At 41.2% G+C, this 57,671-nt stretch carries 47 protein-coding genes; 6 read left to right on the top strand and 41 right to left on the bottom strand.

The window, feature by feature from the left end; genetic code table 11:
- Nucleotides 1-3: 3 nt before the first annotated feature.
- Entirely contained in the window at nucleotides 4-741 is a 738-nt protein-coding gene (gene mecA / locus QEZ38_RS06285) for an adaptor protein MecA (protein WP_281335364.1), read from the bottom strand.
- A gap of 124 nt (nucleotides 742-865) precedes the next feature.
- On the opposite strand from mecA, the gene QEZ38_RS06280 reads away from it, so the two are divergent.
- The gene (locus QEZ38_RS06280) at nucleotides 866-2,344 is read left to right on the top strand and encodes an oligosaccharide flippase family protein (protein ID WP_075231414.1); all 1,479 of its coding nucleotides are present in this window, start codon (nucleotides 866-868) and stop codon (nucleotides 2,342-2,344) included.
- Nucleotides 2,345-2,523: 179 nt separating this feature from the next.
- Here the strand turns inward: QEZ38_RS06280 and QEZ38_RS06275 are convergent, their stop codons facing one another.
- The 13 genes from QEZ38_RS06275 to QEZ38_RS06215 all read right to left on the bottom strand — a co-directional run bounded on the left by QEZ38_RS06275 (nucleotide 2,524) and on the right by QEZ38_RS06215 (nucleotide 18,987).
- Entirely contained in the window at nucleotides 2,524-3,783 is a 1,260-nt protein-coding gene (locus QEZ38_RS06275; RefSeq protein WP_075231415.1) for a TRZ/ATZ family protein, read from the bottom strand.
- 117 nt (nucleotides 3,784-3,900) lie between these two features.
- On the bottom strand, nucleotides 3,901-5,649 hold the full coding sequence (locus tag QEZ38_RS06270; protein ID WP_281335363.1) for an ABC transporter ATP-binding protein: 1,749 nt from the start codon (nucleotides 5,647-5,649) through the stop codon (nucleotides 3,901-3,903).
- Nucleotide 5,650: 1 nt separating this feature from the next.
- Nucleotides 5,651-7,375: an ABC transporter ATP-binding protein gene (locus QEZ38_RS06265; protein ID WP_281335362.1), complete on the bottom strand. Its 1,725-nt coding sequence runs from the start codon at nucleotides 7,373-7,375 to the stop codon at nucleotides 5,651-5,653.
- Between the two features lie 49 nt (nucleotides 7,376-7,424).
- The gene (msrB, locus tag QEZ38_RS06260; RefSeq protein ID WP_281335361.1) at nucleotides 7,425-8,363 is read right to left on the bottom strand and encodes a peptide-methionine (R)-S-oxide reductase MsrB; all 939 of its coding nucleotides are present in this window, start codon (nucleotides 8,361-8,363) and stop codon (nucleotides 7,425-7,427) included.
- Between the two features lie 230 nt (nucleotides 8,364-8,593).
- Complete coding sequence (gene thrB / locus QEZ38_RS06255) at nucleotides 8,594-9,463, bottom strand: homoserine kinase (protein WP_153225017.1); 870 nt, start codon at nucleotides 9,461-9,463, stop codon at nucleotides 8,594-8,596.
- 1 nt (nucleotide 9,464) lies between these two features.
- Nucleotides 9,465-10,751 (bottom strand): homoserine dehydrogenase, encoded by a 1,287-nt coding sequence (locus QEZ38_RS06250; protein ID WP_281335360.1) that lies wholly within the window; start codon nucleotides 10,749-10,751, stop codon nucleotides 9,465-9,467.
- 139 nt (nucleotides 10,752-10,890) lie between these two features.
- The gene (gene yaaA / locus QEZ38_RS06245) at nucleotides 10,891-11,613 is read right to left on the bottom strand and encodes a peroxide stress protein YaaA (RefSeq protein ID WP_281335359.1); all 723 of its coding nucleotides are present in this window, start codon (nucleotides 11,611-11,613) and stop codon (nucleotides 10,891-10,893) included.
- 79 nt (nucleotides 11,614-11,692) lie between these two features.
- Nucleotides 11,693-11,857 (bottom strand): DUF3953 domain-containing protein, encoded by a 165-nt coding sequence (locus QEZ38_RS06240; protein WP_214261590.1) that lies wholly within the window; start codon nucleotides 11,855-11,857, stop codon nucleotides 11,693-11,695.
- Between the two features lie 134 nt (nucleotides 11,858-11,991).
- Nucleotides 11,992-12,402, bottom strand: coding sequence for a peptide deformylase (locus QEZ38_RS06235; RefSeq protein WP_281335358.1), 411 nt, complete (start codon nucleotides 12,400-12,402; stop codon nucleotides 11,992-11,994).
- A 106-nt stretch (nucleotides 12,403-12,508) separates the two neighbouring features.
- A complete protein-coding gene (locus QEZ38_RS06230) occupies nucleotides 12,509-15,193 on the bottom strand; it encodes a cation-translocating P-type ATPase (protein ID WP_281335357.1) in 2,685 nt (894 codons plus the stop codon).
- Between the two features lie 189 nt (nucleotides 15,194-15,382).
- Nucleotides 15,383-16,351, bottom strand: coding sequence for a glycosyltransferase family 2 protein (locus QEZ38_RS06225; protein ID WP_281335356.1), 969 nt, complete (start codon nucleotides 16,349-16,351; stop codon nucleotides 15,383-15,385).
- On the bottom strand, nucleotides 16,344-17,375 hold the full coding sequence (locus tag QEZ38_RS06220) for an acyltransferase family protein (protein ID WP_281335355.1): 1,032 nt from the start codon (nucleotides 17,373-17,375) through the stop codon (nucleotides 16,344-16,346). The genes QEZ38_RS06225 and QEZ38_RS06220 overlap by 8 nt, the downstream gene beginning before the upstream one ends.
- A gap of 1 nt (nucleotide 17,376) precedes the next feature.
- On the bottom strand, nucleotides 17,377-18,987 hold the full coding sequence (locus QEZ38_RS06215; RefSeq protein WP_049527997.1) for a hypothetical protein: 1,611 nt from the start codon (nucleotides 18,985-18,987) through the stop codon (nucleotides 17,377-17,379).
- A gap of 157 nt (nucleotides 18,988-19,144) precedes the next feature.
- Between QEZ38_RS06215 and QEZ38_RS06210 the strand changes: the two genes are divergently transcribed.
- A complete protein-coding gene (locus QEZ38_RS06210; protein WP_281335354.1) occupies nucleotides 19,145-20,335 on the top strand; it encodes a cation diffusion facilitator family transporter in 1,191 nt (396 codons plus the stop codon).
- 40 nt (nucleotides 20,336-20,375) lie between these two features.
- Here QEZ38_RS06210 and scrK read toward each other — a convergent pair whose 3' ends face one another.
- Both scrK and QEZ38_RS06200 read right to left on the bottom strand, forming a co-directional pair.
- A complete protein-coding gene (gene scrK / locus QEZ38_RS06205; protein ID WP_281335353.1) occupies nucleotides 20,376-21,263 on the bottom strand; it encodes a fructokinase ScrK in 888 nt (295 codons plus the stop codon).
- Between the two features lie 307 nt (nucleotides 21,264-21,570).
- On the bottom strand, nucleotides 21,571-23,451 hold the full coding sequence (locus tag QEZ38_RS06200; protein ID WP_281335352.1) for a sucrose-specific PTS transporter subunit IIBC: 1,881 nt from the start codon (nucleotides 23,449-23,451) through the stop codon (nucleotides 21,571-21,573).
- A 365-nt stretch (nucleotides 23,452-23,816) separates the two neighbouring features.
- On the opposite strand from QEZ38_RS06200, the gene QEZ38_RS06195 reads away from it, so the two are divergent.
- On the top strand, nucleotides 23,817-25,271 hold the full coding sequence (locus tag QEZ38_RS06195) for a sucrose-6-phosphate hydrolase (protein WP_281335368.1): 1,455 nt from the start codon (nucleotides 23,817-23,819) through the stop codon (nucleotides 25,269-25,271).
- On the top strand, nucleotides 25,252-26,217 hold the full coding sequence (locus tag QEZ38_RS06190) for a LacI family DNA-binding transcriptional regulator (protein ID WP_281335351.1): 966 nt from the start codon (nucleotides 25,252-25,254) through the stop codon (nucleotides 26,215-26,217). Before QEZ38_RS06195 ends, QEZ38_RS06190 begins: the two co-directional genes overlap by 20 nt.
- Before the next feature lie 244 nt (nucleotides 26,218-26,461).
- Here the strand turns inward: QEZ38_RS06190 and QEZ38_RS06185 are convergent, their stop codons facing one another.
- The 24 genes from QEZ38_RS06185 to QEZ38_RS06070 all read right to left on the bottom strand — a co-directional run bounded on the left by QEZ38_RS06185 (nucleotide 26,462) and on the right by QEZ38_RS06070 (nucleotide 49,261).
- A complete protein-coding gene (locus tag QEZ38_RS06185) occupies nucleotides 26,462-26,998 on the bottom strand; it encodes a hypothetical protein (protein ID WP_281335350.1) in 537 nt (178 codons plus the stop codon).
- Nucleotides 26,999-27,228: 230 nt separating this feature from the next.
- Nucleotides 27,229-28,503 (bottom strand): hydroxymethylglutaryl-CoA reductase, degradative, encoded by a 1,275-nt coding sequence (locus QEZ38_RS06180; RefSeq protein ID WP_281335349.1) that lies wholly within the window; start codon nucleotides 28,501-28,503, stop codon nucleotides 27,229-27,231.
- Nucleotides 28,503-29,675, bottom strand: coding sequence for a hydroxymethylglutaryl-CoA synthase (locus QEZ38_RS06175; RefSeq protein ID WP_281335348.1), 1,173 nt, complete (start codon nucleotides 29,673-29,675; stop codon nucleotides 28,503-28,505). The genes QEZ38_RS06180 and QEZ38_RS06175 overlap by 1 nt, the downstream gene beginning before the upstream one ends.
- 180 nt (nucleotides 29,676-29,855) lie before the next feature.
- Nucleotides 29,856-30,305 (bottom strand): threonine/serine exporter family protein, encoded by a 450-nt coding sequence (locus tag QEZ38_RS06170; protein WP_049503410.1) that lies wholly within the window; start codon nucleotides 30,303-30,305, stop codon nucleotides 29,856-29,858.
- 1 nt (nucleotide 30,306) lies between these two features.
- Nucleotides 30,307-31,065 carry a threonine/serine exporter family protein gene (locus tag QEZ38_RS06165; protein WP_281335347.1) on the bottom strand — a complete coding sequence of 253 codons (759 nt, stop codon included), beginning with the start codon at nucleotides 31,063-31,065 and terminating at the stop codon, nucleotides 30,307-30,309.
- A gap of 88 nt (nucleotides 31,066-31,153) precedes the next feature.
- Nucleotides 31,154-33,037, bottom strand: coding sequence for a Stk1 family PASTA domain-containing Ser/Thr kinase (gene pknB / locus QEZ38_RS06160; protein WP_281335346.1), 1,884 nt, complete (start codon nucleotides 33,035-33,037; stop codon nucleotides 31,154-31,156).
- Nucleotides 33,034-33,774, bottom strand: coding sequence for a Stp1/IreP family PP2C-type Ser/Thr phosphatase (locus tag QEZ38_RS06155; RefSeq protein ID WP_075231438.1), 741 nt, complete (start codon nucleotides 33,772-33,774; stop codon nucleotides 33,034-33,036). Before QEZ38_RS06155 ends, pknB begins: the two co-directional genes overlap by 4 nt.
- Nucleotides 33,775-33,789: 15 nt before the next feature.
- A complete protein-coding gene (gene rsmB, locus QEZ38_RS06150; RefSeq protein WP_281335345.1) occupies nucleotides 33,790-35,103 on the bottom strand; it encodes a 16S rRNA (cytosine(967)-C(5))-methyltransferase RsmB in 1,314 nt (437 codons plus the stop codon).
- Nucleotides 35,096-36,031: a methionyl-tRNA formyltransferase gene (gene fmt, locus QEZ38_RS06145; RefSeq protein ID WP_281335344.1), complete on the bottom strand. Its 936-nt coding sequence runs from the start codon at nucleotides 36,029-36,031 to the stop codon at nucleotides 35,096-35,098. The genes rsmB and fmt overlap by 8 nt, the downstream gene beginning before the upstream one ends.
- A gap of 12 nt (nucleotides 36,032-36,043) precedes the next feature.
- The gene (locus QEZ38_RS06140) at nucleotides 36,044-38,440 is read right to left on the bottom strand and encodes a primosomal protein N' (protein ID WP_281335343.1); all 2,397 of its coding nucleotides are present in this window, start codon (nucleotides 38,438-38,440) and stop codon (nucleotides 36,044-36,046) included.
- Nucleotides 38,441-38,524: 84 nt separating this feature from the next.
- Complete coding sequence (gene rpoZ, locus QEZ38_RS06135; RefSeq protein ID WP_045763172.1) at nucleotides 38,525-38,839, bottom strand: DNA-directed RNA polymerase subunit omega; 315 nt, start codon at nucleotides 38,837-38,839, stop codon at nucleotides 38,525-38,527.
- Between the two features lie 24 nt (nucleotides 38,840-38,863).
- On the bottom strand, nucleotides 38,864-39,490 hold the full coding sequence (gmk, locus tag QEZ38_RS06130) for a guanylate kinase (RefSeq protein WP_000775049.1): 627 nt from the start codon (nucleotides 39,488-39,490) through the stop codon (nucleotides 38,864-38,866).
- Nucleotides 39,491-39,626: 136 nt separating this feature from the next.
- Nucleotides 39,627-41,240, bottom strand: coding sequence for a ribonuclease Y (locus QEZ38_RS06125; RefSeq protein WP_070461168.1), 1,614 nt, complete (start codon nucleotides 41,238-41,240; stop codon nucleotides 39,627-39,629).
- A gap of 216 nt (nucleotides 41,241-41,456) precedes the next feature.
- A complete protein-coding gene (locus QEZ38_RS06120; protein ID WP_281335342.1) occupies nucleotides 41,457-42,554 on the bottom strand; it encodes a nucleotidyltransferase in 1,098 nt (365 codons plus the stop codon).
- A gap of 9 nt (nucleotides 42,555-42,563) precedes the next feature.
- The gene (locus tag QEZ38_RS06115) at nucleotides 42,564-43,304 is read right to left on the bottom strand and encodes a class I SAM-dependent DNA methyltransferase (RefSeq protein WP_281335341.1); all 741 of its coding nucleotides are present in this window, start codon (nucleotides 43,302-43,304) and stop codon (nucleotides 42,564-42,566) included.
- A gap of 110 nt (nucleotides 43,305-43,414) precedes the next feature.
- A complete protein-coding gene (rsfS, locus tag QEZ38_RS06110; protein ID WP_281335340.1) occupies nucleotides 43,415-43,768 on the bottom strand; it encodes a ribosome silencing factor in 354 nt (117 codons plus the stop codon).
- Between the two features lie 12 nt (nucleotides 43,769-43,780).
- Complete coding sequence (locus tag QEZ38_RS06105; protein WP_281335339.1) at nucleotides 43,781-44,281, bottom strand: cysteine hydrolase family protein; 501 nt, start codon at nucleotides 44,279-44,281, stop codon at nucleotides 43,781-43,783.
- Nucleotides 44,282-44,875, bottom strand: coding sequence for a bis(5'-nucleosyl)-tetraphosphatase (symmetrical) YqeK (gene yqeK, locus QEZ38_RS06100; RefSeq protein ID WP_281335338.1), 594 nt, complete (start codon nucleotides 44,873-44,875; stop codon nucleotides 44,282-44,284).
- A complete protein-coding gene (locus QEZ38_RS06095) occupies nucleotides 44,875-45,504 on the bottom strand; it encodes a nicotinate-nucleotide adenylyltransferase (RefSeq protein WP_281335337.1) in 630 nt (209 codons plus the stop codon). Before QEZ38_RS06095 ends, yqeK begins: the two co-directional genes overlap by 1 nt.
- 50 nt (nucleotides 45,505-45,554) lie before the next feature.
- Nucleotides 45,555-45,866: a ribosome assembly RNA-binding protein YhbY gene (gene yhbY / locus QEZ38_RS06090; protein ID WP_000060171.1), complete on the bottom strand. Its 312-nt coding sequence runs from the start codon at nucleotides 45,864-45,866 to the stop codon at nucleotides 45,555-45,557.
- A gap of 210 nt (nucleotides 45,867-46,076) precedes the next feature.
- Nucleotides 46,077-47,183 (bottom strand): ribosome biogenesis GTPase YqeH, encoded by a 1,107-nt coding sequence (yqeH, locus tag QEZ38_RS06085; RefSeq protein ID WP_281335336.1) that lies wholly within the window; start codon nucleotides 47,181-47,183, stop codon nucleotides 46,077-46,079.
- 2 nt (nucleotides 47,184-47,185) lie between these two features.
- On the bottom strand, nucleotides 47,186-47,713 hold the full coding sequence (locus QEZ38_RS06080; protein ID WP_281335335.1) for a YqeG family HAD IIIA-type phosphatase: 528 nt from the start codon (nucleotides 47,711-47,713) through the stop codon (nucleotides 47,186-47,188).
- A gap of 24 nt (nucleotides 47,714-47,737) precedes the next feature.
- Nucleotides 47,738-48,643 (bottom strand): magnesium transporter CorA family protein, encoded by a 906-nt coding sequence (locus QEZ38_RS06075; protein WP_049508908.1) that lies wholly within the window; start codon nucleotides 48,641-48,643, stop codon nucleotides 47,738-47,740.
- Between the two features lie 51 nt (nucleotides 48,644-48,694).
- Nucleotides 48,695-49,261 carry a mechanosensitive ion channel family protein gene (locus tag QEZ38_RS06070; RefSeq protein WP_281335334.1) on the bottom strand — a complete coding sequence of 189 codons (567 nt, stop codon included), beginning with the start codon at nucleotides 49,259-49,261 and terminating at the stop codon, nucleotides 48,695-48,697.
- Nucleotides 49,262-49,411: 150 nt separating this feature from the next.
- Here QEZ38_RS06070 and sstT point away from each other — a divergent pair, with 150 nt between their 5' ends.
- Both sstT and QEZ38_RS06060 read left to right on the top strand, forming a co-directional pair.
- Nucleotides 49,412-50,617, top strand: coding sequence for a serine/threonine transporter SstT (gene sstT, locus QEZ38_RS06065; protein ID WP_281335333.1), 1,206 nt, complete (start codon nucleotides 49,412-49,414; stop codon nucleotides 50,615-50,617).
- A gap of 213 nt (nucleotides 50,618-50,830) precedes the next feature.
- Nucleotides 50,831-51,802, top strand: a complete 972-nt coding sequence (locus tag QEZ38_RS06060) for an aromatic acid exporter family protein (RefSeq protein WP_153225045.1) — start codon at nucleotides 50,831-50,833, stop codon at nucleotides 51,800-51,802.
- Between the two features lie 133 nt (nucleotides 51,803-51,935).
- Here the strand turns inward: QEZ38_RS06060 and QEZ38_RS06055 are convergent.
- Nucleotides 51,936-57,671 (bottom strand): G5 domain-containing protein (locus tag QEZ38_RS06055; protein ID WP_281335332.1); only part of this gene is annotated, 5,736 nt, incomplete at its 5' end.

The raw sequence follows: 57,671 nt of genomic DNA, 5'->3' as shown, positions 1-57,671 counted from the left end.
AGATTAAACTTTTTGGAGTCCTTGGACAGCATCGTGGTTGATGATGATTTGACCGTATTCTTGGAGAACTGAACGGCTGATATCACTATCATCAGCAAATTCACGCATGCGAGCCAATAACCAAGCTGGATAAAGACTTGGATGATCTTCTACATCAACCAAAACTGTTAGATAGTATTGGTCGTTCATTTTGTAAAGTTCTGAAGTCTCCATTTGGTAGTCAACCGTTTTGGCAAAAGAAACCAAACTAGATAAATCGTCAAAATGTAAGATGTAGTAGATATAAGGCTCTCTTTTTCCTTCTTCTACTTCGAGGGCTTCATCAAGTGCTGCTTCTTCTTCCTTTTCAACCTGCTCTAAAGATTGAATAGCTTCAATATCATCTTTGGTTTTTTCTGCCATGGTTTTCTCCAAGGTTTTCAAAAACTCATCTGGAGACATTTTGGCCAATTCATCCATATCTGGAAGGTCTGCCAAATCGTCAAAGTCCAAATTCTGATCAATCTTAGACTTGGTCACAAAAACATCAACCTTGTCTGGCTTAGGTGTTACTCGAAAACTAAGCATACCTGTATCCAAGAAGCTATCTGGCATCTCTAACTCATCCAAGATTGCATAGAAAAATTCTTCTGTTTTTTCCTGTGGAACGAGAAAGTCTGCGATTTCCATTCCACGATCCATCAAATCTTCTAGAGACATGGTGATTTTTAAAGTCGTATCACTGATTTGTTTCATTTTCATAGTTCGTAACCTCATACTTTCAGTTCTATCTATTATACAAGATTTCAAAAATTTTATCAAAAGAATGGCGTTGGAATGTGATATAATACTAGTATCTATTTTAGAATGTAAGAAAGAAAGTTTCATGAAAAATATAAAAGTTAATGCTTTGGCTAGCTTGCTGGTCAATATCTTGAATATCGTTTTTCCTTTGATTACTAATCCCTATCTAACGCGGATTCTTAGCAAATCGAATTACGGTTACTTCAACACTGCCAACACCTGGGCAAGCTTTGTCATTCCACTCGCTGCCTTTGGGATTTACAATTATGGGATTCGAGCCATTAGTAAAGTTAAGGATGACAAAAACAAGATCAATTATGTCTTTTCTAAGTTATTCTATATTTCGCTAATTACTTCAGTTGTAACAACAGTTATCTACTTCCTCTTTATTCACTTTGATACCAGTATTGTCAACCTCAAAATCCTTTATTATATCCTTGGAATCCAAGCACTCTTTCAATTTCTAAATATCGAGTGGATGAATGAAGCCTACGAGAATTATTCTTTTATCCTTTATAAAACACTGGTTATTCGGATTGGAATGTTGGTCGCTATCTTCGCTTTCGTTAAGACACCTGATGATATCGTCCCTTATGCTACCATCATGAGTGCGACAACTATCATCAACTATCTGCTAAGCTTCCTCTGGATTAAACGAGAGGTCTCCTTTGTTAAGATTGAGTTCATCGAACTTCTCAAGTCATCTAAACCTCTCCTAACTATGCTCCTTCTAGCAAATGCTAATATGCTCTATACCTTACTAGACCGTATGTTCATTACCAAAGGTCCTGATGAGAATTACATCTCATACTACACCATCGCCTCCAGTATCGTTATGCTGATCGCTAGTGTCCTTAGCGGAGCTATCAACGTCAGCATCCCACGACTTGGTTATTATCTAGGAAAAAAAGATTTTACTTCTTATAAAAATTTGGTCAATCAGGGCGCATCCCTCTTTTACTTCCTCATGATTCCTACCAGTATTGGTATTATGGTTTTGGGAACCTATGCTACAGTTATTTACTCTTCTGAGAAATATCTAGAAGCCGGAATTGTAACAAGTGTCTTTGCCTTTCGTACCATTATCTGGGCCATAGAATTAATCCTTGCTAAACAAATTATCTTTATCAATGACCATGAAAACCACTTGACTGCTTTCTACTTTATCGGAGGTGGTGCAAATATTCTATTTAACTCCTTGCTGTTTTTCAATAATATCTTCACTCCTGAATACTACATTGGAACAACCGTTCTAGCTGAAGCAATTGTGGTTCTGCTAGAGATTCGCTTTATTAGGAAGTACAAACTATTGGATTTGAAAGAGATTTTTACAACCTTAACTCGCTACACAATCGTGTCACTCGGTTTCATCCCAATTTATTTTGTTTTTAAAACCCTCTTCCAAGTTCATAGCTATGAAGTTACGATGAATATGATCTGCATGGTTCTTTCTACAATCGCAGCTTGTGGCATCTATTACGCTATCACACTCTTTATTATCAAAGATAAAACACTTCATTATGCGCTCGACCTAGTTCGTGCTAAGATTAAAAGAGGATAGAGGTCATTAGCCTTCTCAAAAATGTTCAAATTAAATATTATGTAACAAAAAGAAGACCTTACAGAGTCTTCTTTTTTCTTTACGGCCTACACAATAAATACCCACTCAATAAGCTTGTTAGAGCAAACGAGGTCAAGACAACACCGACCTAGCTTTAAAAAAATTAGAAAGAGTATCACTTACAAATCTACTGTTAGTACGTTCCCAGCTCTCACGACTTGCTCACCTGCAATGTAGACGTCATCAACATCACTGGATTTGACAGCATAAACGAGGTGAGACAGCATGTTTTCTTGCGGTTGGAGATGGATTTTGCCTTGGGGTTGAATAACGAGAAAGTCAGCTTGCTTGCCGATTTCCAAACTACCAATCTCATCTTCCATTCCCAACACCTTAGCACCCTCGATCGACAGGGCCTTGAGGGCAGTTTCAATTGGAAATTGGCTGGCATCACCACTCTTCATTTTCTGTAAAAGGGCTGCCGTGCGTCCTTCCTCAAACATATCGAGGTTATTGTTAGAAGCAACTGAGTCAGTCGCAATCCCGACTGGCACTCCTGCCTTTTGAAGTTGGACGACTGGTGCAATCCCTGAGGCTAGTTTGAGGTTGCTGATTGGATTGTGGGCGATAGCGACTTGCGAATCTGCCAAGCGGGTAATTTCTGCTTCATTTAACTCAACACCGTGAGCAAAGACAGCTTTATGGTCTAAATACCCAAGTTCATCTAGAAAGGCTAGTGGGCGTTTGCCATAGCGTTTCAGGATAATACCTGACTCTTCCTGGGTTTCTGCAACATGGATATGAAGAGGAATGTTTTCTTCTTTTGCTAGGTCAAGACTTGCCTCCAGCAAGTCTCGATCACAACTATAGGGCGAATGAGGGGCCACCATAACCTTGAAATTTGGGTCTTGATAGCCTTTGATTGTCTCGATGACAGCTCGAGTTCTAGCTATAGTTTCAGCCGTCGTCTCCACATCTGAAGAAAAGAGGGTTGGAGAAAAATAGCAACGCATCTTGGATGCCTTGACTGCCTCATAAATCTCAGCTATATCCACTCCATTAGGATTGTACATATCATTGAAAGTTGTCGTTCCTGACTGGAGCATCTCTGTTAGTGCCTCTTTGACGGCCTTTGTAGTCATCTCTGGTGTGAATTCTGCTTCTGCTGGCCAGATATAGTCCTCTAGCCATTCGTGGAGATTGCTATCGTCACGAATGCCTCTCAAGCCTGTCATGGCAGAGTGAGTATGGCAGTTAACCAAGCCAGGCATAATCCAGGCACCCTGACAGTCTATTATTTGATCTGCTTGTTTAAGAATCTCTTGATTTTCCTGACCGACATAGACGATTTGGGATTCTTTGACAGCCAAAATCCCATCTAGATAGACATGGAAATCTTGGTCACAAGTCACGATATTTGCATGCTGAAAGACTTTCATCCCTAGGCTCCTTTTCTATATAAGTATTCATACTGGATAATTTTTCTAGCTATTGTAACAAAAAAGTCACCCGAAGGCAACTTTTATTTTGTATTTGCTTAAGAAACTAGGTAAAGTCTATTCTGGACTAAAAGCGGCTGCTTGCTGCATTTGATAGTATTTGCCTTTTCTCGTCATGAGTTCCTGGTGATTGCCATATTCGACAATATCTCCATCGACCAAGACAAGAATCAAATCAGCATCCTGAATGGTCGATAAACGGTGGGCAATGATAAAGCTCGTCCGCCCCTTCATGAGTTTGGCAAAGGCGTCCTGAACCAGCACCTCTGTCCGGGTATCGATGGAGGAAGTCGCCTCATCTAAGATAAGAATCTTAGGAATGGCTAGAAAGACGCGGGCAATGGTTAAAAGCTGAGCCTGACCAACAGACAAGGATTCCCCTGCATTTTCAAGCTTGGTATCATAACCATGTGGCAACTGTTGGATAAAGAAGTCTGCGTTAGCTGCCTTGGCTGCCGCAATGACCTGCTCTCGGCTAGCATCAGGATTTCCAAAGGCAATATTGTCATGAATGGTTCCTTGCTTGAGCCAAGTTTCTTGAAGCACCATCCCAAACTGCTGTCTCAATGATGATCGGGTACAGTCATAAATCGAATGACCATCTAGCAAAATATCTCCAGAGTTAATCGGGTAAAAACGCATGAGGAGATTGATGAGGGTTGACTTCCCTGCACCCGTTGGCCCAACGATGGCAACCTTGCTACCCTCCGGAATGTCAATAGACAAGTCCTTGATTAAGATCTTTTCAGGATTGTAGCCAAAGGAGACATGCTTAAAGGAAATAGCTCCCTTGACTTGGTCGCTGTTCAATTCTTTAAGACCAGTTTCTCTAATCTCAGGGCTTTCTAAAACAGTATAAACACGTTCTGCACAAGCCAAGGCACTTTGCAACTCAGCTAAGACCGATGAAATATCATTAAAAGGCTTGGTGTACTGCTGCACATAATTCAAAAAGGTCACTAAACGCCCAACCGTCAAAGTAGAACCTGCCATGATGCGTAAGGCTCCAACACCAGCAAGTAGGGCATAAATGAGGGCATTGACAAAACGGGTGGAAGGATTGACTGTCGAAGAATAAAAGATAGCCGACTGAGAATAACCTGCGTAGTTGTCATTTGCCTCATGAAGTCTCTCGATAAATTCTTCCTGAGCATTGAAGGACTGGATAATGGCCTGTTGGGTGAGCGATTCTTCTATCAACTGAGTCTGAATCCCCCTAGTCTCTGTCTGCTTTTGAAAGAGATGGTAGGATTTCTTAGCGATAAAGCGTGAAATGACCATAGATAGAGGTGTTAAGAGCAGAACCAAGAGAGTCATCAATAGATGGATTTGGAGCATAGCAAGGATGCTGACCAAAATCATCAAAACTCCTATGAAAAATTGGTTGAAAATCATATTCAGACCCGCTGCCAACTGCTCGATATCTGTCGTTACACGGCTGACCATTTCCCCACTACCTTGTCTATCTACAAGGGCAATCGGAAGACGATGGAGCTTTTCAATGATTTTTTCGCGCAAATCTCTAGTATAGGAGAAAATCAGTCGATTATAGAGGAGAGGATTGGCCCATTGTACCAGCGTATTTCCTATCACCACCAAAATCATCTGGAGGAAAATCTGCCAAAATAGCTGGGATGAACCATCGACTAAGACTTGGTCAATCACCTGTCCTATCAAGATTGGTAGATAGATTGATAGGGCTACCTGAGCAATGGTACCCAAGAAAGCCAGGAAAAGAAGGACGGGATGGCCAGCTAAATCTTTTGCTAATCGTTTAAGGGTTTGACTTGCATATTTGCCTTTCATTCTAGTCCTCCTTTCCATGTTGGGATGCATTGATTTCACGATAGACTTGACTAGTTTCCATCAATTCCTCATGATTTCCAAGTGCTAATTGCTCCCCTTTCTCTAAAAGGAGAATTTGATCAGCAATCTTCAAGGTTGAAGTTCGTTGGGAAATCAAGATCAAGCTGGTGTTTGGTAGCTTATCTTGAACAGACTTCAGAAGATTAGACTCAGTAATGGTATCAAGGGCTGACGTCGCATCATCCAAGATGAGAAATGGTGCTTGATGTAAGACTGCTCGGGCAATTGATAAGCGTTGTTTTTGCCCACCTGAGAAATTACGACCGCCTGCTTGAACCTCTGCGTTCAGCTGGCCTTCCTTGTCACTGACAAAGTCCTTGGCCTGAGCAATTTCTAAAGCCTGCCAGAGTTCTTGGTCCGAGACAGCTTCTTCCATACCCAAGGTCAAGTTGGAACGAATGGTTCCCTTAAAGAGTTCAACCTTTTGAGAAACATAAGCCATCCAGGACCGCCATTCAGAAAGATTGCGAGGACTACGTCCATCTCGATAAAGGGAAACACTTCCCTTATCTGCCGTATAAAGGCCAAGTAGGACTTGTACCAAACTTGACTTACCAGAACCAGTCCCCCCGATAATTCCAAGAATTTGTCCTTGTTTCATAGCAAAAGAAAGATTTCGAAAGGATGGTTGAGCAGCATCTGGGTAGGTAAAGCTCAAGTGTTCAACTCGTAAGGACTGGTTCGAGGAAGTTTCTTTTTGAGCAATTTCTGCCAGTATATCTTCAGGCTTTTCTGCAAAGACTTCTTCAATCCGCTTAGCAGAAATATAGGACTGGTTGAGTGAATTAATGAGCATGGCTAGTTTTATCAACTCTACCAAGATTTGTAGAAGATAGTTAATCAGAGCAATCAAGGCACCCTGACTGAGCCAGCCTCCCTGGATAGAAATATAACCATTCCAGATAATCACCAGCAAAGTTCCATTGACGATCAAATAGGTCAAGGGGGTCAAGAGACTGGACCAGTAGCCTGTTTTCATTTGGATAGCTGTATAGACTTGATTGAGTAATTGGAAGTTCTCGATTTCTCGTTTTTCTTGGCCAAAGGCACGAATCACACGCATCCCTTGTATCTGTTGGCGCGTCTCCTGAACCAGCTGGTCAGTTTTCTTTCTCAAACTACTGTAGAGGGGATTGACCAACCGTGACAGAACGACAATGACAAGGGTCAAAATGGCAACCATGACCAAGAACCAGAAGGTCAATTCAGGCGAGAGGCGATAGGCCATGAAAATGGCACCGAAAACAATAATAGGCGCCCTTAAAAATAAGCGTAAAAATTGATTGATCCCTGTCTGAATCTGATAGGTATCTGAAGTCAAACGCGTCACCAAACTCGAAGTCGTCAAACGGTCTCTACTATCCTTGGGCAAGGAGAGAATATGACGATAGAGATCATTGGTCAACTCTTTAGCAAATCCGACCGACGCCTTGGCTGAGTAAAACTGAGCTACTAAGGCTACCAAAACGCCGATAACTGCAAACACAAAGAGGAGACCCATTTGCATCCAGAGATGAGCTTGATCTTTTTGAGGGATGGATTGGTCGACAATCCCAGCTATCACCATGGGTACCAAGAGTTCAAAAACAGCTTCTAGCAGCTTAAACAAGGGTGCTAGGAAAGACTCCTTGAGGTAGGGTTTAAAGTAAGAAAGTAATTGTTTCATATGTCCCTTCTATTTCCAAAATGAAGAAGGTGGAAAAACCACCATCTTTTTACTTGTTTAAATATGGAAGCAAGTAGCCATAACCAGCCTCTTCCATCTCATCCTTAGCAATGAATCGTAAAGAAGCAGAATTGATACAATAGCGTAAGCCACCTAGTTCCTGAGGCCCGTCTGTAAAGACATGACCCAAGTGGGCATTACCCAAACGTGACCGAACTTCGATACGCTCCATACCGTGACTCAAATCCTGGTAGTAATGAATGAGCTCTTTAGAAATTGGTCGGCTAAAGCTTGGCCAACCACAGCCTGAGGCAAACTTATCCTTGGCAAAGAAGAGGGGCTCACCAGTCGTGATATCGACATAAATTCCTTCCTCAAAAGTTTGGTCGTAGGCATTGCTAAAGGGAGCTTCCGTCGCAGCCTCTTGCGTGACTCGATAGGACTCTTCAGACAGTTGTTCTCGTAATACTTCCTGACTAGGTTTTTCGTAGTTAGCTGCGTCTATCAATGGTTTCTCTGCATCTCTCACATCGATATGGCAATAGCCACCAGGATTTTTCTTGAGGTAGTCTTGGTGATAGTCTTCAGCTAAGATATAGTGACGAAGCTTCTCCACTTCCACTGCAATTTTACGACCGATGAGTAGTTCTTGTTCGCGGACTACTGTATTGATCGTTGGTAGATCAGCTTCTTCTAGGTAATAAATCCCTGTGCGGTATTGACGACCACGGTCATTCCCTTGTTGATTGACAGATAGGGGATCAATGACTCGGAAATAATAGAGCAAGATTTCACGAAGCGAGACTACCTTTTCATCGTAGACGACTTGCACAGTCTCTGCGTGATCTGTTTCTTTGATTAATTGATAATTGGTGGTTTCAACTTGACCATTAGCGTAACCAACACTTGTTTGCAGCACTCCAGAAATTCTGGAAAAATATTCTTCCAAGCCCCAAAAACAACCACCTGCTAGATATATTTCTGCCATTTCAAATCCTCCTTGACCTTCTATCGGTCATCAAATACGGGAAACCTTTCATACTCTTCGAAAATCAAATTCAAACCACGTCAGCTTCGCCTTGCCGTACTCAAGTACAGCCTGTGGCTCGCTTCCTAGTTTGCTCTTTGATTTTCATTGAGTATCAATTCCCATGTTTCATTTTCAAAAAAAGGACAGGAAGCCCTCTAATAGAGAGTTTCCCCATCCTATTGCTATATTTATTTTTCTTCGATGCGCACGCCTTCTGTGTCTACTTGCAAATCATGAAGCTTGCCTTTGAACGGTTGTTTTTCAAGCTCTGCCTTAATCTTCGGCATCTTATCAGGATCAGCTAGAACCATGACAGTAGGACCAGCACCAGACAAGTAGGTCGCATAAGCACCGTTTCTCTTGGCAACTTTTTTAATTGTCGCAAATTCTCGCACCAAATCTTGGCGGTAACGCTCGTGGAAAAGGTCACTCTCGATAGCTTGGCCAGCTTTGACCATATCTCCTGTCAGTAGAGCTGCGATAGCCACATTGGCGATAGAACTTGCTGCAACAGCTTCCTTGTATGATAATTTCTTAGGCAAGACACCACGACTATCGCGAGTTCGCAATTCGTAGTTTGGAATATAAGCTAGGAAAGCACACTCTGGGAAAGGCGCCACAACAGCTGAAACCTGATCTTCGACTGAGCTGGCAATGACCAGATTACCATAGATAGCCGGCGCAACATTATCAGGATGGCCTTCAATCTTAGTCGCCAATTGCAATTTGTCGTGATCGCTTAATTTAAGATTTCCTAATTGATTTGCCAGTTCAATCCCTGCAACGATGACAGAACTAGAAGAACCTAGTCCACGTGCAAGAGGAATATCACTAATCATTTTCAAACGTCGTGGTTGTAGGTCTGGAACAATTTGTAGAGCAATCTTTAGCAAAAGATTACGTTCATCACGTGGAATCCATTTGCCCAGTTGGTGCTCAATCATCCATTCTTCACGTTCCTCACAAACCTGAATTTCTAGATACTTCGTTACAGCTACACCAACCGAGTCAAAACCAGGACCCACATTGGCACTTGTAGCAGGTACAATAATCTTCATCTTAGTCTCCTAAAACCTTGAAGGTGTTGAGAAGTTCAAACTCGGCTACACCCTTCAAAGCTGCTGTAATATTTTCAAGCTGTGCCTTGTTGATTTTATGAGTGATGATGACAACACGAGCCTTGCCTTCTTGCTTACCATCTTGAAGGATTTGCTTGAAGGAGATATCTTCTGCATTAAAGAGCTCAGCCAATTTCAAGACTTGACCTTTTGAATCTGGAGCCAAGATTGAGAAATAGTAGTTAGCTTTGACATCTTCTGGCTTAGCCAAGACTACTGGACGGCTGTATTCATTAAAGGCTTTTCCAATTGTTCCATCATTCAGACGACGAACGATGCGGGCAATATCAGCCACAACACTTGTTGCAGTTGGTTTTTGACCAGCACCTGGTCCATAGTACATAGACTCCCCGATACCGATAGACTCTACAAAGACTGCATTCATAACACCATTAACACTCGCAAGTGGATGTGCTTTAGGAAGGAAGGTTGGCGTAACCTCAGCAGCAATACCAGATGCCGTTTCTTCAACAGAACCAACCAATTTGACTACGTAACCAAGTTCTTGAGCTACTGCTACATCTTCTGGAGTAATGTTGCGAATTCCTTGGTGGCCTACATCTTCAAACTTGACATTCATCCCAAAGGCGAACTGACTGAGGATGACCATCTTGTAAGCCGCATCAATCCCGTCAACGTCATTGGTAGGGTCGCTTTCAGCAAAGCCAAGTCGTTGGGCTTCTGCCAAAGCATCTTCATAAGACCAGCCTTCTGTTACCATTTTGGTCATCATGAAGTTAGATGTTCCGTTCACAACACCAAGAACACGTGTGATTTTGTCTGATGCTAGTGAGTTAACCAAGGTACGAAGAATTGGGATTCCTCCTGCAACTGCTGCTTCGTAGTATAGGGCAACATTGTGAGCTTTGGCTACCTCAAGCAATTCTGCACCATGGACTGCCAAAAGATCCTTGTTAGCTGTCACGACGTGTTTCCCTGCTTCTAAAGCACGAGTGATAAATGTTTTAGCAGGTTCGATACGCCCCATCAACTCAACAACAATCGTGATGTCATTGTCTGACAAAATTTCATCGATATTTGTTACAAAATTAAAATCATTTCCTGCTTCAAGCAAGCGGGCTTTCTCTTGATCATCTTTGACCAAAACCTTGGCTACTTCAATTTCTGAATGTGCTGCTTGAACAATTTTTTCTCCATTTTCCTTTAGCAAGAATGGTACACCACTGGCTACTGTACCAAATCCAAGTAAAGCAATTTTAACTGACATGTTTGTCTCCTTGAAATTTTCTAATAGTCCTATTATACCAAAATTGTGTGAAAATTCCTACCATTCTAAACTAAAAATAGAAGCATCAAATCATAAAAAGCCTGCCTTGGTACAATTTAGGACAGACCCTATTTTCTATCTATTTCACAAAAGCCAATTCCTTGTCGCTAGACAGATCTTCTCGATAATGAAAACCCACAAAGCTGAGTTTTGCAATCTCTTCAACCGAGCTTACTTGACCTTCCATCAAGGCTGTCAAAAAGGCTCCTCGGGATTTTTTAGAAATAGTTGAGTGGATTTTTAGTTTTCCATCTCTATCTTCCATGAACTTGAAGGTCACCATTTTCTCACGGATTTCTTTAGGGAAGACAGTTTCAAATTCAGAAGACAAGAGTGAAAAGATTAGTTCTTCACCCTTCATCGACTCCTCATAGGCTGCCTGCCAATGACTTTTCAAGCTTTTTCCAGCGACTTTGAGTTTCATCAAAAAGTCCAGTCTGTGAGGCGCAATCGGTTCAAAGGCTGGAATCACACCATAGAGAGCTGACGTTATCATGAGGTGTTTCTCCAGATAGGTTTGCTCCTCCTTGGTGAGATTGTCCCGTTTGATGTTGCGATACATGAGTCCATCAAAGAGGTGCAAGGCTGGATAGTTTGTCGCAGTTTCATTTTTCAAGGCCTGGATATGGTCATACTCTTCTTGTGCTTTTTCGGCAGAGATTTTATAAAAACTTTCCAGCTCTTGGGCAGAATATGTCGCTAATGCATCCACTACAGCCTGACTTTCAAGACGCAAAGGATTTGCTTCAAAACTAGGAATATTTGTATTCATTTCTTTTGCAGTTGGGATTAGAATTTTCATAGTGTTAGTGTAGCATATTTTTTTAAGACTACCAAGGATTTGAGCCTAAAAACCTCGGTGAATACCGAGGCTTCTTTCCTTATTTTGGCAATCCTAACCAGATTGCAAAGAGAACTAGTGCTGTCCCAAGGCAGCTTGTCAAGATAGATGACAGAGTAAACTTTTTCTCCTTTAGATGAGAAAATCCTATCTTCAAAGCGAAAAGACCAAGCAACATCGAACCAATCATCAGATAAAATCCCATTTGACTGTCCTCCATTTATTATTCTTTCATTCATTGTCTCAAATTTCAAACAAGAGTGCAAGAAAAACGAGTTTTTTTTCTTAGCTAGTTTAAGAAATCCTCCACTATTCTAGTGAAAGATAATCTGAACCTGCTTATATGATAATCCCTTCTAAATGGTCCAATTCATGCTGACAAATCTGAGCAGGAAATCCTGTCAGGGTAATGGTCTGTTCTTGCCAATGAATATCGCGATAAGCCACGGTAATCTTTTCATACCGAGTTGTTGGCCTTACACCAGTCAAAGACAAACAACCTTCCTCTGTTTCGTATGACCCTTCAAAAGATTGGAGAACTGGATTAAACATAACCATGGGAATCATTCCGATATTAAAAATAATGACGCGTTTTTGTACCCCAATCATATTGGCCGCTAGCCCAACACAGGTTTCTCGGTTAGCCAATAGGGTATCCTGCAAGTCCTTTGCTAGGGGTAGATCTTCCTGACTAGCAGGCTGGGATACCTGCGACAAAAACAAGATATCTTTTACAATTTTCTTTTCCAAGACTCTTTCCTCCATCTTTATCTCTACTTGATTATAGCATAAAAATCTTGTTCAGTTTATCTTTATATAAAAGCAAAAAAGCCATCCGAAGATGACTTTTCAATGCTTAAATAGCGTTTTTATCTTTTCCAAGTGCTCGTTGAACTGCTTTGACAATCTCAACAAGGACTACAATCATAAGCGCTCCAACAGCGACCACCATCCATTGAGTCAAGCTCAAGTTTGAAACGTGGAAGAGATTATTAAATCCAGGAACCAAAATTGTCACCACAAAGAGGACGAAGGCAACTGGGATAGACCAGTTAAAGGTCTTGTTGGTAAAGAGTCCCACTTTAAAGATAGATTGGTAAACCGACTTAACGTTAAAGGCATGGAGCAATTGGATCAAACCGAGAGTTGCAAAAGCCATGGTAAGGGCATCCGCATGGATTTCAGTATGACTTTGGTGCTCTGGGAAGAGAAGAGCCCAACCATAAACACCTAGAACTAGCATGGTTTGGAAGATTCCTTGATAAATGATTGCTCCGAAGACACCACCATCAAAGAAGTTAGACTTACGTCCACGAGGTTTGTGAGTCATAACGCCTGGCTCAGCTGGTTCAACCCCAAGAGCGATAGCTGGAAGCGTATCTGTTACCAGGTTAATCCATAGCAAATGCACTGGTTGAAGCACATCCCAACCAAACAAGGTTGCAAAGAAGATGGTGAAAACTTCAGCCATATTAGCAGACAAGAGGTATTGGATTGATTTTTGGATATTTGAGAAGACCTTACGTCCTTCTTCTACCGCTACGATAATGGTTGCAAAGTTATCATCAGCAAGGACCATATCCGAAGCTCCCTTAGAAACTTCAGTACCTGTAATCCCCATACCGATACCGATGTCAGCTGTCTTAAGTGAAGGCGCATCGTTGACCCCATCACCCGTCATGGCAACAACCTTACCTTCATTTTGCCATGCTTTCACGATACGAACCTTGTGCTCAGGTGATACACGAGCATAAACAGAGTATTGCTTGAAGACTTTTTGGAATTCTTCATCCGTGAGTTCATTCAACTCCGCACCAGTGAAGACATGATCTTCTGTATCATTTGGATCGATGATTCCGAGACGTTTGGCAATAGCTTCCGCTGTATCTTGGTGGTCACCTGTGATCATGATTGGACGGATCCCTGCTTCTTTAGCTACACGAACAGCTTCTGCAGCTTCTGGACGCTCAGGGTCAATCATGCCGACCAAACCAGAGAAAATAAGGTCAGATTCAACAATTTCAGATTCCAAGGTTGGAATTTCGTTACTTGTCTTGTAAGCCATCATCAAGACACGAAGGGCTTGTTTAGCCAAGTCTTTGTTGGTTGCAAGGATGGCATTTTTATCTTCTTCTGTGATTGGGCGAACTTCCCCATTGACTTCGATACGAGTCACGCGCTTGAGCAATTGGTCAGGCGCACCCTTGACAGCGATAAAGTAAGAGCCATCTGCTTCCTTATGGATGGTAGACATGAGCTTACGATCAGAGTCAAATGGCAATTCAGCTACACGTGGCTCATCTTCCAAGACTTCACGAACATCAAAGTTGTGGTCCAAACCAAACTGTACAAGAGCTGTCTCCGTTGGATCCCCAATCAGCTTGCCAGATGGATCCACCTTGGTGTCATTGGCAAAGTTCATGATACGTAGCGTATTGTTGTTAGCAGCAATTTCAGATGCCGAGCTTTGCAATTGACCGTTGGTATAAACTTTTTCAACCGTCATTTGGTTCATGGTCAAGGTACCTGTTTTATCAGATGCAATGATTTCTGTTGAACCAAGCGTTTCAACCGCTGGCAATTTACGGACAATCGAATTACGTTTTGCAAGGGTTGTAGTTCCCAAAGATAGAACGATGGTTACAATGGCAGGAAGCCCTTCTGGAATAGCAGCTACTGCAAGGGCAACCGCCACCATCAAGCCTTCTAATGGATGTTCTCCACGAACAAAGACACCAACCAAGAAGGTAATCACTGCAATCACAATGATTAAGTAAGTCAAGGCCTTAGATAATTGTTCCAGGCTTTGCTTCAATGGTGTCTCTGTCTCGTCGGCATTAGCCAACATATCTGCAATCTTACCAACTTCTGTATACATACCAGTGTTGGTCACGACACCAATACCACGACCGTATGTTACGTTTGAGTTTTGGTAACCCATGTTAACACGATCCCCGATACCAGCATCTGCTTCAACAAGTCCTGTCACATCTTTTTCAACTGGCACAGACTCCCCTGTAAGAGCTGCTTCTTCTATTTTAAGAGAAGCTGCTTCAAACAAACGCATATCTGCAGGCACGACATCTCCCGCTTCAAGCAAGACGATGTCCCCAGGTACCAATTCTTTTGAGTCAATCTCAATAACATGACCATCACGACGAACACGGGCCATCGGGCTAGACATATTTTTCAGAGCTTCAATGGCTGCTTCTGCTTGCCCTTCTTGGTAAACCCCAAAGGCAGCATTCAAGACAACAACGGCCAAGATGATAATGGCATCCGTTAGACCGTCCATTCCTTCTGTAATCACAGAAAGTGCCGCTGCCGCAAGCAAGATGATAATCATCAAATCCTTAAATTGATCAAGGAATTTAGCTAGTAGGCTACGTTTCTCTCCCTCTTCCAACTCATTACGACCATAAGTCGCTAAGCGTTCTTGAGCTTGAGTAGTTGACAAACCTTCGATCGATGAGTCCAGGTTCTTTAGGACTTCTTCTGAGGCTTGTGTGTAAAACAAGTCTTTATTTTGTTCTTTTGACAAAACAGTCTCCTCCTTTTGGCCTCTTTTTACAAAAAAAGAGACCTGTTTTTTAAAAAAACAAGTCTCGCTGTTTAATATAGTGCCGGAAATAATTCGTAATGACGACACTATCGCGGTTAACCGCCAGCTACTCCCTTGAGTAGTTCTATTATATCAGAATTTCAAAAGTTTTCAAGTTTTGAGGTGAGGTTACTCATCACTCTCATCATAGGTGCGATCGCTGATAATATATCTTGGACGTTTTTTCGTTTCTAGATAGATTTTTCCGATATATTCCCCAATTACACCAAGACTAATGAGTTGAACCCCGCCAAGTAAGCTTACAATTGCGTAGGTACTGGCCCAACCAGCTACTACTGTACCAGCAAATTTGCTCCACAAAACCCAGATGATCAACAAAAAACTAAACAGTGAAGTCATAACTCCCAAGCTAGTAATCAAACGGATTGGTTTAATCGATAAGCTAGTAATTCCATCCATAGCTAGACCAAGCATTTTAGAGAGTGGATAGTGACTCTCACCAGCAATCCGTTCATGACGTTTATAGGTCACGTAGGAATACTTAAATCCTACAAGAGGCATCAGTCCACGAAGGAATAAGTTGACTTCTTTAAACTTGGATAATTCCTGTAGAAATCGTTTTGAGACTAAACGATAATCAGCATGATTAAAAACGACATCCGCTCCAAATAAATGCATCACTTTATAGAATCCCTCTGCTGTAATACGTTTAAAAGCCGAATCTGTCTCTCGGTTATCACGAACGCCGTAGACAATCTCTGAACCTGACTTATATTCAGCAATCATCTGATTCATACAATCAATATCATCTTGACCATCTGCATCAATGGTAATCACGATATCCGCAAATTCTGCAGCTTCATACATCCCAGCAAGAACACTACTTTGATGACCACGGTTTCGACTTTGAGAAATACCTACAACAAATGGATTCGATGAAGCATATTCTTGGATAAGTTCCCAAGTTTTATCCTTACTGCCATCATTCACATACATGACCTTACTATTTGGATGAACCTCTTGATTTTTCACAAGCTCCTCTATTTTTCCCACAAACATTGGGTTAGTATGAGGCAATACCTGCTCTTCGTTATAACATGGAATCACGATATATAAAATCGGATTATTTCTACTCATTTTTGTCTCCTAACCTCTTAAATCCAAAAGGGAAATTAGTCCCTCTAAATACTCTGACAATCAATTCACACCCTACCAAAGTCAATATTGTCACAACACTTGTTGTAATATAGGCATTCACAAAAATACCGGTATATCTTGTAGATAATTGTAAAACTAATTTTTCTACCAATACTAAAACAATCGGGGCATGGACACCATAGTAAATCAAGGTTCTTTGACCGATTGATTTCAAGAGAGTCATTTCAGGAATTGACTTAAAGAATATGAGGGTGGACCATATACCTGAAATTGCAGCAATGTAAAACAAGAGATGGTTTCCAATCTGTTGATAGTAAAGATCAACAATCTGTTTCCCGCTCAAATTATAGTTTAGTTTACCTATCACCATAGTTAGCAATAAGGCAACTGGTAAATAGTATATTGCAAAAAACTTTTCCAGTTGCGCTAAATATTTTCTCACACCGACACCTAAGAGTGTAAAAATGATGGCTACAGGAACTAGATCAATATTCCAGATAAGATAAAAATTCCAAGAATAAACTTTTTGTCCTAGAACGACCAAGAATAAGAGGGAAATAGCAATTAGTATCCATTGACCAATCGACCATTTTCTTCTCAGAATGAAGTAACTAACAACATGAGCCAAGAACATGACATTCAGAAACCATAACTGAAAATAAACATGCAGTCTATCTGACAGTAATAATTGTTTAGCAAAATGAATAAGGTTAAAACTAAACACTTGTTCAGGATACATGACAAAGAGTTGAAAGAGGAAAACAAAAATATTCAGGTAAAAAAAGGGTACAACCAAACTTTTCACCTTACTAAGAAAATATTCCTTAAATGTTTTGTATTTAGTGACATTTAAAGTAAAACCTGACAAGAAGAAAAATAAGGGGATATGAAAAACATAGAGGAGTATTTTTGCACCAAGAGGCACAAAACTGCTATGCCCTATAATAACAAGTATAATCGCTAGCCCCTTAGCCATATCTAGGTAACCTATGCGCTTTTTCATCCTATCTATCTTCTCCTGTTCTTAGTCGATAAAGATTCATATCAGAAGTGACCAACTCAACTTCTTCAAAATAAACATCTTTCTGGTAATGTTCTTTCATAATTTTTTTGACCCGATCCATATTTCCTGAGGAAGGTGACCAAAAGAATAGGATGTTCTCCTTATCTAAAGCCGATGAAAGAAGATTACTAGGGTCCTCCACATTGTAGTTTTCCATTAATTGATAGTAATGTGGCGAAAAAGTTTGCCAATTACCTAAGGTTGTTGTATTTTCAATTAACTGATCAGGCTTCATTCTAATCGTAGCCAAGCTTGGTTGAGAATTGACAAGTGTTCCATAACCGCCAAAAACAAGCAATTTATCAGAATGTTTTTCCACTACATCATGATACTCTGATATCATGGATGATTGAATGATTGGGAACCAGTAAAGTTCTTGTCCCACACTATTTACCCAGGCCATACTCGCCAGCATTCCTACAAGTTGTAGACTATAAAAAATTCCTCTTTCTTTCAACAGTTTACGCTTATTGTAAAATAAGGGCGCATAGTAGACGAAAAAGATTAAAAAGCTAACGATAATCGGGATATAAACACGTTCTACTACTCTCTGCCTAACAAATAGTGCACCGATGAGTGCAAATGGAACAAGCGGGAGTAACCAGCCATAGACTTTCTTAGGCTTGAACAACAAAAACCAGCCAACCATAACAAGAAGAAAGGTTGTCAAAATAATGTTTTGGAAATAATCTTTCACCATCTGAAATACATTAAAGGAGTACTTCTCAGAGAAAGAACGTACGGATTGAATTTTTGTTAACAACTCATTGTTCAAAGCATCTTTTTCAGCAAATAACCAGTAGGTTGAAGCAGATAAGTCGTTTTCACTGACCCCCAATTCCTGAAATTCCTTGGCATGCTTCTCATAATCAATTGCAGGGAAATCTCTCAAATTGGTACTCAGAGTATTCCAAGTTAGGTATTCTTGAACATCTGGTTTCGTTAAGGTGTAAACTTTATTAGAAGCAAAGATAAGTAAAATAAGAGCAGATAATACGAAAAGCTCTTTTTTCTTTTTCTCTTTGATTACTTCAAAAACTAGAAACGGCAGTAAAAGTAGCAATAAACTGGCAATGATTTGCGGTCTAATCGACAATCCAATCAGAGACAACAGAGCTCCTACGATGTATTTTCTATCGAATAATAAAAGTATCCCTGCTGTAGACAACAAATAAGCAATTACTGAAAACGAGAAATACTTCATCAAAATCATTTGAAGTATAACAAGTAGGGGAAGAACAAAATAAAGTTTCTTCCTGAAAAAAGAATCCAAGTATACACTAAAGCTCAAGCAAAAACTAAGGGCTAGGAAAATAAAATAAACATTCCAAGTTGTAAACAATTGCTGAAGGAATACTAAAGCAGATGACAACATAATCCCAATGTAAGGGAGCAACATATTATCACCAGATAGTATGGTTTGATTGACCATGATATCATCTACGACTGGATATTCAAAGCCTTTCATCAATCTATATCCATAAAAAATAAAAAATGGTAGCACAATCAAACCAATGCGAATCATTCTATCTGTGATTTGTTTTTGGGTCATGGAAAACTCTCTCTAAAATTATGATTACTTTATATTCTATCATATTTCAATCAAAAAATCTGTTGAATCAATGCAAATCTCCCCAACCACTCCATTTGAATTTTCCTTACAAAACCAGTATAATGATAGAATACAAAAATTCTAGGAAGAGAGTCAGATGAATCAATCAGTTTCAAACTTGAAATTAGCTGAGCGAGGTGCTATTATTAGTATCTTGACCTACCTTTTCTTGTCAGCAGCTAAGTTAGCAGCGGGCCACCTCCTTCACTCGTCCAGTTTGGTGGCGGATGGTTTCAACAACGTTTCTGATATCATCGGAAATGTTGCCCTCCTCATAGGGATTCGATTGGCCCGACAGCCAGCAGATAGAGACCATCGTTTCGGTCACTGGAAAATCGAGGACTTGGCAAGTCTCATCACTTCAATCATCATGTTCTATGTTGGTTTTGATGTTCTTCGCGATACGATTCAAAAGATTATCAGTCGCGAAGAAACTGTGATTGACCCACTTGGAGCGATTTTGGGAGTGGTTTCTGCAGTGATTATGTTTGGAGTCTATCTCTACAACACTCACCTCAGCAAGCAATCCAAGTCTAAGGCACTGAAAGCAGCTGCCAAGGACAATCTATCAGATGCGGTCACTTCACTCGGAACCACCATCGCCATCCTAGCCAGCAGTTTTAACTTCTCTCTCGTGGATAAATTGGTTGCCATCGTTATTACCTTCTTTATCCTCAAGACTGCCTATGATATCTTTATCGAGTCATCCTTCAGCCTTTCAGATGGTTTTGATGAACACTTGCTCGAAGATTACCAAAAGGCTATCATGGAAATCCCTAAGATTAGCAAGGTCAAATCACAACGCGGTCGTACTTATGGAAGCAATATCTATCTGGACATTACTCTCGAGATGAATCCAGACCTCTCCGTTTTTGAAAGCCACGAAATTGCCGATCAGGTTGAATCCATGTTATCAGAACGCTTTGGCGTCTTTGATACCGATATTCATATCGAACCAGCACCGATTCCTGAGGATGAAATTCTTGATAATGTCTATAAAAAATTGCTCATGAGAGAGCAACTAATTGACCAAGGAAATCAATTGGAAGAATTACTGGCTGAAGATTTCATTTATATTCGCCAAGACGGACTAGAACTAGACAAGGAAGCCTATAAGGAGGAAAAAGAATTAACCACTGCTATCAAAGAGCTTCACTTAACGTCCATTAGTCAGAAGACAAAACTCATCCGCTATCAGATAGGTGATACTATTCATACAAGTATCTGGCGCAGACATGAAACTTGGCAAAATATATTCCATCAGGAAACGAAAATTGAAAAAGACTAAAGAAAGAGGCCGGGATAAATCTCGACCTCATTTTTTATACTTATTTTGCTACGCTCTTAGCAAGAACGAAGTTTCCAAGTGTAGCTGAACCATTACCTGAAACAGCTGGTGTTACGATATAGTCACGCACATCCGGAACTGGTAGGTAACCATTGAGTAAGGATATGAATTTCTCACGGACACGGTCAAGCATGTGTTGTTGGGCCATAACCCCACCACCAAATACGATAACGTCTGGACGGAAGGTTACAGTTGCGTTGACTGCAGCTTGAGCGATATAGTAGGCTTGAACATCCCATACAGAACTGTTCAATTCGATGTTTTCACCACGAATTCCTGTACGAGCTTCTAAGCTTGGACCAGCCGCAAAGCCTTCCAAACATCCTTTGTGGAAAGGACAAACACCGTTGAATTCTTTTTCAATATCCATTGGGTGTTTAGCCACGTAGTAGTGACCCATCTCAGGGTGACCCACGCCACCGATAAACTCACCACGTTGGATGACACCTGCACCGATACCTGTCCCGATTGTGTAGTAAACCAAGTTCTCGATACGGCCACCAGCATTGTTACGGGCAACCACTTCACCGTAGGCAGAGCTGTTTACGTCTGTAGTGAAGTACATTGGCACGTTTAGGGCGCGACGAAGGGAACCAAGCAAGTCCACATTTGCCCAGTGAGGTTTTGGAGTTGTTGTGATAAAGCCATAAGTTTTTGAGTTTTTGTCAATATCAATGGGACCAAATGAACCAATTGCAAGACCTGCAAGATTATCAAATTTTGAAAAGAACTCGATGGTTTTATCGATTGTCTCGATAGGAGTTGTTGTTGGAAATTGTGTTTTTTCTACAATGTTAAAGTTTTCATCACCGACAGCACAGACAAATTTTGTACCGCCCGCTTCCAAGCTTCCATATAATTTTGTCATGATAAACCTCTAGTTTTTATTTTCTCTATTATAGCATAATTCCAGAAGGAAAGTTGCTCTATATTTTAGTTTTTCCTCTGTAAATTTTACGATTCAATCAAAAACGAACAAACATGACATTTGTTCGTTTTTTGATCTATTAAATCGAAAGTAGTGTACTCAATGAAAATCAAAGAACAAACTAGGAATCGAGCTGCGGATTGCTCAAAGCACGGCTTTGAGGTTGTAGATAGAACTGACGAAGTCAGTAACACATACATACGGCAAAGCGAGTATGACGCAGTTTGAATTTGATTTTCGAAGAGTATTAAGCTTTAACTTCAATGACTGCGTCACCCTTAGCAACTGTTCCAGAAGCAACTGGATTTACTGAAGCAAAGTCTGCAGTGTTTGTCACGATAACCATTGTTGTGTTATCAAGACCTACAGCAGCAATCTTAGCTGAGTCAAATGTTCCAAGAACATCTCCAGCTTTAACCTTGTCACCTTGAGCAACTTTTTGGTCAAATCCTTCACCGTTCATTGAAACAGTGTCGATACCCACGTGGATCAAGATTTCAGCTCCGTTTGCAGTTTTCAAACCATAAGCATGTCCTGTTGGGAAGACGATTGTCACTTCAGCATCAGCTGGGGCGTAAACAACATCTTGACTAGGTTTCACAGCGATACCTTGTCCCATAGCTCCACTTGAGAAGACTGGGTCATTAACATCTGAAAGGGCAACTACGTCACCAACGATTGGTGTTTGGATTGTTTCGTCTGTTAGCTTAGATGCAGTTTCTACTACTTCTTCGCTAACTTCAGGCTTTTTTACAGTTGATTCTCCATCAGTTTCATCTTCATAACCAAACATGTAAGTAAGAGCAAAACCAAGAGCGAATGATACAGCTACCATAAGAAGGTATTGTGGAAGTTGTCCGTTACCAATGTAAAGCATTGTACCAGGGATGATTGTGATACCATTACCAGTACCAGCAAGACCAAGGATAGATGCCAATCCACCACCGATTGCACCAGCGATCAATGAAAGGAAGAATGGTTTACGGAAACGCAAGTTAACCCCGAAGATAGCAGGCTCAGTAATACCTAGGAAGGCAGAAAGAGCAGCTGGGAAAGCAAGTGTTTTAAGTTTTGGATTTTTAGTTTTAACACCAACGGCTACTGTTGCAGCACCTTGAGCAGTCATGGCAGCTGTGATGATAGCGTTGAATGGGTTAACATGGTCAGTAGCAAGCAATTGAACTTCAAGCAAGTTGAAGATGTGGTGAACACCTGATACGACGATAACTTGGTGAACTCCACCAATCAAGAAACCACCAAGACCAAATGGCAAGTTAAGGATAGCTTTTGTTCCAAGAAGGATATAGTTTTCAACAACGTGGAAGACTGGTCCGATAACAAACAAACCAAGAATTGACATTACGAGGAGTGTTACGAATGGTGTTACCAAGAGATCAAGTACATCTGGAACCACTCTACGAACAGCTTTTTCAAACTTAGCTCCGACAACCCCGATGATGAAGGCCGGAAGAACTGAACCTTGCAAACCAACAACTGGGATAAATCCGAAGAAGTTCATAGCAGTTACTTCACCGCCAGAAGCAACAGCCCAGGCATTTGGAAGTGAACCAGAAACGAGCATCATACCAAGAACGATACCAACAGCTGGGTTACCACCAAATACACGGAAGGTTGACCAAACAACCAAACCTGGCAAGATAATGAATGCTGTGTCAGTCAAGATTTGAGTGTAAGTTGTAACATCTTCTGGAAGTGTCATTCCAAGAGCATTCAAGAGACCACGAACACCCATGAAGAGACCAGTTGCTACGATAACTGGAATGATTGGAACAAAGACGTCACCAAAAGTACGGATGGCACGTTGGAACCAATTTCCTTGTTTAGCAGCTTCTGCCTTCATCTCATCCTTAGATGTCGTTGGCAAACCAAGAGCTACGACTTCATCGTACATCTTGTTAACTGTACCTGTACCAAAGATGATTTGGTATTGACCTGAGTTAAAGAAAGCACCTTGAACTTTTTCCAAGTTCTCAATAGCATCTTTGTTAATCTTCGCTTCATCTTTCACCATAACACGAAGGCGAGTAGCACAGTGAGCTACACTGTTAACATTCTCACGTCCGCCCAAGGCTTCGATGACTTTTTTTGCAATTTCTGTATTGGTCATTTGCAAAAATCTCCTTATAAAAAAATTTGTTCTTGTTTGAAAGCGATTTTACTCGCCCCACGAATATTATTCTATCACGTTTAAAAAATATGTCAAGCGTTTTGCAGAAAAAATTTTGCTATTTTTTATTTTTTGATTGTTTTTGCTATTTTTTTCATTGACACAGCCATAACACCCTCTAAAATCAAGGTTTTTACTTTAAAGTTTTTCAAAAACTTTCATATTTTCATCATTTTCAATAAAATTACGTTTCAAAACTCTGTCAATCGTTTGACATTTTTTTCTTTAATTTAGTGTAAAAGACTTGCTTTTTTATAAGGAAACGTTTACTATTAAGATAGTAGAATTTTATGGAGGAAATAGAAATGGAATGGACTACTGAACGTCGTTACAGACGTTATGAAGATTGGACACAAGAAGAAAAAAAAGAAATCCAAGAAAAGATGGCTCAATCCCCATGGCATGTCAGCTATCACATCGAACCAAAGGAAGGACTCCTCAACGACCCAAACGGTTTTTCTTATTTTGATGGTAAGTGGATTGTCTTTTACCAAAACTTCCCCTTTGGAGCAGCCCACGGCTTGAAATCTTGGGTTCAACTTGAGAGTGACGATTTGGTGCACTTTACTGAAACAGGTGTTAAAATCTTGCCTGATACTCCACTGGATAGCCACGGTGCTTACTCAGGATCTGCTATGCAGTTTGGTGATCAATTGTTCCTATTCTATACAGGAAATGTCCGTGATGAAAATTGGGTTCGCCACCCTTATCAGATTGGTGCCTTGATGGATAAGGATGGAAATATTAAAAAGATTGATAAGATCTTGATTGATCAACCCGCTGATGTAACTGACCACTTCCGCGATCCACAGATTTTTAACTTTAAAGGACAATACTACGCAATCGTTGGTGGTCAAGACTTGGAGAAAAAAGGTTTTGTCCGTCTCTACAAAGCTGTCGATAATGATTATACAAACTGGCAAGAAGTTGGTGAGTTGGACTTCAACAACGACCGTACTGCCTATATGATGGAGTGCCCGAATCTTGTCTTTGTCGGAGAACAACCTGTCCTTCTCTACTGTCCACAAGGTTTGGATAAAAAAGTTCTTGACTATGACAATATCTATCCAAATATGTATAAAATTGGTGCTTCCTTCGATCCTGAAAATGCACGTATGGTAGATGTATCTGAACTACACAACCTCGATTATGGGTTTGAAGCATACGCTACTCAAGCCTTCAATGCGCCTGATGGACGTGCACTTGCTGTTAGTTGGCTTGGTCTACCAGATGTGTCTTATCCATCTGACCGTTTTGATCACCAAGGAACTTTCTCATTGGTCAAGGAACTTACCATTAAAGATGGCAAACTCTATCAGTATCCTGTAACTGCTATCAAAGAACTCCGTGCTTCACAAGAGGAATTTTCAAATCGTTCTGAAACCAAAAACACCTACGAGCTCGAGCTCAACTTAGCAGCTAATAGTCAAAGTGAAATCGTTCTTCTTGCTGACAAAGATGGCAAAGGACTCTCTATCAATTTTGACCTTGTCAATGGTCAAGTTACTGTTGACCGCAGTCAAGCAGGTGAGCAATATGCTCAAGAATTTGGAACTACTCGCTCATGTTCAATCGACAACCAAGCTACTACTGTAAATATCTTCATCGATAATTCAGTCTTTGAAATTTTCATCAATAAAGGAGAAAAAGTATTTTCTGGTCGTGTCTTCCCTCATGAAGATCAAAATGGAATCCTCATTAAATCTGGAAACCCAACTGGAACATATTACGAATTAGAATATGGTCGCAAAACTAACTGATGTCGCAAAATTAGCTGGCGTCAGCCCTACTACTGTTTCACGTGTTATCAATAAAAAAGGTTATCTGTCAGAAAAAACTATTCAAAAGGTTAAGGATGCCATGCGTGAATTGGGCTATAAACCCAACAACCTAGCTCGTAGCCTTCAAGGGAAATCAGCCAAGTTAATTGGGTTAATTTTCCCAAAAATCAGCCATGTTTTCTATGCTGAATTGATTGACAAACTGGAGCACGAACTCTTCAAAAATGGCTATAAGACCATCATCTGTAATAGTGAGCACGATTCGGAAAAAGAACGTGAATATCTTGAAATGCTAGAAGCTAATCAAGTGGACGGCATTATCTCTGGTAGCCATAACTTAGGGATTGAAGACTACAATCGCGTAACAGCTCCTATCATTTCTTTTGACCGAAACCTATCACCAGACATTCCTGTCGTTTCCTCTGATAACTATGCTGGTGGAGTCCTTGCAGCTCAAACTTTAGAGAAAACTGGAGCCAAGTCTGTCATTATGATTACAGGTAATGACAACTCCAATTCACCAACTGGACTTCGTCATGCTGGTTTTGCTTCAATCTTACCCAAGGCTCCCATTATCAATGTTTCCAGTGACTTTTCACCCCTTCGAAAAGAAATGGAAATCAAAACTATCTTAAGCAAGCAAAAACCAGATGCTATTTTCGCATCAGACGATTTAACAGCCATCTTGGTTATGAAGATTGCTCAGGAACTTGGTATCTCTGTTCCAGAACAACTTAAGGTTATCGGTTATGATGGAACTTATTTCATTGAGAATTTCTACCCTCACCTCACTACCATTAAACAACCCTTGGAAGAAATTGCTCGCCTGACAGTTGATTTACTACTTCAAAAAATCGAAGGAAAAGAAGTTGCCACAACCGGTTATTTCTTACCAGTCAGCCTCTTACCAGGTAAAAGTATTTAAACAAAAAGAGTCTGAGACAAAATAGTTCTCAGACTCTTAATTTAGTATACTATCAATAAATAATATTATAGAAGCAATAATAACTATAATTTTACCTATTTGGATAAGCTTATTTTGAGATTTAAATATATTTTCTAACAAAAATATTTGGATCACACACATTATAGGAATTAAATTTTTTGAAATTGAGAAGTACCCAAACAAATAGACTATAAATAATAAAAATAAAACTATATTGTATTTCTTATTCAAAACAGTTATCACCAATTGCCTTAATTCCCAAAATAGTAGACCCCATGTCAACTGCAGCAGATCCAAATTTTGTAATATTTTCGTAATTAGCTCCAGATTCAGCAATGGACATTAAAGCTGAAGCGGCTGCCTTGATACCTCCTACTGCTGCTATAAATTGTTTAATTTTAACAAGCATACCGATACCAGCAGCAGATCCTACCGCCCAAGCAACTGCACCTACACATCCCCAAAAGTCCCTGAACTGTACTTCATTATCAAATTTTAAATCTATACCTTTACTAAGCATATATTTATCAATTTCTTCCTGATTCCCCCTTTCCAACATTCCTTGTGGCATTTCATCTACTGCTTTTAAAACTAATAAAATAGATTCTTCCGATAAATCTTTAAAAGTATTTCCAAATTTTGCAACTGAAGCCACCTCATTAGCATGGACAACTAAAACACCTTCTGTAAGTGCTATATTCAATATTACTGTACTAAGTAATGCAACACTTACCATTTTTATTTTTTTATTCAAAATCAAAAATCCTCCTCTCTATATTTTTTTGATTACCAATCTTAATAATTTACAGTTATATTATAATAAAAATCAAAGCGTCATCAATGCATACATCTTGTTTTTTTGAACAAAAACAGAAAAACTGTCAAATAATGTCATTGAATTAAGAAACTCAAATACGATTCTGTATTTGAGTTTCTTTTATTTGAAAAAACAGTAAAAAGCGCAAAAAATCAAACCAGTCTGAGTTTTTCTTATGATCTTAAGTTTTTCAAAAGAGTTTGGGCTTTTTCTAGATTAAAAGTCTTTTCAGCAATCAAGCTTTCCACTAGTTTAGGTACTTCTTTCTCTGTAGCTCCTGCTAAAAGCGCTAGAGATTTTGCTTGAAGTTTCATGTGTCCATGCTGAATCCCTGTACTGACAAGAGCCTTAAGAGCTGCAAAGTTTTGAGCGAGACCAATCGAAACAATAATTTGAGCTAATTCCTTAGCTGATGGATGACCTAGCAACTCATGACTGAGGACAACACGAGGATTGAGACCAATCGAACCACCCTTAGTGGCAACTGGCATCGGCATGGTCATCTCTCCAATAAGCTCTTCGTTTTCCAAATCTATAGTCCAACGACTGAGTCCTCGATAGGCGCCATCATGACTTGCATAAGCATGCGCTCCCGCTTCTATAGCACGCCAATCATTTCCAGTAGCAATCAAGAGAGCATCGATTCCGTTAAAGATTCCCTTGTTGTGAGTCGCTGCTCGATAAGGATCTGCCTGAGCAAACTGACTGGCTAAAACCATTTTTTCTGCCAACTCACGCGCTTCATCCTTCTGGCGACTCAAATAACGAAAGGCAATACGACAAGTTGCTGTTACTAGAGAATCTGTGGCATAGTTGGATAGGATCCCCATTAAACTTTGCCCTTGACTGAGAGCCTCTAGACTTGGTTTTAAAGCTTCAAGCATGGTATTGAGCATATTAGCTCCCATGGCTTCCTGAGTATCGACATGGAGATAAACTACTAAAAAGTCAGCCTCACCAGAAATTTTTTCAACTGTTAGCTCTCTCGCTCCACCACCACGTTTGACAATAGAGGGATAGGCTTGATTTGCCAGTTCCATCAGTTCCGACTTTTGACTCAGAATAGCCTGGCAAGCTAAGTCCCTATCTGGGACTTGATAGAGAGCCACTTGACCGATCATTTGACGTTGGTGAACCTGAGCAGTAAAACCGCCTGCTCTTTTGATAATTTTGCTGGCAAAACTAGCTGCAGCAACAACAGATGGTTCTTCGGTGACATAGGGAACGGTATACTCCTGACCATTTACCAGAACTTCTGGAACTACTGAGTAAGGAAGCGAGAAGGTCCCCACTACATTTTCACTCAGTTGGTCCGCAACTGCTATACTAAGATTTTCATTTTGCTCGAGACTTTCTTGGGCTTCCATAGAAGTAAGCGCCTGAGACTTAACAAGCTCTAGGCGCTCTTGAATTGATTTTTTAGCAAATCCATTCCAATTTTTTTTCATTATTTTTCAACCTTGCTGTAGCGACGTTGGTGTTCTACAATCTCAACGAGGGCATAGTCTTGCCCTTCAAAACCTGACATGGTTGCAGAACCTGACTCATCCAAGTTTGCTTCCTCAAAGAAGATTCTCTCATAATCAGCAACATTCAAGGACTGACGTTGGTCTAGCAATTCTAGACGATTTTTTTGCAATTGTTTTTCAAAACCTTCAACCAATTCTACACTAAAGAACTCAGATACAGCCCCACTACCATAGCTGTAGAGGGCAATCTTATCCCCAGCTTTTAGGCTATCAGAATTTTCAAGAAGAGACAAGAGACCTAAAAAAAGTGAACCTGTATAAATGTTCCCAACTTTTTGGCTATAAATAATAGATTCATCAAAGTGCTTTTGAAGCAAGTCCTTCTTCTCTTGAGGCAAGGATTTGTCGAGAATTTTCTTCAAACCCTTGAGAGCTAGCTTTGGATATGGCAAGTGGAAACATACAGCTTCAAAATCGTCCAAGTTACAGTCATAACGCTTTTGGTACTCTTCCCAAGTCGTTTTCAAACTATCAAGATACTGCTGTGTTGAGTAGACTCCATTTACAAATGGTGTCGTTGAATAATTTGGACGCCAAAAGTCCATGATATCACGAGTCTGCGCAACGTTATCGTTGTTGAAGACCATAACACGTGGATTTTGGCTAATCAACATGGCAACACAACCTGCTCCTTGAGTTGGTTCCCCAGGAGTTTCAACACCATACCTTGCAATATCACTGGCTAGTACCAAAACTTTTGATTTTGGAGAATTTTCTACGTGTAACTTAGCATAGTGAAGGGCCGCAGTCGCACCATAGCAAGCTTCTTTGATTTCAAAACTACGAGCAAAAGGTTGAATTCCAAGTAGACCGTGTACAAAAACCGCAGCCGCCTTACTTTGATCGACTCCAGATTCTGTCGCTACGATAACCATATCAATCTCTTGCTTCTCTTCTTCAGTCAGGATAGAATTTCCTGCACTGGCAGCCAAGGTAACAATATCCTCTGTTAAAGGAGCAATACTCAATTCTTTTAAAAGGAGTCCTTTACTCAATTTTTCAGGATCAGTCCCTCGAGCTTCTGCTAAATCTTGTAATTTCAAAACGTATTGACTGGTCGCAAAACCAATCTTATCAATACCGATTGTCATATTTACCTCTATTTTTATCATTCATTGTAAAAAATCGTTCACCTCTATTTTATCACAATTGAAGTCAAAAGCACGAAAAAAGACTTGATTCCCCAAATCAAGTTTGCTCATAAATTTAAGTATCAGACTTTAATCAAGCAAGGTCCTAGCATAAACCGATCAGCACAAAAAAATCGAGTCTTAGCTAGCTCGATTCTTTTTGAGATAATGATACAATTTCAACAGAACTGTCCCACTGGCCATTCCAATAGAGATAACGAGAGCTAGCATCATGACTAACATGGCACTAGAAATGGCATGACCGTAGTCACCTGTAACGAAGAAGGATGTGGTTCGATAGGACAGATAACCTGGCACTAGCGGCGCCAATATTGCCAGAGCAAAAACAACCGCTGGTGTCTTATAGAGGATACTCATAATTTGGCTGACACAAGAACCAATCACCGCAGCAATAAAGGTTGCCAAAATAACATTGGTTGGTTCCTTGAGTATCAGATAGAGTAGCCAGATAGACATTCCTAAAACTCCACCAGGGATAAGCATGGAACGCTGGACATTTAAAACGATTAAAAAGGTAATAATGGCAAGCAAACTTGCCAGAGCTTGCAATAAAAATGTTGTTAGTGTCATATTAGTTCATGAGTAAGAGGGCGACTGATGTTCCAGCCCCTAAGGCAAGGGTGATCAGCAAGGATTCAAACATCTTGCTCATACCAGAGTTGATATGATTGGTCATAATATCTCGAACAGCATTAGTCAGGGCAATTCCAGGTACAAAAGGCATGACCGCACCCGCAATTACCAAATCAGCTGTCGACGGCAAGCCAGAATAGCGCGCCCAAAATTGTGCAATCAAACCAAAGACAAGTGCTCCTGCGAAAGCAGTCATAAAAGGGATACGAATAAACTTCTCTACATAGAGAGAGCAAGTAAAAGCAAACAAGGTCGCCACTCCTGCTCCGATGGCATCGTAGACATTCCCACCAAACATGATTGAAAAGAAAGGAGCACTGAGGGTCGCTGCAGCAGTTAGTTGAACATTGGTATAGGGAGATGCCTTGGCATTCAATTCCTTTAGTTGGATAAAGGCTGTCTCCAAATCAAGCTGTCCTGATACAAGCTGCCGTGAAATCTGGTTGACATCACACACCTTCTCAATATTATAAGCAGAGGAGGTCACTCGCTTCATACGAGAGATATTTGTATTTTCAATGGAGAAAAAAATGGCGGCAGGCATGGCTAAAACATTACAATCCATAATGCCCTGTGAATGAGCAATCCGAATCATAGTATCTTCAACACGATAAATCTCAGAACCATTACGGAGTAAAATCGTTCCTGCCAGCATGATGACATCAATAACTGCATTCAGTTTTTTTGATTCTTCCATGTTTCCCTCCTTTTTCAAACTCCATTTTATTTTATCATAATTTCGAAGGAAAAAAAATCTTTGCCACAAAAACTGTGACAAAGATTATTTAGTTATCAGTGTTATGTTCGTCCGCATGAGTTTGCGTAGACGAAGATGGAGTAGATGAACTTTGAGATGGCACCGTATTATCTGCTCTGTTAGAGTTACGCTGGCTCGAAGATGGAACAGAAGAAGATGATGGTGGAGTTTTTGGTTTATAAATAGAGATCTTTATACGTGTCGTACTTAGATCAACTTTCGCACCTAGTTTTGGACTTTGATCGATAACAGTTCCTTCAGCAGTGCCCTCAGGTGCTGTCGAAACCTCTACTACTTCGATATTAGCTTCCTTGACACCAACAATCTGAATTAAGTTATTCTTTGTAAATTCAAGACTTGAGCCAATATAACTTGGCATGGTCACGGTTGTCACCTTTTTAGCAACAGTCAAAACGATAGAAGTTGCCTTGCTAAGATCATAAGTCGTACCTTCTGCTAAGCTCTGTTTTAAAACCACACCTGGTTCTGATTCACTGGACTCTTCTTCCTCAATCTTAATCAGATTTTCAGGAACTTTTTTCCCTTTCAATTCTGCAATAACATCAGTAGATTTGCGTCCAATATAGTTTCCAATCTTAAATGATTGTTTACCTGAAGATATGATTAGATTAACTTTAGACCCTTCTTTGCGAGCTGAGCCAGCATCTGGATCTGTTCGGATGACCCGACCTTCTTCTACGGTATCACTAGCTTCGGTCTTCTCCTCACCAATTTCAAAATTCGCTTTTTTCAAGGTTTCCTTAGCTTCAGCAACAGTTTGACCTGCAACTTTTGGAATCTCAACAGTAGCTGGTGTTCTGGATAAAATCCACACCAAAGAAGCGGCAACCAGTACGAAACTTGCTAGTAGAACTAGATAACGTGCTTTAAAACGACGTTTTTTCACTGGTTTTTCCACGGATTTTTTAGCACTTGCTTCTGGACTAGCTTTAGTTGCCTGATGGCTATCTGTCTGTGGTTGCACCTTAGGAATGGAGGTCAAGGTTGTTTGAGGAACCTTTGGCAATGTCTTTGTGTCCGCCTTAGTGGCGTCATCAAAAACACGTTTAGGTTCATTTCTGCGGTTATAAGATAGACTGCTAGACAAATCAACATACATCTCTGAAACCGACTGGTATCGATCTGTAAGCTTTTTAGCAGTTGCTTTGATGACCACATTCTCCAAAGCTTGGGGAACAGATGGATTTTCAGCTATAACCGAAGGAAGTGGTTTTTGAAAATGCTGGAGGGCAATGGTTACTGCACTATCGCCATCATAAGGGATATGCCCTGTCAGCATCTCGTAGAAAATAATCCCCATGGCATAGATGTCACTCTGCACAGTTGCCTTAGAGCCACGAGCCTGCTCAGGTGACAAGTAGTGGACAGAACCCAACATAGAATTGGTCTGAGTCAGACTTGTCTCTGCAAAGGCTACAGCAATCCCAAAGTCCGTCACCTTAGCCGTTCCATCAGGAGTTAAAAGAATATTTTGAGGTTTTAAGTCACGATGGACAATACCTTTAGTGTGCGCCAAGCGCATCGCTAAGAGAATCTGACCCATGATACGGACAGCTTCTTCATTTGAGAGGGGATAGTGTTCTTTGATATAGCGCTTGAGATCAAGACCAGCTACATATTCCATAGCTAGGTACTGTTGACCGTCCTCTTCGCCGATATCCGTTATCCGAACGATATGGGGATGATCTAAGTCAGCCATTGCACGCGCTTCACGCTGAAAACGCGCAACAGCAATCGGGTCAGTCTGGTAGTTAGTCCTCAAGACCTTAACAGCTACCTCTTCCCCGTCTAAAATCAAATCCTTGGCCAGGTAGACATCTGCCATACCTCCACGGCCAATTTGTTTGATAATCCGATACCGCCCGGCAAAAATCTTGCCGATCTGGATCATAGTGCCGCCTCCTCCTTAATCGAAACAAGGGCAACTGTAATATTATCAAGCCCTCCGGCATTGTTGGCAAAGCGTACCAAAGTGGCTGCCTTATCATCAAGCGAAATATCGCTTGTCACAATATCATAGATCTCACTGCCTGAAATCATATTGGTTAGACCGTCACTATTCATGACCAGATAGTCACCTGCTTCCAAGCTGACAATTCCAAAATCAGGTTGAATTTCGTCTTTTTGTCCGATAGATTGGGTGATGATATTCTTTTGTGGATGTGCTTCAGCTTCTTCAGGTGTCAATTGACCTGCCTTGAGCAATTCATTGACCAAAGAATGATCACTTGTCAGTTGACGGTACTCTTCCCCTCGAATGAGACCGATTCTAGAATCTCCGATATGGGCATAAATTGCCTGATTTCCGATAACTGCAAGAGCTTCGAGGGTTGTCCCCATTCCCTTGTAGGCTTCATCTCGTCCTAGTTGATAAATCTTTTGATTTTCAACTTCTAGATGGTGGGCAAACCATTCGCGAACTTCATTAACGGTGTCGATCTGCGTATCAACCCAGGCAACACCTAGGTCCGTAACTGCCATCTCACTGGCAATATTTCCTGCGCGATGACCTCCCATCCCATCAGCCAAGATGATCATCGTGCGACCAGCACGATTGACAAAAAGATTGACATAGTCTTGATTATTTGTACGCTTCTGACCCACATCTGTTAATAATGAAATCTCCATTGTGTCAGTTCCTTCCTAATTGGATATCTTACGAAATTGGCTGATGAAGAATCCATCACTTCCGTATAATTCTGGAGTAATAAGGATACAGCCATCTTTTAGAATATCCTTGCATTCGTGATCTAGTTTAACCTGCTCAAACTCGGGATGACTTTCTAAAAATGCTTGAACCACTTGAAAGTTCTCTTCCGAGACAATAGTGCAGGTACTATAGGTTATTATACCACCTTTTCGTAGTGTTTGACAAACACTACCTAATATTTCCAGCTGAATTTCCTGTAATGACGCAAAATCTGATGTCTCTTTATTATATTTGATATCTGGTTTTCGACGCAATAGACCAATCCCTGAACAAGGGGCATCGACTAGAATCTTATCAAATTGATCCTTGCCAAAAAACTCATGCACTTTTCGAGCATCCAGTTTTTGCGTTTGCACACGATCTGCTACACCTAAACGCTGAGCATTTTCTTGAATCAATGTGAGTTTATGGTCGTAGAGATCCAGAGCTGTTACCTGACCTGTCGTTAGATAAGACGCCATATGGGCTGTTTTCCCACCTGGGGCTGCACAGGCATCCAAAACCTGCTCAGTGCCTTGTAAATCAAGAGTTGGAGCAACCAGTTGACTAGACTCATCCTGGATAGTAATAGCTCCCTCAGCAAACAAGTCATGACCAGCAAAATGCCCCTGCTCCTTAACCAGACCAGCAGGAGATAAATGAGAATCACTTGCACCAAGCAGAGCTTTGATTTCCTCTTTTCGGCTCAAATCTGTTACGCGAATACTGGCTTTATTGCGTTGCAAAAGACTTTCAAAAATTGCTTGTGCCCGTTCTTCCCCGTACTCTTCCTTGAGCTTGGAAACTAACCACACTGGCAAAGAGTAGGCGATAGAATCACGCTTATTTTTACGCTTGATAGAGGCAATATCTGGCAAACCTTCTCGCAAGATACGGCGAAGGACGGCATTGACCAATTTTTCGCTACCTTTTTTTCGAAGTTTAGCCAGTTCCACCGCTTCATTGACTACTGCATGGTCAGGAAGCTTATCCAAGTATTGGAGTTGATAGACGCTCATGAGAAGCAAAACATAGAGCCAGCTGTCTAGCTTTTCTCTATCCTCAATAAAGTGAGATAAGTACCATTCCAAAGTTAGTTTACGGGCTACAGTCCCGTAAACAAGCTCTGTCACCAAACCTTTGTCAGTTGCTGACAGTTGACTTCCCTTGAGATGCTTATTTAAGGCAATATTTGAGTATGCTTGATTGATAAAGACGTCCTCTAGCACTGCCAGAGCTAGACTTCTAGCCGTTTCTACTTTAGTCACCAAATCGTTCTCCTACTGCCAAAGTTCGTCCCACACCGTTGAGGAAGGAAGCAATGTCCATTTTAGGTTTTCCTGCTGGTTGAACCTGTTTGAAAGACAGGGCTCCTTCTGCTGTTGCGACAATCAATTCCTTCTTACCGATGGAAAGAATCTCACCTGGAGTTCCATGACCTTCTACAGGGAGTGCTTCATAGATTTTGAAGCGTTCGCCCTTTAGAAAAGTATGAGCAACTGGCCATGGATTCATCCCACGGATTTGGTTAAAGAGTTGACGATTGGTCTTGTTCCAGTCCAATTTTTCTTCCTCAGGTTTGATATTTGGCGAAAATGTAACCTGACTTGGGTCCTGTGGTTGAGGCTGAATTTCACCAGCTATATAAGCAGGTAGAGTATCCAAAAGCAGATCACGACCAACAATTGCCAATTTTTCAAATAAGGTTCCAACATTGTCCTCATCAGTAATGGGAATACTGCGACGAGAAATCATGTCCCCTGCATCCATTTCCTTGACCATTTCCATAATGGTCACTCCTGCCTCCTCATCACCCTGAATCAAGGCATAATGAATAGGAGCTCCACCACGGTGCTTAGGCAGGAGAGAAGCATGAACATTGACTGCAAAATCCATGCTATCAAGGAGTTTACTTGGGAGAAATTGCCCAAAGGCGGCTGTTACAATCCCATCAGCTCCCAAATTCATGATAGCTTCCATCTCTGGACTACCCGATAATTTTTCAGGTTGGTAAATAGGAAGTCCTGCCTCTTTGGCTGCTTGTTTGACTGGGGTTTCTTGGATGACTTTTTTACGTCCAACCGCACGGTCTGGCTGAGTTACAACTGCTAGAATCTCATAGCGATCATCTGACAAAAGTCCCTTCAAAACGGTTGCTGAAAAATCGGGAGTCCCCATAAAGATTAATTTTGTCATATCTTCTCCTTCTTATAAAAACTGTTGCGGTTCGTGATCAATACTGAGACGAAGTTCGCTATTTTCCCGTTCTTGTGTCAAAGCCAAGACCTGGTTAAGGGTTGGACCAAGCTCATCTTCTAAACGGTATTTAATTAAAATCTGATAATGATAGAGGTTATGCGTACGAGCAATCGGTTTAGGGGTCGGTCCTAGGATTTTACTAGCATCCGACAAACCAGACCTCAAAATACCCATGACTTGATAAGCACGTCTCAGAACCTCTTCCTCTTTTTTATGAGACAAGGTAATCCCAATAGTGAAATAATAAGGCGGGTAACCCAACTGACGTCTGATACCCATTTCATAGGCATAGAAACCTTCGTAGTCCTGATCCTTGGCAAAACGAATGGCATAATGCTGAGGATTATAGGACTGAATCAAGACCTGTCCTGCTTTCTCAGCTCGACCTGCTCGTCCAGCTACCTGGGTCAAGAGTTGGAAGGTTCTCTCAGAAGAACGGAAATCAGGCAGATTCAAGGCTGTATCCGCATTGAGAACACCAACCAAGGTCACATTTGGAAAATCCAAGCCCTTGGCAATCATCTGGGTTCCTAGCAATATGTCCGCTTCACCATTGCCAAATTGTTCAAGTAGAGCTTGGTGACTGCCTTTTTTACGAGTTGTATCTACATCCATTCGCAGAATGCGAGCCTCTGGAAAGAGTTCAGCCAGCTCATCGTAGGCCTTTTGAGTTCCTGTTCCATAGTAACGAATACTGCGACTCTGACAGTTTGGACAGACATGAGGAATTTCTTTGGAAAAACCACAATAATGACAGTTCATCGTCTTGGTATCCATGTGCAGCGTCAGAGAAATATCGCAGTTCGGACAGGTATCCACGGTCCCACATTCCCGACACATGACAAAGCTAGAATAGCCACGGCGATTGAGCATGAGAACAACCTGCTCTTTTTTATCCAATCGATCTTGAATGGCCTCAATCAGTGGTGGTGTAAAATTTGATGTTTCATTCTGCCCGATATAATCACGGAAGTCAATCAGTTGAACTTGAGGAATACTTGCTAAAGGATTGGCACGTTGAGTTAGACGTAGATGTTGATAGACACCCTTACCAGCACGCGCACGACTTTCTAGACTCGGTGTCGCAGAACCTAGGACTAGAGCTGCTTGATTGTAATGGGCTCGTAAAAGAGCCACATCTCTAGCATGGTAACGAGGATTGCTGTCTTGCTTATAGCTGGCCTCGTGCTCCTCATCGATAATGATAACCCCTATATTTTTCAAAGGTGCAAAAATGGCAGACCTAGCACCAACAACTACCTGGGCTTCTCCTCGCTCCACCTTGCGCCATTCATCGTACTTCTCACCATTGGACAAGCCAGAGTGGAGAATGGCAACTTTCTCACCAAAACGAGCAATAAATCGCTCGGTCATTTGAGGTGTTAGAGAGATTTCCGGGACTAGAACAATCGCTGTTTTTCCCAAATCCAAAGCCCCTTGGATAATCTGCAAGTAAACCTCCGTTTTCCCACTTCCAGTGATTCCTTGTAAAAGAAAGGGAGGGTGTTTCTTCCCAATCGCTCCAACAACCGCCTCACAGGCTTCTTTTTGTTCTGGATTTAACTCTAAAGATTGGCTAGATTCAATACCTTCAAAATAAGCCGCTGAACGTTGCACTTCTTTTTGCACGATGGTGATAGCACCATGTTCCACAAAGAAATTAACTTGTTCACGTGAGTAATGTTCTAACAAATCAGCCAAAGGAACTGTTTCAGGATGTACTAATAAGTATTCTCGCAGTTCCAATTTCTTCTTGGCACGATTTGAAATTTCTAGCTTTTCTAACTGTTCAAGATGAACTTCAACCCAAGACTGCGTCCTAACCTTCTTCTGATCCACAGCCTGGTACTCTAGTTTTAAAAGCCTTTTTCGAGTCAATCGCATCATCTCAGCCTGCTTTTCTAAGTCTAGAGATGAAAATGCTAGAGACCCCTGTGAACCGAATAAGCGTTCTCTATCTTCTTGACTTAAGCCTTCCAGAGGGTAGAGGATCTTATCATAGCTAGAGTTCAAAAATCCAGGAAGCATAGCTTTTAGAATGGTAATCTTGTATGAAAAAACTGACTTACGTAGTTCTTCAGCTAGCCAGAGTTGTTCCTCCGTTAAAACAGGAGAAAAGTCCAGCACCTCAGCAATCTCTTTCAAGTCCTCGTCTGCCACATCTGCATCAGATTGAGACTCCATTCCAAGAACAATTCCCTGAATCAAGCGATTGGCCTTCCCAAAAGGTACATGAACCCGCATACCAACTTCCAGCATCTCTTCAAATTCCTCAGGAATCTTGTAGCTATAGGGCTGGTCTGTCTGCATCAAGGGAACATCGACAATGATTTTTGCAATAGCCATATCCTCACCTCCTTCTCTTCTTAAATCGTTCCAATTGATTGAGTATTCTTACAATAGAAAAAATAAGATTGAGTCCCCCCAACCTTAAATTTTTTCACCTTCTTCTTTTTCTTTCGCGATTTGCTCTTTGATTTTCTTTTCTTCTTCTTCTTTCAATCGTCTTTCTTCTTCGATACGACGGCGAACAGCTTCGCGTTTTCCTTCTGGATCTGGGTGGATGGTTACATTCCCTGATTCAATTTCTTCCAAGGCACGAAGAGTTGATTTTTCAGATTTAAATTCTTGAGTTGGAGGTGCTCCAGCTTCTAATTCGTGAGCACGTTTTGCTTCCAAGATGACGAGTGAATATTTTGATGGTACCTTATCAAGCAAGGTATCAATAGAGGGTTTAAGCATCATTTGTTTGTACCTGTTTTCTATAGTTTATCGAATAGTCGGAGACTTTGGTAGCATATCCTGATAATGACCAATCACGCGGTCTACACGGAAATGTTCTGCTTCAATCACACGTTTTACACGTTCTGCGGCAAGAGGAACATGGTCATTTACAATAGCGTAGTCATACTCACGCATCAAAGCAATTTCTTCCTTGGCTTTTTCGATACGCTGAGCAATTACTTCTGCACTATCGGTACCACGACCTACGAGACGGTCTTGCAATTCTTCCAAATCTGGTGGTGTCAAAAAAATAAAGACAGCATCTGGAACTTTTTTCTTGACCTGGAGAGCTCCCTGTACTTCAATTTCAAGAAAGACATCGATTCCCTTATCAAGCGTTTCATTGACATAGGTCAGAGGAGTTCCGTAGTAGTTGCCTACATACTCTGCATACTCTAACATTTGCCCTTGACGGATCAATTCTTCAAATTCTTCCCGTGTACGGAAGAAATAATCAACACCATCTACTTCACCTGGACGTTGTGCCCGTGTCGTCATAGATACTGAATATTGAAATTGATTTTCAGAACTCTCAAAAATTTCTCGTCTAACCGTTCCTTTTCCAACTCCTGAAGGACCTGAAAAAACGATTAGTAAGCCTCGGTCTGCCATTATGTCTCCTTTGGATAGTTTGTGAAATGACTTGAAAATTTCTGTAAGATTATATATCTAAAGCCATTTCTGCTCGCTACAATCTTTCTATCTAGTGTAACAAAAAAGCAGTAATTTTTCAACTGCTCTTTCTTATTTATTTTGCATAATCAACTGCACGAAGTTCACGAATCACGGTTACCTTGATATTTCCTGGGTAATCGAGATTGTTTTCGATTTTCTCACGAACTTTATGAGCCAAGATTGTGACCTTGTCATCTTTGATTTGACCTGGATTTACCATAATGCGGATTTCGCGACCAGCTTGAAGGGCAAAGCTATTTTGAACACCTTCAAAGCTATTAGCAATTTCTTCAAGATCATGGAGACGTTTGATGTAGCTTTCGAGTGACTCACTACGAGCTCCTGGACGGGCAGCACTCAATGCATCCGCCGCAGCAACGATGACTGCGATCACACTTTCAGGTTCTACATCTCCGTGGTGACTGGCAATAGTATTCACCACAACTGGATGTTCCTTGTACTTGCGAGCCAACTCAGTACCAATCTCAACGTGGCTACCTTCTACCTCTCGGTCAATGGCTTTACCAATATCGTGAAGGAATCCCGCGCGACGAGCAAGGGTAGCATTCTCACCAAGTTCGCTAGCCATGATACCAGCCAACTTAGCAACTTCAATCGAATGACGCAAGACATTTTGTCCGTATGAAGTACGGAACTGCAAGCGTCCCATGATCTTCATCAAGTCTGGGTGAAGGTTTGGTGCACCAATTTCATAGGCTGCGGCTTCACCATATTCACGAATCTTATTGTCAATCTCTTGACGATTTTTCTCAACCAACTCTTCGATACGAGCTGGGTGGATACGTCCATCCTTAAGCAAGGTTTCCATCGTCATACGGGCAATCTCGCGACGGATAGGGTCAAAACCTGACAAGGTTACCACTTCTGGCGTATCATCAATGATAACATCAACCCCTGTCAAACTTTCAAAAGTACGGATATTACGTCCTTCACGACCAATGATACGACCTTTCATAGTATCATCAGGCAGATGAACCGTAGAGTTGGTAGACTCAGCCACATACTCACCAGCAATTCTCTGCATAGCTTGGGACAAGATATCCTTAGCCAATTTGTCTGAACGTTCCTTGACTTCTTGCTCAGCCTCACGAATGCGACTAGCAATTTCCTTAGTCAAGTTTTCCTCTGTCTGGGCCAAGATAATGTCTTTTGCTTCCGACTGAGTCAGAGTTCCAATACGCTCTAGTTCAGCTTGCTTTTGTTTCTCAATTTCTTCTAGTTGCTCTTCACGTACATCAAGGTTTTTTGCTCTATCAGAAATACTTTGTTCTTTTTGTTCAAGTGTTTTTTCTTTGTTCGTCAAATTGTCATCTTTACGATCAAGACTGCTAGCACGTTCGGTCAAACGACTTTCGATTTGCTTGAGTTCTTGACGTTCCGATTTAAATTCAGCATCCACTTCTTCACGGTATTTTCTGGCTTCTTCTTTGGCCTCCAATAGTGCTTCTTTTTTAAGAGACTTGCTTTCGCTCTTAGCTTCATTGAGTAATAAATCCGCTTCGCGCTCAGCTTGTCCTCGTAAATTAGTTGCTTCTTGTTCAGCATTTAAAAGCATCAGCTCTGCAGCCTCTTGTGATGATTTCATCTTGACTGAGATGCTGACATATCCAATGACTAAACCAATGATGACGGCAAAAACAACGATAACAATCGCCATAATTTCCATGTTTTTACCTCAATTTATTTGTTTATCCGAATGATATGCATTCTTATACATTCTACCATAAAAATTGATTTTTAACAAACCTTAATTTGAAGTTGTTTTGGTCATTTCAAGTCTAAAAACCCTTATTTTCCCTAATAAAATAGGCTATTCTCCCTAAGTAAATTTTTAAAGATTTTTTTAGAAAAAATAAGTTAAAAAGCCTACCTCTCAGTAGACTTACTTTGTTTCGATTCTGATTGGCACTCGACCAAAATTTTGTTCTGCGATACTTGGGTGTCCCAGCTGATAAATTTGGTCCGCCTTTTGAGTCATGGCATCCCAGGGCTCTTTGCCGATTCTACTAACTAGATTGACCTGCTCTTTCAGAGACTTGAGATGTTGCCTGCCTTTTTCGGTAAATCCAAGGATATGAATAGCTTCTGGCAAGGCACATTCTCTGGCTTGTACCAAGATATAAGTCAATAAACGACGTACACGTGCCTTGGTGTACCGTTTGGTAGCAACTATCTCGACTAACTCTTCCACAGACCGAGCTGTCTTTATGGAATCCTTGATACGCACTGCCATTTCCTGATTAACCTGATAAATAGTAGTTAGGTCAGGATTTGACAAAATTTGATAGCAGAGCAAGGGAAAATAGTTATCCCAGCTCACCTTACCAGCATTTTTAAAGATTTCAACAGAAGGCATAAAACGTTCTAAGAAATCTTGGTCATTTTGGTGCTGACGAAGAGCTGTCGCTGAGGCAAAGTCTACATCCTTGTCCACAGAATGGTAACCAGCTCCCTGACGTTGAATTGGATGAAGGCTGATGTTTCGCCCTGCTACCGCCTTAGCATAGGCAAGAGCAAGGACATGATTGGGCGTATCACCAGAAAAATCAAGACCTGCAAATTCCTTCCACATAGCTTGGGTTTTCTGGGGATAAGAAAGAGAATCAGGTAAATTATCCACAAATTTCTCCATCTCTTGACCACGCTCTGCATATAAGTCAGCGATTTTCTGATAATCTAGAACTTCTTCTGTCCCAAAGGCTAGGCTATCAATCCCCAGGCGAGCCAAGATATCAACAGCTCCTTGTCCAAAGAAATCCGCTGCCTGAACACTGACTAAAAAGGGCAATTCTATTACCAAGTCTGCCCCATTCTCCAGTGCCATCTGGGTCCGAGTCCACTTATCTACAATAGCAGGCTCTCCACGTTGCATGAAATTTCCAGACATGGCCACAATTTTCAGGCCCTCCGCCTGTTCTAGCAGGTATTTGTGGCCATTATGAAAAGGATTGAACTCCGCGATAATACCTGTGATGGTCATGATGTTCTCCTACTTCTGCGCGACAAAAAACCAACGGGTGCTAGTTTCTGTTGGCTCCTTATCCTCAAAGTCAGCATAAAGTTTGAAGGATTGGAAACCTGCCTGTTCCAGCAGAATATCATAGGTCAAAAACTCGTATGTACGCTCCTCATGCACCTCATCATGACGACTAAAGGACCCGTCTTCTTCCTTGATAAAGAAAGTCAGTTCATGCACGATAGAGTGAGGAGCAGCATCCTCGTATGTATCCCAAAGCATGGCAAAGTCTTCTGCATTTTCATGGTAAGAATAGCCTGGAAAAACCTCATCAGTCTGGTAGATCGAATGCACATCAAAGATAAAAACACCATCTTCATTGAGGGCATTATAGACTTCTTTAAAGACGTCCCCTACTTCCACCTCATCCTGCATGTAACAGATAGAGTCCGAATAACAAGTGACAAAGTCATAAGTTCCTACCTTGGACAAATCCAACATATTACCTTCAATAAAATCAATCTTTTGCTTGGCTGAAGTAGCTCTCTTCTCCGCAATCTTCAACATGTCTGCGCTCAAATCCAGTCCAGTTACATCAAAACCTGCCTGAGAAAAGCGCACAGACTGGATACCTGTACCACAAGCCAGCTCCAAGAGTTTCTTTCTCTCCTTAGTCTTTGGCAAATGACGCAGGGAAAAATCCATCCATTTATCGTATAAACTATCGTCCATCACAGCATCGTAAACAGCCGCAAAGGTTTCATAAGTAGGCATAATTAAGTTACAAAGAGCTTCCCTGGCAAATACCACTCGCTCTTTACCTTTCAATCAATTTTTCTAAAATAAGCAAATAAAACCCAGTTGACTGCAACTGAGTTCATCTTCTAAGCCAGAGTTTCTGAGAGGTCTACTGACTCTGCCTCATGCCAAAGTTTTTCTAGATTATAGTGGGCACGCATTTCTTCTGAAAAGATATGCACAACGACACTGCCGAGGTCTAGCAAGACCCAGCCTCCAGCTGCATCACCTTCGACATGGCTGCCTTTAAAGCCAGCTTCCGCTACTTTTTCACGGATATTTTCAGCGATAGCGTCCAATTGACGGCTATTCATAGAACTAGTGATGACAAAGTAGTCAGTCACACTAGTCAAATCTTGTACATCAAGTGCCAGGATATCCTCCGCACGTTTCTCATCAGCCGCTTTCACGACTAGTTCTAGTAATTCTTTTTCGTTCATTTAGTCCTCTTTCTAGAAAATATGTTTGTAATCTAGGACATCTGCAAAGCGCTCCTCCCAAATGCCCTCATAAAATTCATTTATCGTTTCTGCTGGAATGTCATCGCCATCAAACGTTGTGCAAGTTCCTTCTGGAATAATAAGCTGATAGCCATATTCAAAGGCAACCTTGACAGAGGTATCCACACAATATTCTGTCTGCATACCACATAAAACTAATTTTTCAATCCCCTGTTTATCCAAGTATTCTTTTAAACCAGTTTCTTTGAAAATACTGTTATACTTCTTCTGAAAGACCTTTTCATTAGGTTTTCGACTTAAAAACTCAGATAACTGCCAATCTTCTGATGTTTGAGCTTCAGAGTTCTCAATATGTTGAACATAAATAATTTCGATATTCTTGCTTCTAGCCTGGTTTTGTAAATAAGAAATTTTTTCCAATAGACTTTTTGTCTGAAACCCAGTTTCCACTAAAATATTCTGAACATCAATGATTATAAAAGCCGTCTTCATTTAATCCTCTTTCAAATAGTGCACAAAGGCGTTATAGGTTTCAAGGGTTTGGGGATAGATGGGGAATCCCTGATGAGCTAAATGCTCCACGGTATGAGCTGTCTCGTAAGCTACTGCCTTATTTAGTGATAGTTCAGCAATTTCACGCGCCTCATCTACTCCTGGAAAGGCACGATTGTGCTCGATGTAGTCTGCAACATAGATAACTTTGTCAAGATCCGTCATCTGACTCGCTCCAACTGTATGGATTTCTATTGCACGCAGAATTTCAGGATCTTTCAAATCTAAATCTTCCTGAATCTTGTAAATTCCTACCATCCCATGCCAGACATTATTGCCCCAATTTTTGAAGTCTGGATCTAGTTGATATCGGTCAATCAAGTCTAGAAATTCTTGATCTGATAGCTTTTTAGCATAGTCATGAAGGAGACCGGCTAGACCTGCTTTTTCAACATCCACACCAAAGCGCTGAGCCAATTCTATGGCTGCACGCTCTACACCCAGACAATGGGTTAGACGTTTTTCAGGTAGGAGCTCTGCCATTTTTTCCAACAATTCTTTACGCGAACAGTTGATATAGTCTTGGTATGCCATCAGTAAAGCCCTTCTTTCTCGATATAGTCTAGCACTGGTTTTGGTAGGAGAAAGTTGGGTGTTCGTCCTTGGGCAATGAAGTCACGCACCATACTAGATGAAATGTCCATAAGAGGCACATCTACCCAGATGACTGGATAAGAAGTCCCAGCCTTGTAGCGTGGGCGCTGAACTCCTACAAATTGAACTAGGTCGACCAGTTCATCAATTCTATACCACTTAGGTAAATAGTCTACCATATCGGCACCGATGATAAAGTAATAATCTGTATCTGGATTCTTCTCTGTCAAAATCTTCATGGTGTCGTAGGTGTAGGAAATGCCCTTGCGCTCTAGCTCAATAGTCTCAATAGCTAAACCTTCAACTCCGTCAATAGCCAATTCAAGCATTTTAAGACGGTGGTGCTCAGGGATGGTTTCCTTTTTGTCTACATGAGGGGGTTGGTATTCAGGCATGAGCAGAACTTGATCCAATCCCAACTGCTGGCGTACTTGGTCTGCCACGATCAGGTGGGCATTGTGAACAGGGTTAAAATTTCCCCCTAAGATTCCAACTTGCTTACGTTTTTTATCCTTTATTTCTGGCTCTAACTCCACTTTTGTAAAAGGAGTTAATAGTTCGATTGCCATAGGCTAATCTCCTTTAGTCTTCTGTAAAAACAGTTTTTTGGAGTATATTTTTAGATTTCTTTAACTTTTTTAGAAATCTTACGATTTTCTTTCTTGCTTGATTGCTTATATAAAATCAAGATACGGCCGATTTTTTGGACTGTATCCACACCGATTTCTTCTTCCAAGATTTCAGCTACTTCGTGGATATTTTCATCTGTATTTTGCAAGAGTGTAACCTTAATCAATTCACGAGCATCAAGTGCCTGACGAACGCTGGTTTTGATTTGGTCGTTGAGTCCATTTTTCCCGATTTGGATGATGGGTTTGAGGGTGTGTGCCTGGCTGTTGAGGAAGGCACGTTGTTTCGATGTTAATGACATATTCTTTCTTCCTTTTTTGATAGTTATTTTAGGTGGTGGGGACGGTCGGAACTAATTTTTCAATGATTTCATCTTTGAAAAATGGATTTCCGGACCTCACAATTGAGCCTAGGTCTCAATTGTGCCCCTTGCCAATCTATGGATTGGCAATCACACCACAACAATAACTATCTTTTTATGAGCTCACTTTGTTCGCTCAGTGATTTTATTTTAAATAATTGCTTTTCGTGCGACGACTGCTACGCCTTCTGGTGCCCAGACGGCTACTTTGGCAGTTCCTGCTACACGGATCCAGCCTAGTCCTGAGATAACGAGGTCTGTTTTATCCTTGATAGTAAAGACATGTTGGACTAGTTTTGGAAAATCTTCTTTTTCCTTGCTATTTGGTGGTGTGAGGAGGGTTCCTAGATGCTTATCGTAAAAGTCACTCGCTCCTTCAAGCTTGGTACGATGAAGTTTGAGTTCATTGTCAAAGAAAGCTGTAAATCCTTGCTTTTCTCCTTCAATGAAATCAAATCGTCCCAAGCCACCTAAAAATAGAGTTTGCTCTGGATTGAGCTGATAGGTTTTAGGTTTGATTTCCTTTTTAGGACTGACATACTTGAGGTTTTTAGCCGTCAAGTAGTGGGCCATCTGATGACGATGGATAATTCCCGGCGTATCATAGATATAAGAACCATCATCAAGTGGAATTTCAATCTTATCCAAGGTTGTTCCTGGGAAGCGTGAAGTTGTGATGACATTCTGGTCACCAGTAATTTCCTGGATGATAGCATTGATAAGGGTTGATTTCCCCACATTGGTCACACCAACTACGTAAACATCACGTCCCTTACGATAGTGCTCAATTTTATCAATGACTTCCTTGATGGCATGCTTGTTTTGTGCCGAAGTCAGGACGACATCGACAGGACGAAGTCCCTCTTCGTGGGCACGTTCCATGAGCCATTGGCTAATTTTACCAGGCTTAACTGACTTAGGTAGGATATCTTTTTTATTTCCGACTAAGAGCACATCATTGCCCGATACAAAACGTGGCAAACCTGGGATGACAGAACCATTAAAGTCAAAGATATCAATGACATTAACTACCAAGGCATCACTGTCCCCCACCTCGTGCAGAAGTTTGAGGAAATCATCATCCGTTAACTGAACATCAGTGATTTCATTGTAGTGACGAAGACGGAAACAGCGTTGACAATAGACTTCACCTGTCTCCAAACCTTTTTCGAGTGCCGACTGGGGGGTGAAACCAAGCCCAGTCTTATCTGTAGTCTGAATAGTTGCTCCACAACCAATACAGAGAATTTCTTCCATAATTAGATTCCTTTTTTATAAGTAATAGGGCCGTACTTTTCAGCGATTTTTCTCATGACACGACGCTCACGCGCTCGGTTAATCTGAGTCTTAATGGAGTCGTGTTGAACCAAGGGTTTAACCAAAATCGAGCGAATGCCTGCTCGGTGGGCTGCTCGAATATCCGTCATCAGCTGGTCACCTACCATGACCACTTGGTCTTTTTCATAGTGGAAATGTTTCATGGCACGGTTAATTCCTAAAGTAAAGGGCTTCAGTGCCCAGTAAACATAGTCAATATCAAATTTTTCAACTGCTCGTTTGACACGTTTGGGAGTATTGTTAGATACCACAATGATACGTATCCCAGCATCTCGGAGATCATGTAACCATTGCTTCATCTCTGCTGTTCCATCTGGATTATTCCAAGCAATGAGGGTATTATCCAGATCAACCAAAACAGCCTTGATTCCCTGCTCCTGCAGGCTTTGAACTGTCAGATCATAAACTGCTTCCACAGCAAAATCTGGCATATAATTTTCAATCGCCATTCTGGCTCCTTTTCTTTCTATTTTTTAGTTTCTAGCAATTTTCTTTAGATACTGAGCCAAGATTGCCCATAAAATTAAACTAGCAATTAAAATATATATCCAGGCATTAGGCTCTTCTGTAAATGGCAGAGGGACATTCATTCCGAAAAATCCTGTAATGACTGCAAGAATGGCTAGCAAAACTGAAATAATGGTCAAGGTTGTCAAATTATCATTCAGATTGTTGTTTAGGATATTATTGTAAGATCCTGAGAGTTGTTGTAAAACCTGGGAAATCAAATCTGTCATAGACACCAACTGATGAGCTTCAATCATAGCATCATCAAACTGCTCTCTTTCCACTTCGTTAAAGTTCCGATAAAGCGCATGTCCCTGGATATGCTCCAAGAGGAGGCGATTTTGTTTAGCCGCAGCTGTCAAGTAAACCATACCAGTTTCCAAGTCAGAGAGGGCAAAGAGATTTTTTTTAGTGGTTGTTTGACGCAACAAGGCACTGATTTCATCCTTACTTTTATCCATCTGTTCAATGACAGGATAATAAGCATTGCTGATAAGCTCTAAACCGGCAAATAGAAACTTGTAGATTGAAATGATTTCATGATTTTCAAGATAGCCTAGCATCTGATCAATGACATAAGCGTTCTTATGATTGCTGATGGTAATCATTCGTTGCTTTTCCACGATAAAGGTCATAGGAATAGCTTCATAGTATTCCTTGTCCCTTTCTAAGTCAAGAACGTTGTAGATAAAGGTCACTGTCCCGTTTTCACGGTTATAATCCATGTGGGCTCGTTCGTTTCTATCCAGCGCATACTCGATGGTTTCTTTATCCAATCCATAGATTTCAGATAAATCTTCAAGATTTTTGATGATTTCCACATCTAGATTAATCCAGGTGCAACCATTCCCTAACTGCTTATCTAAAAACATCGTTTCTCCTTTACCAAACTCTTTCTATTGTACCATAAATCAAGTAAAATTTCAGTTCTCTTCTTTCCTTGAAAAATTACTCACAACGGTAATATTGCGGTTAGGAACAAAGTGAAGGGCTTGGTCGTCACTTCTCAGTTGAGTCGTCCGAATTCCAACACTAACGACTTTTCCCGATACAGTAATAGGCCCATTGGTCAAAATAACTTCATCTCCCACATCCAACTGACGTTCAAAGAGAATAAAGAAGCCGTTGATGACGTCTGATAGAAAGCCTTGTGCTCCCATACCGATAGCTACCCCAGCAATCCCTGCACCTGCAAGCAAGCTAGAGACAGGTAAACCTAGAATGGATAAAATACAATAAATCAAAAAGAAATAAAGTGTGTAGTTAAAAATATTTTCAAGCAAACGAGAAATGGTCTTTTGTCTACCTGCATCTCGATTTGAAAACTTAAGTGAAGGTTTAACAATCTTTCGTACAGCAACATGGAGGAACTTTTTAGCTATATAGAATAGAAGGATAAGAAGTAGAAGAGAAATCACCTTGGTCAAGAGATTTTCTAAAACAGTTGTTACATCTAATTTATCCAGATAACGTTGAAAAAATTCTTGCATATAAAACTCCTTTTCTATTCATTATACCATAAATCCTTCCTCGCCATCCTTTTCATAAATATTCATTTATTCTAATAAAATCTATAAGACACTTGCTTTTCAAGTATATTTATACTATAATCATAAACAATACACAAAAAGGAGACCTTTATGAAAAGAATTATTCGTGCTTGGAACAAAACAAATCTGATCAAACGGATCGGGATTGGAATGACCTTGGGAGCTATTCTAGGTCTACTCGTTCCTAATCTAACTGGCATTGGTTTATTGGGAGATTTATTTGTAGGAGGACTAAAGGCCATCGCCCCTGTCCTGGTTTTTGCTTTAGTCGCTAACGCCCTTTCCCAACACCAGAAAGGTCAAGATAGCAATATGAAAAAAGTCATTTTCCTCTATTTGCTTGGGACCTTTGCTGCGGCTCTTGTAGCAGTTTTGGCTAGCTTTCTCTTCCCTGTTCAGATGGTCTTGAGTAGTGCTAGTACAGAAGTTACTCCTCCAGACGGCATCGGACAAGTCCTCAGTAATCTCCTACTAAAAATAGTAGACAATCCTGTCAATGCCATCATCGAAGCTAACTATATCGGAATTTTGTCTTGGGCTATCGTCTTTGGAGTTGCCATGCGAGAAGCTAGCAAAAATAGCAAGGAACTACTCAAAACAATGGCCAGTGTGACTTCAAAAATCGTCGAATGGATCATTAACCTTGCGCCATTTGGTATCCTAGGGTTAGTCTTCGAAACCATCTCTGGCCAAGGTATTGCGAGTTTAGCAAATTACGGAATCTTACTCGGACTTTTGATTGCCACTATGGTTTTCGTTGCCCTAGTGATCAATCCTCTGATTGCTTTTCTCTTTATCAAGAAAAATCCTTATCCACTTGTTTGGAAATGTTTGCGTATCAGCGGAGTCACAGCCTTTTTCACCCGAAGCTCAGCTGCAAATATCCCTGTTAATATGAAACTCTGTGAGGATCTAGGGCTTAATCCAGATACCTATTCTGTCTCTATCCCACTTGGATCAACTATCAATATGGCTGGAGCTGCTGTCACTATCAATATCTTAACCCTAGCTGCTGTCAATACCCTTGGAATCTCAGTTGATTTTGCAACAGCCTTTGTACTCAGTATTGTTGCAGCCATCTCTGCCTGCGGTGCTTCAGGAATTGCTGGAGGTTCTCTCCTACTTATCCCGGTTGCTTGCAGTCTCTTTGGGATTACCAATGATATCGCTATGCAGGTTGTGGGTGTCGGATTTGTCATCGGTGTTATCCAAGACTCTTGCGAAACAGCCCTCAACTCCTCAACAGATGTCCTCTTTACAGCAGTAGCCGAATTTTCCTCTGCTCGCAATAAATAATCAAGGAGGTTGGGACAAAAAATCCCGACCTCACTTTTCATTAACAATCAAACTTTGACGCGGTAGCTGATTGAACTTTTTGTTCGTCTTTTAGACTCCAAAAAGCTCCTAATCATCCTCGCGGGGCTGGGACGACGAAATCGAGACTTTGTCTATCGATTTCTGTCCCACCGCCTTTGTCTGGTTTCTATCATTCATTTTAGGAAATGTCTCATGTCTATCACTCAACGTACTTTTAAACTTGTTTTAGCCACTTGTCTAGCCTGTGTTCTAGCCTACTTTCTTGATTTATCTTCGGCTGTTTCTGCTGGTATCATCGCCCTTTTGAGCTTATCAGATACCCGTAGAAGTACGATCAAACTGGCTAAAAACCGCTTATTCTCAACCCTGCTGGCTCTGTCTATCGGCGTCTTAGCCTTTCAACTGACTGGCTACCATATTTGGAGTTTTGGTCTCTATCTCGCCCTCTATGTCCCTCTGACCTATAAACTGGGCTGGGAGATTGGCATTACCCCTAGTAGTGTCTTGGTCAGTCATCTCTTAGTTCAAGAGTCTACCTCACCAGAACTGCTAGTGAATGAACTTCTCCTATTTCTCATCGGTACTAGCTTTGCCTTGACAGTCAATCTCTATATGCCTTCTCGGCAAAAAGAGATCCATCTCTACCATCTCAAGGTAGAAGAAAAACTCAAGCATATCCTCCTCCGTTTTGAATATTACCTTGGAAAAGGTGATGGTCGTAACCGTGCCCAACTTGTTGAAGAACTGGACCAGCTCCTTGAAGAAGCTCTAAAACTCGTCTACCTAGACCATTCGGATCATCTTTTTCACCAAACCGATTACCACATCCACTATTTTGAAATGAGACAGAGACAGAGTCGCATTCTTCGCAATATGGCCCAGCAAATCAACACCTGTAATCTAGCCGCAAGTGAAAGCCTGATCCTTGCTCAACTTTTTGCGAAAATTGCGGATCAACTCAGCCAGACCAATCCTGCCGATGATTTGCTAGCTGCCATCGAAGGCTATCTTGAAGTTTTTCGTCATCGCACCCTCCCAAAAACAAGAGAAGAATTTGAAACACGCGCAACCTTGCTCCAACTCCTACGCGAATTGGAAAACTTTATCCAACTGAAAGTTGACTTCTATCAGCGGTATACTGAAGACAAAAGTAATTTATCTTAACACACAAAACACCTTTCGATCTGCAAAAACTTGCCATTCGAAAGGTGTTTTTCTGTTTCGAACCTAGCTCACTAGTGAATCTTACTGAGTTGCAAAATTTCTATGAACTCCTAATGATAGACTTATCTTTCCCTTAAGAAGTATAGATGGAATTTCTAAACTCATTTGATTCCTTGAGATATGCCTTGTATATAGCTTTTTTCAACGTCTGAACAGGAGTTTCAATAAATCGGTATTGTTTTTGGCTGATATTTCCTACTTTAATCTGAGCAAGTTCTTCTTTTACCGCTTCTTCCATCAATTGCTTCATTCTTTCAGGACTAGAAATCAGTTCTTGCTTACCTTTGTAGTCAATGGTAATCGGTTTTAACTTACTGATATTAGCAATCCGTTCATCCATTTGTTCCTTCTTAAATTGAGCATAGGTCTTACCAGCTAAGATCTTTTCAAAGATGTACTGGTCTGACAAAGGACGATTCTCTTTTTCTGCATCTTGCTTGTATTGATTAGAGACATAAGGAACGAAGCCTTCGTAGTAACCAAGACCTGCCATGAGTTCAAAGGCTTGTTTTCTAAAGCTGATATCGCCACTCATCCCCTTATCATTTTCGTTGACACCATAAATCGTATCAAACATATCAACGGTATAATAACCATTGGCATCTACTTTCCCTGTAGCCGTAAATCCTTTAATGATATAGCGATTTACCACGATGTGATTGTCAATCAAACTATGAACATCGCCTAGCTTGCTAGCATCTGCCTCGGTCAAGGCCTTGATTTCCTCACTCTGGTGAGTTGGTTTGACCGATGGATTTGGATAAGGAACAGGTGTTCTTGAACCACTTGTCGCACTTGGTAAGAGTTGCTTGAAGTAGACTGCCTTATCCGTTGCTGATAATCCTCGACTCGCCTCAGCTTCTAGATAATCTAAAGTATAGAGAACATCGAAACTACCGTGCATATATTCTTTCAAATCTGCGGCTGATTTAAAGCGCTCTGGTGTCTTGTTGTAGAAACTGTCTTTGTCACTCTCATCATAAACAAAGTTCAAGTTAAAGTAGCTATCCGTTTCAGGAGTGTAGGAGTTTTCAAAGATTCCACGTGCATAGAATTCTGCCCCTGTACCATCTCGTCGACCATAATTGTTAAAGAGAACTGTACGATCCAACAAGTGAGTCATTTCATGAGAATAGGTTGCTGACCCTCGATCGTCCAAAACCCTATCAATAAAGTAGCGAACACCAGCCCCATTAGCCTCAGCACCTACTGATTGAGGCGGAGAATACATGCCTAACGGAGACATGAAGTCCTTGACTCCCTTATCCGCCTCTGGACCAAACTCCTTGGACCAGGTTTCCTTGATGCCTACATTTTGCTTACTAGTATACTTTTTCATAGTATCCACAATCAAACGGTTGGTTACTAGTTTTGATTGATTGTCTTTTTTAGTGATTCTATAAAGCGTATCAACATAAGCAGCCTGACGCTCAGCTGTCAATTCAACCAAAGCCTTCACTTTTTCCAATTCAGCCTTATATTGAGCAGGATTGCTCTGAGCCAGTGAGGTATCCATATAAGTTCCGATATTTCCGTAAGAAACGGTTGCCATATTTGTAATGGCATAAACGCTTGGTTCCTTGATATTCACTAGTCCTAGAAGGGTAGCCATGTTATATTGTTTGCGATTATCAATCTGTTGAGGTTCTGCTCCATACTTGGCAGGATCAGAGGTCAACTTCGTGTAGAGACTTACATTTTCGTCTGTTTTTTCTTTAGATTGCTTCTCAACAACGATGGCTTTTGTAGCATCCTTCAACCAAGTATCGCCATCCATGTTTGTAAAGGTTGTTCGGTTATAGTCAAGGAAGTCTAATAGGCTTGACTTATCTGTTACTTTTCCAAAGTATGTTTCAAATGTTCGTGGACTATTGACCAGCTTCATCTCATCATAGCTCATTGAACCTAGAGATGTTAGCCATTCTAATGACGTCACCTTCTTGCCAAAAGAGCTTGGATTGTAGGCAAGAATATCACGGATGTTGGTTTTGCCAAAATCAATATTGTAGAAACGATTGATATAGGTTAAACCTAGGAGAATCTTTTCCTTATTAGCTTCTAAATCTGCCTGAACCTTGGCTCTGGTTTCTGCTGTGTTTCCGAGTACACTCAAGGTATGGGCTACAACTTTTTTAAGGTCTGTATCTAGGGTCTTTTTCGTTTCTTCAAGCGTATCTTTAATAGATAATCTCTCTAGATATTCTTTGCGAAGGACTTCTTTAACCTCTTCATCTGTAATAGTAGGATTAGTTTTTTTGAGTTCAATCTTCTTACTAATTACATCCCGTCCCAGAATATTTGGTCTGAGGGCATTTGTCACGTAAGGATTGGAAAGCAAATCTACAGCCTTCATTCCTTGGCTAGCCGGTCTTACATCAATGGCATTTTCCAACTCCGTATTCACTGGAAGAAGATGAGGTTTGTTTTCTTTGCTTCCCACCAAGATGATCTTTGGCTTCATTGCTTTTGTCACAGTACTTGTTTCCGTGTGTGATAGCAATTCACCTGTTTGAGAATTTACTTCATAGACTCTGGTAGTGGTGGTCTCGCCAGGCTCGCCCTGGCTTTCTACTTTTTCAAAATCCTTATCAAGTGTTGGATCCTGACGACGTTCCTCCTTGATTGGAATTGGGGTCACAATAGTCTGGACATTTCCGACCTTCACTACCTTATCAATCGGAGCTGTTACTTCTTTTTGGTGTTCTCTTTCTGTAACCTGACCTGTCTGAGCATCTACTTGATAGGTGGTAGTCGTTTTTTCGCTTCCTTCCTTACCTGAAACAGCAACTTTTTCTGTTTGATAAGGAAGCGCAGGGTCCGCTTCATATATCGTTTTATTGGTGATAACCTTCATTTCCACACTTGGTTTGCTTCCAACTAGAATAATCTCATCTACCTTTTCCACCAAGGTTTTTGATGTACTAGACTCTGCAATCTGGCCACTTGTTTGATCTCTTGTATATCGGGTAGTGGTTTCTACTTGTCCATTGACACCATGTGTTTTCGTTTTTCTAGAACCGACCTCTTGACTGTCATCTGCTTGATAAATTATTTTGTAGGGGATTGTTTGGGTTTCAACTTTTGGTTGTGGTAAAGGCAGAGGCTCTTTTTTGGTCCCTACAAGGATGATTTCTGGAATCGGGGCTGTTGTTATTTCATTAGAGACCTGCTTGCGATTTTCCTTGCCATCTACACTCGTAACCTCGGTTAAAATAGTACGCTCGCCGGCTACTCCTACTCTGATGACACGGGTTTGACCCTTAAGCAAGTCTGGATCTTCCTGATGAATAGTGTCATAAGCAACGGATTCTGTCGTTACTTCAAGATCTGGCTTCTCCTCGACCAAGCTTGGAGAACCTTCACTTGGAATTGAGGTCGATTCTACCTTAGTGCCTACTGCGATGATTTCGGTAACTGGCGCCAAGGTTACAGTGTTGGATTTGACTTGGCGGTCTTCCTTGCCATCTACAGTCGTGACTTCCGTTAAAATAGTGCGCTCGCCTGCAACGCCTGCTCGGATAAGGCGGGTTTGACCCTTAAGCAAGTCTGGATCTTCATGATGTATTGTATCATAGGCAACGGATTCTGTCGTAACTTCAAGCTCTGGATTCTCTTGGACCAAGCTTGGAGAACATTCACTTGGGGTTGAGGTGGATTCTACCTTAGTACCTACTGCGATAATTTCGGTAACTGGTTCTAAGGTTACAGTGTTGGACTTGACTTGACGGACCTCCTTGCCATCGACAATCGTCACTTCCGTTAAAATCGTGCGCTCGCCTGCAACGCCTGCTCGGATAAGGCGGGTTTCACCCTTAAGCAAGTCCGGATCTTCCTGATGAATAGTATCATAAGCAACGTTTTCTGTCGCAACTTCAAGCTCTGGATTCTCTTGGACCAAGCTTGGTGTACCTTCACGTGGAGTTGAAGTGGATTCTACCTTAGTGCCTACTGCGATGATTTCGGTAACTGGCGCCAAGGTTACAGTGTTGGATTTGACTTGGCGGACTTCCTTGCCATCTACAGTCCTCACCTCGGTTAAAATAGTGCGCTCACCTGATAGGCCTGCTTGGATAATACGAGTTTGACCCTGAAGCAAGTCTGGATCATCCTTATGAAGAGTATCATAAGCAACGGATTCTGTCGTAATTTCAAGCTCTGGTTTCACCTCGACCAAGCTTGGAGTACCTTCGCTTGGTGTTGAGGTAGATTCTACCTTAGTACCTACTGCGATAATTTCTGATACAGGGGAGGTGGTGACTTCATTGGAAACTACTTTACGAGTTTCCTTACCATCAACCTTGGTGACCTCTGTTAAGATAGTACGCTCACCTGATAGGCCTGCTTGAATAATACGAGTTTGACCCTTAAGCAAGTCTGGATCTTCCTGATGAATAGTGTCATAAGCAACTGCTTCTGTCGTAACTTCCAATTCTGGTTTATCTTCAACAAGACTTGGAGTACCTTCGCTTGGAATCGAGGTGGAGTCTACCTTAGTACCTACTGCGATAATTTCGGTAACGGGCGCGGTTGTTATTTCATTAGAAACCAGTTTGCAAGTTTCCTTGCCATCTACAGTCGTCACCTCGGTTAAGATCGTGCGCTCGCCTGCAACGCCTGCTTGAATAACACGAGTTTGACCCTTAAGCAAGTCCGGATCGTCCTGATGAAGTGTATCATAGGCAACGGTTTCTGTCGTAACTTCAAGTTCTGGTTTCACCTCGACCAAGCTTGGAGTACCTTCGCTTGGAATCGAGGTGGATTCTACCTTAGTACCTACTGCGATAATTTCGGTAACGGACGCGGTGGTAACTTCATTAGAGACCTGCTTGCGATTTTCCTTGCCATCTACGGTCGTCACTTCCTTTAAAATAGTGCGCTCACCTGCTACTCCTGCTCGAATGACACGGGTTTGACCCTTGAGCAAGTCCGGATCGTCCTGATGAATAGTATCATAAGCAAGAGCCTCTGTTGTAACTTCAAGCTCTGGCTTCACCTCGACCAAGCTTGGTGTACCTTCACTTGGAGTTGAAGTGGATTCTACCTTAGTGCCTACTGCTATGATTTCGGAAATTGGCTCCAAAGTCACAGTATTGGATTTGACTTGGCGGTCTTCCTTGCCATCCACAGTCGTGACCTCGGTTAAAATAGTGCGCTCACCTGCAACCCCTGCTCGAACAACACGAGTTTGGCCCTTAAGCAAGTCCGGATCGTCCTGATAAACAGTATCATAGGCAACGGCTTCTGTCGTAACTTCAAGCTCTGGCTTCACCTCTACCAAGCTTGGAGTACCTTCGCTTGGAATTGGGGTGGAGTCTACCTTGGTGCCTACTGCGATAATTTCGGTAACGGGCGCGGTTGTTATTTCATTAGAAACCAGTTTGCGAGTTTCCTTGCCATCGACAGTTGCAACCTCGGTTAAAATAGTACGCTCACCTGCTACTCCTGCTCTGATGACACGAGTTTGACCCTTAAGCAAATCTGGATCGTCCTGATGAATAGTGTCATAAGCAACTGCTTCTGTCGTAACTTCAAGCTCTGGTTTCTCTTGGACCAAGCTTGGAGAAACTTCACTTGGGGTTGAGGTGGAGTCTACCTTAGTACCTACTGCGATGATTTCTGATACAGGGGCGGTGGTGACTTCATTGGAAACTACTTTACGGGTTTCCTTACCATCAACCTTGGTGACCTCGGTTAAGATAGTACGCTCACCTGATAGGCCTGCTTGGATAATACGAGTTTGACCCTTAAGCAAGTCTGGATCTTCCTGATGAATAGTGTCATAAGCAACTGCTTCTGTCGTAACTTCAAG

The sequence above is a fragment of the Streptococcus taonis genome (assembly GCF_029948085.1).
In the GTDB taxonomy this organism is placed as follows: domain Bacteria; phylum Bacillota; class Bacilli; order Lactobacillales; family Streptococcaceae; genus Streptococcus; species Streptococcus taonis.
The sequence above is the reverse complement of the archived record's forward strand: the minus strand, read 5'-3'. Positions and strand labels throughout refer to the sequence as shown.

Coding starts and splice junctions, on each gene's coding strand:
- QEZ38_RS06275 (WP_075231415.1), bottom strand. CDS start 3,783: ATGAAAGTCTTTCAGCATGCAAATATCGTGACTTGTGACCAAGATTTC.
- pknB (WP_281335346.1), bottom strand. CDS start 33,037: ATGATCCAGATCGGCAAGATTTTTGCCGGGCGGTATCGGATTATCAAA.
- yqeH (WP_281335336.1), bottom strand. CDS start 47,183: ATGGAAGAAATTCTCTGTATTGGTTGTGGAGCAACTATTCAGACTACA.
- QEZ38_RS06140 (WP_281335343.1), bottom strand. CDS start 38,440: ATGGCTATTGCAAAAATCATTGTCGATGTTCCCTTGATGCAGACAGAC.
- QEZ38_RS06225 (WP_281335356.1), bottom strand. CDS start 16,351: ATGAGTAGAAATAATCCGATTTTATATATCGTGATTCCATGTTATAAC.
- QEZ38_RS06175 (WP_281335348.1), bottom strand. CDS start 29,675: ATGACAATCGGTATTGATAAGATTGGTTTTGCGACCAGTCAATACGTT.
- QEZ38_RS06195 (WP_281335368.1), top strand. CDS start 23,817: ATGGAATGGACTACTGAACGTCGTTACAGACGTTATGAAGATTGGACA.
- QEZ38_RS06180 (WP_281335349.1), bottom strand. CDS start 28,503: ATGAAAAAAAATTGGAATGGATTTGCTAAAAAATCAATTCAAGAGCGC.
- QEZ38_RS06095 (WP_281335337.1), bottom strand. CDS start 45,504: ATGGCAATCGAACTATTAACTCCTTTTACAAAAGTGGAGTTAGAGCCA.
- sstT (WP_281335333.1), top strand. CDS start 49,412: ATGAAAAGAATTATTCGTGCTTGGAACAAAACAAATCTGATCAAACGG.
- QEZ38_RS06200 (WP_281335352.1), bottom strand. CDS start 23,451: ATGACCAATACAGAAATTGCAAAAAAAGTCATCGAAGCCTTGGGCGGA.
- scrK (WP_281335353.1), bottom strand. CDS start 21,263: ATGACAAAATTATATGGAAGCTTGGAAGCGGGCGGTACAAAATTTGTC.
- QEZ38_RS06115 (WP_281335341.1), bottom strand. CDS start 43,304: ATGCCTACTTATGAAACCTTTGCGGCTGTTTACGATGCTGTGATGGAC.
- QEZ38_RS06105 (WP_281335339.1), bottom strand. CDS start 44,281: ATGAAGACGGCTTTTATAATCATTGATGTTCAGAATATTTTAGTGGAA.
- QEZ38_RS06060 (WP_153225045.1), top strand. CDS start 50,831: ATGTCTATCACTCAACGTACTTTTAAACTTGTTTTAGCCACTTGTCTA.
- yhbY (WP_000060171.1), bottom strand. CDS start 45,866: ATGTCATTAACATCGAAACAACGTGCCTTCCTCAACAGCCAGGCACAC.
- QEZ38_RS06165 (WP_281335347.1), bottom strand. CDS start 31,065: ATGGAAGAATCAAAAAAACTGAATGCAGTTATTGATGTCATCATGCTG.
- QEZ38_RS06220 (WP_281335355.1), bottom strand. CDS start 17,375: ATGAAAAAGCGCATAGGTTACCTAGATATGGCTAAGGGGCTAGCGATT.
- QEZ38_RS06075 (WP_049508908.1), bottom strand. CDS start 48,643: ATGTTTTTAGATAAGCAGTTAGGGAATGGTTGCACCTGGATTAATCTA.
- yaaA (WP_281335359.1), bottom strand. CDS start 11,613: ATGAAAATTCTAATCCCAACTGCAAAAGAAATGAATACAAATATTCCT.
- QEZ38_RS06240 (WP_214261590.1), bottom strand. CDS start 11,857: ATGGGATTTTATCTGATGATTGGTTCGATGTTGCTTGGTCTTTTCGCT.
- QEZ38_RS06125 (WP_070461168.1), bottom strand. CDS start 41,240: ATGGAAATTATGGCGATTGTTATCGTTGTTTTTGCCGTCATCATTGGT.
- QEZ38_RS06070 (WP_281335334.1), bottom strand. CDS start 49,261: ATGCAAGAATTTTTTCAACGTTATCTGGATAAATTAGATGTAACAACT.
- QEZ38_RS06155 (WP_075231438.1), bottom strand. CDS start 33,774: ATGGAGATTTCATTATTAACAGATGTGGGTCAGAAGCGTACAAATAAT.
- QEZ38_RS06210 (WP_281335354.1), top strand. CDS start 19,145: ATGAATCAATCAGTTTCAAACTTGAAATTAGCTGAGCGAGGTGCTATT.
- QEZ38_RS06270 (WP_281335363.1), bottom strand. CDS start 5,649: ATGAAAGGCAAATATGCAAGTCAAACCCTTAAACGATTAGCAAAAGAT.
- QEZ38_RS06120 (WP_281335342.1), bottom strand. CDS start 42,554: ATGACCATCACAGGTATTATCGCGGAGTTCAATCCTTTTCATAATGGC.
- mecA (WP_281335364.1), bottom strand. CDS start 741: ATGAAAATGAAACAAATCAGTGATACGACTTTAAAAATCACCATGTCT.
- msrB (WP_281335361.1), bottom strand. CDS start 8,363: ATGGCAGAAATATATCTAGCAGGTGGTTGTTTTTGGGGCTTGGAAGAA.
- fmt (WP_281335344.1), bottom strand. CDS start 36,031: ATGACAAAATTAATCTTTATGGGGACTCCCGATTTTTCAGCAACCGTT.
- QEZ38_RS06170 (WP_049503410.1), bottom strand. CDS start 30,305: ATGACACTAACAACATTTTTATTGCAAGCTCTGGCAAGTTTGCTTGCC.
- QEZ38_RS06190 (WP_281335351.1), top strand. CDS start 25,252: ATGGTCGCAAAACTAACTGATGTCGCAAAATTAGCTGGCGTCAGCCCT.
- gmk (WP_000775049.1), bottom strand. CDS start 39,490: ATGGCAGACCGAGGCTTACTAATCGTTTTTTCAGGTCCTTCAGGAGTT.
- rpoZ (WP_045763172.1), bottom strand. CDS start 38,839: ATGATGCTTAAACCCTCTATTGATACCTTGCTTGATAAGGTACCATCA.
- thrB (WP_153225017.1), bottom strand. CDS start 9,463: ATGAAGATTATTGTACCTGCTACAAGTGCCAATGTGGGTCCTGGTTTT.
- QEZ38_RS06215 (WP_049527997.1), bottom strand. CDS start 18,987: ATGACCCAAAAACAAATCACAGATAGAATGATTCGCATTGGTTTGATT.
- QEZ38_RS06265 (WP_281335362.1), bottom strand. CDS start 7,375: ATGAAACAATTACTTTCTTACTTTAAACCCTACCTCAAGGAGTCTTTC.
- QEZ38_RS06280 (WP_075231414.1), top strand. CDS start 866: ATGAAAAATATAAAAGTTAATGCTTTGGCTAGCTTGCTGGTCAATATC.
- QEZ38_RS06080 (WP_281335335.1), bottom strand. CDS start 47,713: ATGGCGATTGAAAATTATATGCCAGATTTTGCTGTGGAAGCAGTTTAT.
- rsfS (WP_281335340.1), bottom strand. CDS start 43,768: ATGAACGAAAAAGAATTACTAGAACTAGTCGTGAAAGCGGCTGATGAG.
- yqeK (WP_281335338.1), bottom strand. CDS start 44,875: ATGGCATACCAAGACTATATCAACTGTTCGCGTAAAGAATTGTTGGAA.
- QEZ38_RS06250 (WP_281335360.1), bottom strand. CDS start 10,751: ATGTCAGTTAAAATTGCTTTACTTGGATTTGGTACAGTAGCCAGTGGT.